The 57,671-nt window shown below is 61.3% G+C and carries 51 protein-coding genes, 7 tRNA genes and 1 other RNA gene (2 of these 59 running past the window's edge); 46 read left to right on the top strand and 13 right to left on the bottom strand.

Translation table 11 applies throughout. The features are described 5' to 3' along the window. A protein-coding gene (locus VGG22_04580) for an aldehyde dehydrogenase family protein (GenBank protein HEY1727633.1) crosses the window boundary here: on the bottom strand, window positions 1–767 show its 5' portion. The gene continues 100 nt to the left of window position 1, outside the view; 767 of the gene's 867 nt are visible here — the first part of the coding sequence; the start codon lies at window positions 765–767; the stop codon falls past the left edge of the window. Window positions 768–824: 57 nt separating this feature from the next. Here VGG22_04580 and VGG22_04575 point away from each other — a divergent pair, with 57 nt between their 5' ends. From VGG22_04575 to VGG22_04560, 4 genes are all read left to right on the top strand, one after another. Next, on the top strand, window positions 825–1,418 hold the full coding sequence (locus tag VGG22_04575) for a ferritin-like domain-containing protein (protein HEY1727632.1): 594 nt from the start codon (window positions 825–827) through the stop codon (window positions 1,416–1,418). A gap of 113 nt (window positions 1,419–1,531) precedes the next feature. Further along, window positions 1,532–4,684, top strand: a complete 3,153-nt coding sequence (locus tag VGG22_04570; protein ID HEY1727631.1) for a diguanylate cyclase — start codon at window positions 1,532–1,534, stop codon at window positions 4,682–4,684. Window positions 4,685–4,742: 58 nt separating this feature from the next. Then, complete coding sequence (locus VGG22_04565; GenBank protein ID HEY1727630.1) at window positions 4,743–5,972, top strand: NADP-dependent isocitrate dehydrogenase; 1,230 nt, start codon at window positions 4,743–4,745, stop codon at window positions 5,970–5,972. A gap of 28 nt (window positions 5,973–6,000) precedes the next feature. Next, window positions 6,001–6,285, top strand: a complete 285-nt coding sequence (locus VGG22_04560) for a hypothetical protein (protein HEY1727629.1) — start codon at window positions 6,001–6,003, stop codon at window positions 6,283–6,285. On the opposite strand, the gene VGG22_04555 is transcribed toward VGG22_04560, so the two are convergent. The 7 genes from VGG22_04555 to VGG22_04525 form a co-directional block, all read right to left on the bottom strand. Further along, window positions 6,282–7,175: a cobalamin-binding protein gene (locus tag VGG22_04555; GenBank protein ID HEY1727628.1), complete on the bottom strand. Its 894-nt coding sequence runs from the start codon at window positions 7,173–7,175 to the stop codon at window positions 6,282–6,284. The two genes, VGG22_04560 and VGG22_04555, sit on opposite strands and share 4 nt — an antisense overlap. Window positions 7,176–7,181: 6 nt before the next feature. After that, window positions 7,182–8,459 carry an SUMF1/EgtB/PvdO family nonheme iron enzyme gene (locus VGG22_04550; GenBank protein ID HEY1727627.1) on the bottom strand — a complete coding sequence of 426 codons (1,278 nt, stop codon included), beginning with the start codon at window positions 8,457–8,459 and terminating at the stop codon, window positions 7,182–7,184. Between the two features lie 9 nt (window positions 8,460–8,468). Beyond that, entirely contained in the window at window positions 8,469–10,160 is a 1,692-nt protein-coding gene (locus VGG22_04545) for an EAL domain-containing protein (protein HEY1727626.1), read from the bottom strand. A gap of 142 nt (window positions 10,161–10,302) precedes the next feature. Then, window positions 10,303–11,748, bottom strand: coding sequence for an aldehyde dehydrogenase family protein (locus VGG22_04540; protein HEY1727625.1), 1,446 nt, complete (start codon window positions 11,746–11,748; stop codon window positions 10,303–10,305). Window position 11,749: 1 nt separating this feature from the next. Further along, window positions 11,750–12,658 (bottom strand): deoxyribose-phosphate aldolase, encoded by a 909-nt coding sequence (deoC, locus tag VGG22_04535; GenBank protein HEY1727624.1) that lies wholly within the window; start codon window positions 12,656–12,658, stop codon window positions 11,750–11,752. A gap of 14 nt (window positions 12,659–12,672) precedes the next feature. Further along, window positions 12,673–13,788 (bottom strand): 4-hydroxyphenylpyruvate dioxygenase, encoded by a 1,116-nt coding sequence (gene hppD / locus VGG22_04530; GenBank protein ID HEY1727623.1) that lies wholly within the window; start codon window positions 13,786–13,788, stop codon window positions 12,673–12,675. Window positions 13,789–13,857: 69 nt separating this feature from the next. After that, window positions 13,858–15,834, bottom strand: coding sequence for a M3 family metallopeptidase (locus VGG22_04525; protein ID HEY1727622.1), 1,977 nt, complete (start codon window positions 15,832–15,834; stop codon window positions 13,858–13,860). A 123-nt stretch (window positions 15,835–15,957) separates the two neighbouring features. On the opposite strand from VGG22_04525, the gene ffs reads away from it, so the two are divergent. The 8 genes from ffs (at window position 15,958) to VGG22_04485 (ending at window position 21,860) form a co-directional block, all read left to right on the top strand. Next, an RNA gene (gene ffs / locus VGG22_04520) (signal recognition particle sRNA small type) lies at window positions 15,958–16,056 on the top strand. 79 nt (window positions 16,057–16,135) lie between these two features. Continuing rightward, a complete protein-coding gene (locus tag VGG22_04515; protein ID HEY1727621.1) occupies window positions 16,136–16,606 on the top strand; it encodes a DUF4446 family protein in 471 nt (156 codons plus the stop codon). Between the two features lie 11 nt (window positions 16,607–16,617). Then, complete coding sequence (locus VGG22_04510) at window positions 16,618–16,893, top strand: YggT family protein (GenBank protein ID HEY1727620.1); 276 nt, start codon at window positions 16,618–16,620, stop codon at window positions 16,891–16,893. After that, on the top strand, window positions 16,875–18,701 hold the full coding sequence (gene lepA / locus VGG22_04505; protein ID HEY1727619.1) for a translation elongation factor 4: 1,827 nt from the start codon (window positions 16,875–16,877) through the stop codon (window positions 18,699–18,701). Before VGG22_04510 ends, lepA begins: the two co-directional genes overlap by 19 nt. A 4-nt stretch (window positions 18,702–18,705) precedes the next feature. Continuing rightward, on the top strand, window positions 18,706–19,908 hold the full coding sequence (locus VGG22_04500) for an ATP-grasp domain-containing protein (GenBank protein HEY1727618.1): 1,203 nt from the start codon (window positions 18,706–18,708) through the stop codon (window positions 19,906–19,908). Then, on the top strand, window positions 19,905–20,768 hold the full coding sequence (locus VGG22_04495) for a hypothetical protein (GenBank protein HEY1727617.1): 864 nt from the start codon (window positions 19,905–19,907) through the stop codon (window positions 20,766–20,768). The genes VGG22_04500 and VGG22_04495 overlap by 4 nt, the downstream gene beginning before the upstream one ends. Before the next feature lie 68 nt (window positions 20,769–20,836). Next, window positions 20,837–21,538 carry a winged helix-turn-helix domain-containing protein gene (locus VGG22_04490; protein ID HEY1727616.1) on the top strand — a complete coding sequence of 234 codons (702 nt, stop codon included), beginning with the start codon at window positions 20,837–20,839 and terminating at the stop codon, window positions 21,536–21,538. 1 nt (window position 21,539) lies between these two features. Further along, window positions 21,540–21,860, top strand: a complete 321-nt coding sequence (locus tag VGG22_04485) for an NIPSNAP family protein (GenBank protein ID HEY1727615.1) — start codon at window positions 21,540–21,542, stop codon at window positions 21,858–21,860. Here VGG22_04485 and VGG22_04480 read toward each other — a convergent pair. Further along, a complete protein-coding gene (locus tag VGG22_04480; GenBank protein HEY1727614.1) occupies window positions 21,849–22,517 on the bottom strand; it encodes a DUF1345 domain-containing protein in 669 nt (222 codons plus the stop codon). The two genes, VGG22_04485 and VGG22_04480, sit on opposite strands and share 12 nt — an antisense overlap. Continuing rightward, window positions 22,514–23,752, bottom strand: coding sequence for an FAD-dependent monooxygenase (locus tag VGG22_04475; protein ID HEY1727613.1), 1,239 nt, complete (start codon window positions 23,750–23,752; stop codon window positions 22,514–22,516). The genes VGG22_04480 and VGG22_04475 overlap by 4 nt, the downstream gene beginning before the upstream one ends. A 55-nt stretch (window positions 23,753–23,807) precedes the next feature. On the opposite strand from VGG22_04475, the gene rdgB reads away from it, so the two are divergent. The 6 genes from rdgB to VGG22_04445 all read left to right on the top strand — a co-directional run bounded on the left by rdgB (window position 23,808) and on the right by VGG22_04445 (window position 26,968). After that, window positions 23,808–24,398, top strand: coding sequence for an RdgB/HAM1 family non-canonical purine NTP pyrophosphatase (rdgB, locus tag VGG22_04470; GenBank protein ID HEY1727612.1), 591 nt, complete (start codon window positions 23,808–23,810; stop codon window positions 24,396–24,398). Between the two features lie 536 nt (window positions 24,399–24,934). Further along, window positions 24,935–25,011 (top strand) — tRNA-Pro (locus VGG22_04465). A gap of 9 nt (window positions 25,012–25,020) precedes the next feature. Continuing rightward, window positions 25,021–25,096 (top strand) — tRNA-Arg (locus VGG22_04460). A 62-nt stretch (window positions 25,097–25,158) separates the two neighbouring features. Next, window positions 25,159–25,235, top strand: a tRNA-His gene (locus VGG22_04455). Window positions 25,236–25,316: 81 nt separating this feature from the next. Beyond that, window positions 25,317–26,297, top strand: a complete 981-nt coding sequence (locus VGG22_04450; protein ID HEY1727611.1) for a hypothetical protein — start codon at window positions 25,317–25,319, stop codon at window positions 26,295–26,297. A gap of 599 nt (window positions 26,298–26,896) precedes the next feature. Continuing rightward, window positions 26,897–26,968, top strand: a tRNA-Lys gene (locus VGG22_04445). A gap of 17 nt (window positions 26,969–26,985) precedes the next feature. Here VGG22_04445 and VGG22_04440 read toward each other — a convergent pair. Next, window positions 26,986–27,714 (bottom strand): alpha/beta hydrolase, encoded by a 729-nt coding sequence (locus VGG22_04440; GenBank protein HEY1727610.1) that lies wholly within the window; start codon window positions 27,712–27,714, stop codon window positions 26,986–26,988. Window positions 27,715–27,769: 55 nt separating this feature from the next. Here VGG22_04440 and VGG22_04435 point away from each other — a divergent pair. From VGG22_04435 to pdxH, 18 genes are all read left to right on the top strand, one after another. Beyond that, window positions 27,770–27,844: transfer RNA gene (locus VGG22_04435), tRNA-Lys, on the top strand. Between the two features lie 123 nt (window positions 27,845–27,967). Beyond that, window positions 27,968–28,049, top strand: a tRNA-Leu gene (locus tag VGG22_04430). Window positions 28,050–28,074: 25 nt separating this feature from the next. Next, a tRNA-Gly gene (locus tag VGG22_04425) sits at window positions 28,075–28,149 on the top strand. Window positions 28,150–28,195: 46 nt separating this feature from the next. Then, complete coding sequence (gene tig, locus VGG22_04420) at window positions 28,196–29,551, top strand: trigger factor (protein ID HEY1727609.1); 1,356 nt, start codon at window positions 28,196–28,198, stop codon at window positions 29,549–29,551. A 30-nt stretch (window positions 29,552–29,581) separates the two neighbouring features. Beyond that, window positions 29,582–30,205, top strand: coding sequence for an ATP-dependent Clp protease proteolytic subunit (locus VGG22_04415; GenBank protein ID HEY1727608.1), 624 nt, complete (start codon window positions 29,582–29,584; stop codon window positions 30,203–30,205). 7 nt (window positions 30,206–30,212) lie between these two features. Continuing rightward, window positions 30,213–31,475, top strand: coding sequence for an ATP-dependent Clp protease ATP-binding subunit ClpX (gene clpX / locus VGG22_04410; protein HEY1727607.1), 1,263 nt, complete (start codon window positions 30,213–30,215; stop codon window positions 31,473–31,475). After that, window positions 31,391–32,491, top strand: coding sequence for an adenosine deaminase (locus VGG22_04405; protein HEY1727606.1), 1,101 nt, complete (start codon window positions 31,391–31,393; stop codon window positions 32,489–32,491). The genes clpX and VGG22_04405 overlap by 85 nt, the downstream gene beginning before the upstream one ends. Before the next feature lie 2 nt (window positions 32,492–32,493). Beyond that, complete coding sequence (locus VGG22_04400; GenBank protein ID HEY1727605.1) at window positions 32,494–33,501, top strand: cysteine synthase A; 1,008 nt, start codon at window positions 32,494–32,496, stop codon at window positions 33,499–33,501. Between the two features lie 117 nt (window positions 33,502–33,618). After that, on the top strand, window positions 33,619–36,207 hold the full coding sequence (locus VGG22_04395; GenBank protein ID HEY1727604.1) for a valine--tRNA ligase: 2,589 nt from the start codon (window positions 33,619–33,621) through the stop codon (window positions 36,205–36,207). Continuing rightward, window positions 36,207–36,764: a bifunctional pyr operon transcriptional regulator/uracil phosphoribosyltransferase PyrR gene (gene pyrR / locus VGG22_04390; protein ID HEY1727603.1), complete on the top strand. Its 558-nt coding sequence runs from the start codon at window positions 36,207–36,209 to the stop codon at window positions 36,762–36,764. Before VGG22_04395 ends, pyrR begins: the two co-directional genes overlap by 1 nt. Then, window positions 36,754–37,680 (top strand): aspartate carbamoyltransferase catalytic subunit, encoded by a 927-nt coding sequence (locus VGG22_04385; protein ID HEY1727602.1) that lies wholly within the window; start codon window positions 36,754–36,756, stop codon window positions 37,678–37,680. The genes pyrR and VGG22_04385 overlap by 11 nt, the downstream gene beginning before the upstream one ends. Next, window positions 37,677–38,972, top strand: a complete 1,296-nt coding sequence (locus VGG22_04380) for a dihydroorotase (GenBank protein HEY1727601.1) — start codon at window positions 37,677–37,679, stop codon at window positions 38,970–38,972. Before VGG22_04385 ends, VGG22_04380 begins: the two co-directional genes overlap by 4 nt. Continuing rightward, entirely contained in the window at window positions 38,969–40,066 is a 1,098-nt protein-coding gene (gene carA, locus VGG22_04375) for a glutamine-hydrolyzing carbamoyl-phosphate synthase small subunit (protein HEY1727600.1), read from the top strand. The genes VGG22_04380 and carA overlap by 4 nt, the downstream gene beginning before the upstream one ends. Then, window positions 40,036–40,917 (top strand): hypothetical protein, encoded by an 882-nt coding sequence (locus VGG22_04370; protein HEY1727599.1) that lies wholly within the window; start codon window positions 40,036–40,038, stop codon window positions 40,915–40,917. Before carA ends, VGG22_04370 begins: the two co-directional genes overlap by 31 nt. Continuing rightward, entirely contained in the window at window positions 40,914–41,849 is a 936-nt protein-coding gene (locus tag VGG22_04365) for a MoxR family ATPase (protein HEY1727598.1), read from the top strand. The genes VGG22_04370 and VGG22_04365 overlap by 4 nt, the downstream gene beginning before the upstream one ends. After that, window positions 41,846–42,652, top strand: coding sequence for a DUF58 domain-containing protein (locus VGG22_04360; GenBank protein ID HEY1727597.1), 807 nt, complete (start codon window positions 41,846–41,848; stop codon window positions 42,650–42,652). The genes VGG22_04365 and VGG22_04360 overlap by 4 nt, the downstream gene beginning before the upstream one ends. After that, window positions 42,649–43,572, top strand: a complete 924-nt coding sequence (locus VGG22_04355) for a VWA domain-containing protein (protein HEY1727596.1) — start codon at window positions 42,649–42,651, stop codon at window positions 43,570–43,572. The genes VGG22_04360 and VGG22_04355 overlap by 4 nt, the downstream gene beginning before the upstream one ends. Continuing rightward, entirely contained in the window at window positions 43,569–44,144 is a 576-nt protein-coding gene (pdxH, locus tag VGG22_04350) for a pyridoxamine 5'-phosphate oxidase (GenBank protein HEY1727595.1), read from the top strand. The genes VGG22_04355 and pdxH overlap by 4 nt, the downstream gene beginning before the upstream one ends. Here the strand turns inward: pdxH and VGG22_04345 are convergent. Both VGG22_04345 and VGG22_04340 read right to left on the bottom strand, forming a co-directional pair. Beyond that, window positions 44,091–45,278, bottom strand: coding sequence for an MFS transporter (locus VGG22_04345; GenBank protein ID HEY1727594.1), 1,188 nt, complete (start codon window positions 45,276–45,278; stop codon window positions 44,091–44,093). The two genes, pdxH and VGG22_04345, sit on opposite strands and share 54 nt — an antisense overlap. Beyond that, a complete protein-coding gene (locus tag VGG22_04340; protein HEY1727593.1) occupies window positions 45,275–46,018 on the bottom strand; it encodes a nucleotidyltransferase family protein in 744 nt (247 codons plus the stop codon). Before VGG22_04340 ends, VGG22_04345 begins: the two co-directional genes overlap by 4 nt. A gap of 84 nt (window positions 46,019–46,102) precedes the next feature. Between VGG22_04340 and carB the strand changes: the two genes are divergently transcribed. The 10 genes in view from carB to queA are tightly spaced (each overlapping or abutting the next) and all read left to right on the top strand, a layout consistent with a single transcriptional unit that may run on beyond the window. Beyond that, complete coding sequence (gene carB / locus VGG22_04335; protein HEY1727592.1) at window positions 46,103–49,267, top strand: carbamoyl-phosphate synthase large subunit; 3,165 nt, start codon at window positions 46,103–46,105, stop codon at window positions 49,265–49,267. Beyond that, window positions 49,268–50,008, top strand: coding sequence for a hypothetical protein (locus VGG22_04330; GenBank protein ID HEY1727591.1), 741 nt, complete (start codon window positions 49,268–49,270; stop codon window positions 50,006–50,008). It abuts the gene before it with no gap. Next, a complete protein-coding gene (locus VGG22_04325) occupies window positions 50,005–51,393 on the top strand; it encodes a penicillin-binding transpeptidase domain-containing protein (GenBank protein HEY1727590.1) in 1,389 nt (462 codons plus the stop codon). Before VGG22_04330 ends, VGG22_04325 begins: the two co-directional genes overlap by 4 nt. Continuing rightward, window positions 51,393–53,477 carry a Stk1 family PASTA domain-containing Ser/Thr kinase gene (gene pknB / locus VGG22_04320; protein HEY1727589.1) on the top strand — a complete coding sequence of 695 codons (2,085 nt, stop codon included), beginning with the start codon at window positions 51,393–51,395 and terminating at the stop codon, window positions 53,475–53,477. The genes VGG22_04325 and pknB overlap by 1 nt, the downstream gene beginning before the upstream one ends. Beyond that, the gene (gene ruvC, locus VGG22_04315) at window positions 53,474–53,986 is read left to right on the top strand and encodes a crossover junction endodeoxyribonuclease RuvC (protein HEY1727588.1); all 513 of its coding nucleotides are present in this window, start codon (window positions 53,474–53,476) and stop codon (window positions 53,984–53,986) included. The genes pknB and ruvC overlap by 4 nt, the downstream gene beginning before the upstream one ends. After that, the gene (ruvA, locus tag VGG22_04310; protein HEY1727587.1) at window positions 53,986–54,624 is read left to right on the top strand and encodes a Holliday junction branch migration protein RuvA; all 639 of its coding nucleotides are present in this window, start codon (window positions 53,986–53,988) and stop codon (window positions 54,622–54,624) included. Before ruvC ends, ruvA begins: the two co-directional genes overlap by 1 nt. Then, window positions 54,621–55,694 (top strand): Holliday junction branch migration DNA helicase RuvB, encoded by a 1,074-nt coding sequence (gene ruvB, locus VGG22_04305; GenBank protein ID HEY1727586.1) that lies wholly within the window; start codon window positions 54,621–54,623, stop codon window positions 55,692–55,694. The genes ruvA and ruvB overlap by 4 nt, the downstream gene beginning before the upstream one ends. Continuing rightward, complete coding sequence (locus VGG22_04300; protein ID HEY1727585.1) at window positions 55,691–56,776, top strand: SpoIID/LytB domain-containing protein; 1,086 nt, start codon at window positions 55,691–55,693, stop codon at window positions 56,774–56,776. The genes ruvB and VGG22_04300 overlap by 4 nt, the downstream gene beginning before the upstream one ends. Next, complete coding sequence (locus VGG22_04295) at window positions 56,769–57,239, top strand: PilZ domain-containing protein (GenBank protein ID HEY1727584.1); 471 nt, start codon at window positions 56,769–56,771, stop codon at window positions 57,237–57,239. The genes VGG22_04300 and VGG22_04295 overlap by 8 nt, the downstream gene beginning before the upstream one ends. After that, window positions 57,236–57,671, top strand: partial view of a tRNA preQ1(34) S-adenosylmethionine ribosyltransferase-isomerase QueA gene (gene queA, locus VGG22_04290; protein ID HEY1727583.1) — the beginning only. The gene runs 632 nt beyond the window's last position; only the first 436 of its 1,068 coding nucleotides appear in the window; its start codon is at window positions 57,236–57,238; its stop codon lies off the right edge, out of view. The genes VGG22_04295 and queA overlap by 4 nt, the downstream gene beginning before the upstream one ends.

Raw genomic sequence — 57,671 nt, 5'->3', positions numbered from 1 at the left:
CTCTCGAGGTAGACACGCTTGAGATTCTCGGCTGACATGCGGGTGACGTCGGCGCTCATTTCCGCGTCGGCGCAATACACCGCGACCGCGTTGACGTCCATGTGGCGCGCAAGATGCGGAATCAGATCGGCACGTTTTCCGGTGAGGATATTGAGCGCTCCGGCGTGCATGTCGCTGGTCGCGACGCACTCCGCAAAAACAATCGCCGTGCGCGGATCGGTTTCGGATGCAATCGCAACGACGCTGTTGCCGCTGACGAGCGGAGGTATAACAGTGCTGACGAGGCCGAGTAAACTCGGACGATCGGGAGCAACGACGCCGACGATCCCCATCGGCTCGGGCGTGGAGAAATTGAAGTGTGGACCGGACACGGGATTGCGCGCAGAGAGAACGGCCGCGTATTTGTCGCACCAGCCCGCATACCACAAGACGCGGTCGATCGCGAAACCGACTTCGTTGCGCGCGTCTGCGCGACCCAGGCCCTCATCGGCCAAACGATCCGCGAGCTCGGCCCGCCGGCCTTCCATCATTTCCGTCAAGCGATAGAGGATCTGGCCGCGAAGCGCGGGCGTCGTCCCGTACCATGCTGCTTGTCCGCTGCGCGCAGCCACAATCGCGTCCCGAAGATCTTTGCGTGATGCGCGCGCAACGTTAGCGTCGCCGAATGCATCGCTGCGCCCGGATTCGCTGCGCGTGAACTGCCCGCCGACGTACAGCTTGTACATCTTGCGGACCGCTAAGCGATTATCGGCGTCCTTTTTCGCCATACGGCGACTTTTGCGCCGGCTTGCGTTGGCACCCGCTTTTGCGGGTAACACGGCCCTATGATGCTTAAGCGTTCATCTCATAAGAATGGTCATAAGAAAAGCCAGCCGTTCCTCTCCGACGTCAGGGAGTTGCGGCGCCGTGCGCAAGCGGCGATGGAGAAGGGTGCCGTCACGTCAAGCTACGGACTCGACCCAAGCGAGGCTGTCAAGGTCTTGCAAACCGCGCTTGCGACGGAGGTCGTCTGCGTCTTGCGCTACACCGCCAACGCCGCGGCCGCGATGGGCATCAACTCCTCAGAAGTCAAGGCAGAGTTCGAAGAGCACGCCAACGACGAGCTCGTGCATTTGCGAAAGATTGCGGAACGCATCAACGAGCTCGGCGGAACGCCTAACCTCAATCCTGAGGGTCTGTTGACCCGTTCGCACAGCCAATACAGTGACGGGCCGGAGCTGGTTGACATGATCAAGGAGAATTTGATCGCCGAACGGGTGGCTGTCGAGTCGTACACGGAGATGGTCCGTTTCTTCGGCGACAAGGACCCGACGACGCGCATCATGCTCGAGGCGATACTGGCTCAGGAAGAAGAACACGCAAGCGATATGCATGACCTTCTCGTGGCCCGTGAAGGGCGCCCGATGCTGCGGCGCTAGGGGTCGTCAGACACCTTCTCAGCTTCGAATATTAAGGTCGGGGTGAGATGGTGAGCACAGGCCAGCCTGGGATGGTAGGGAAGCGAGGCTGCCCCTAGAAGGACGCCGCCCTCATGCCCGATACCGCCGTTCGCTCCGGCGGTTTATTACGCGAGAGAATGATCATCCGGCGCACGGCCGAGATGCTCGTCTCCGCGTTGCCGCCGGACGTGCTCTTTTCGCGTGTTTGTGATCTACTCGCGTCGCAGTTTAGCGCGCACTTTGTTGCTATTGTCGCGAGCGAACGCAACAAGCTGCACGTGCGCTGGTCGTTTGTTGCGGGCGACGAAGATCCAAGTAAAGCCATCGAAGAGATCGACGTTGACGATCTCGATTCGCAGGCCGCGACGATCCGGTCGATTGCGGATGAACGCGTTGTCCTCTTCATTCCGCTGCGCTACGGACCCGACTGCTTCGGGTTCCTGACGCTGGCCGGCGGTGCGAAACGCTTTACGCCCGAGCACGTAACGCTGCTCGAGACCTGCGCGCGCTATATGGCGGTCGCGATCTACAACGTCACGCTTTCGCAAGAGAAAGAGCGGCTCGAAGCCCTTGCGACACGCGATGCCCTCACGGGCGCCTACAATCGTCGCGCGTTCGATGAACGATTGGTCGATGAATGGCGACGGGCGGTTCGTTCTCACGAGCCGCTTTCGCTTGTGATGGTCGATGTCGACTATTTCAAAGTTTACAACGACTCGTACGGGCACGTGGCGGGCGACCACTGCCTCCAACAGGTCGTACAGGCGCTGATAAGCTGCGTGTCGCGCAGCGGTGACATGGTGGCGCGCTACGGTGGTGAGGAGTTCGTCGCACTGCTTCCCAACACGCCCGAGCAGGGCGGGATCGAAGTCGCCGAGCGGATGTGTAAGAAGGTCGAAGAGCTGCGAATCGTACATCGCGGTTCCGAGCTGGATCACGTCAGCATCAGCGCCGGCGTCGCGACGCTGTTCGCGAACACTGACGACATTCCACAAACGCTGGTCACGACGTCTGACGCCGCTCTCTATCGAGCCAAGGAGAACGGACGCAATCGCGCCGCGTCGAGCACATACATCGGAGAGACGCGCCCCGCACGTCGACGCTTTGAAGGCCGCAGCAACTTGCCGGGACAGCCGACGTCCTTCGTCGGACGCGAAGGCGAGCTCGCGATGATTTCGCGTGCGCTTCCGACGTCGGGAGTCATCTCGATTCTCGGTCCCGGAGGCGTCGGGAAGACACGGCTCGCGATCGCGGCTGCTCAGGCAGCATTACCCACGTTCCCGGGTGGCGCGTGGTTGATCGAAGCCGGCGCGGAGAACAACGGCGACCGTTTGCCCGCAATAGTTGCGCATGCGATGGGGCTTCCCGGTGCGGATCCGCTCGAGGAGTTACTCGCCTCGCTCACGGCATCGCCGGCGCTCATTATTCTCGATTCCTGCGAGCATCTGCTGGGCGCGGCCAAGTCGCTCGTCGCCAATGTGACGCGCCGCTGTCATGATGCGCGTATCGTTACGACCTCGCGTCAACCACTCGAGATCTCGGGTGAAGTCGGCATTCGGCTCGAACCGTTCCCGCTCGCCGACGCCGCGAAGCTTTTCATAGCTCGAGCGCGCGATGTGCGTCCGCAATTCGCACCAGGTCCAGAAGAAGACGCAATTGTTCGCGAGGTCGTTGGGCGCGTGGATTGTCTGCCGCTGGGCATCGAGCTCGCGGCGATGCGCCTGCGTAACATGAGCCTGCACCAGCTCGCGGAGCACGGCTCGCCGCTTGCGCAGCCGACCGATCTGCACGATAGAATCGCGTGGAGCTTCGACATGCTGAGCGAGCCGGAGCGCCGCTTCCTCGCGCGTCTCTCGATTCTTCGCGGCCCCTTTGATGAGGAAGCTGCTCGCGCGATTGCCGGCGGCGAGGCTTTCGATGGCCCAACGAGCTTCGAGATTCTCACTCAGCTGGTTGAGAAATCGCTGGTACAAGTCGACCTCGAGAGCGGACGATACCGGTTGCTCGCGACCATCGCCGACTATGTCAGCGTCCGGCTGGCGGAATTCGATGAGCCAACTGCGCTGCGCGCGGCGGCGACGCGGCACTATGCCGGCGTCGTCAGTGCCTTGCGTAGCGAGCTGCAAGCCGGCGCGTCGCCGGAGATATTCAACCGCTATGCCGCGGTCTGCGAGAACGTTGACGCCATCCTTGAGGGCGCGCTCAACGGTGAAGACGTCGAGAGTGGCGCCGCGCTCGCGGCCGGCATGGCGCTCTTCTGGATCGAGGCTGGACGCAACAGTACGGCCTCGCGCTTTTTGGATTTGGCGATCAGCCAAGGCGACCGGCTCTCGCGACGGCGTTTACTCGACGTCCTCGAAGCCGCGATCGAAATTCAGGCTGCGGGATCCGATGCCGAGCGGCTCGAGCATCTCGCCGAGCGCTTCCGCGCCGAAACTGGAACGAGCAATGACGGTGCGGAGACCGCGCGCGTCATGCTCGCGCTTGCACTTGCGCGTCAGGCCCGAGCGCGTTTCGACGAAGCTGGGTCGCTCTATCACCACGCAAGCAACGCCTTCCGGATCGCGGGCGAAGCGCGTTCGCTCTCACGTGCGCTCCTCGGCTGGTCGGGAATCGTTGCGGAGCAAGACAGCGATGTCTCGCGTGCGATCGCGCTCCTGACTGAAGCGCTCGATGCATCCCGCGCGAGTGGTTCGGCCTCAATCATGCTCGAGGTTGTTAGCGAGCTCGTCGAGGTCAATCTCCAGCGCAACGACGAGACCCATGCGATCGAAGTCGTTCACGACACTGCCGCACAGTGCCACGAGTTCAACGACGACGCATCCATTGCGTTCACGACGTTGCTGCTTGCACGCATCGAGCTTCGCTCGGATTCGATCGTCGGACGGATGCACGCGCGCGATGCACTCGAGGCCCTGCGCGAGTTCGCGCACCCGGGTCGCCTCGCTGCTTGCTTCGAGCTCTTCGTCCGCATGGCGGTCGACGCTCAGCAGGACGAGACCGCGGCGCGACTCTTGGCGTTCGCACAAAGTCTGCGGCGCACGCACGGCATTGCCGGGAGTCTACGTGAGCGCCGCGAGATTGCACGCCTCTCAGAAATTCTCGAACGGCGCATGGACCGCACGGCGCGTGAGCGAGCCTCGCGTGAGGGTCGTGCGATGGCGCTCGAAGGCGCCGCGCATCGCGCGCTTACGGAAGGCAAGAACGCCTCCGCGGAGAGCACCGAAGCACTGATCCTCGCCTAGGGAGAGTCAACCTCGGGGCGAAGAGGCGCGAGTTCGCTTATCGGAGGTTACTTTTCGCGTGGCAAAGATCAAGGTCAAAACTACTCTCGTCGAGCTCGACGGGGACGAGATGACGCGCATCATCTGGGAGATGATCCGCGAGCGCTTGATCAAGCCGTATCTCGACGTCAACCTCGAGTACTACGACCTCGGGGTCGAGTACCGCGATAAGACCGACGACAAGGTCACGCTCGATGCGGCGCGCGCCATAAAGAAGTACGGTGTCGGCGTAAAATGCGCGACGATCACCCCCGACGAGGCACGCGTCAAGGAATTCGGCCTCAAACAAATGTGGCGTTCACCGAACGGAACGATCCGTAACGAACTCGGCGGCACGATCTTCCGCGAGCCGATCATTTGCCGCAACATTCCGAAGCTCGTCCCGAACTGGACGGAGCCGATCATCATCGGCCGTCACGGCTACGGCGATCAGTACCGTGCGACGGAGATGTTGATCCCGGGTGCCGGAAAATTGACGATGCGCTTCGAGCCGAAAGACGGCAGTCAAACAATCGAACGCGAAGTGTTTGTTTTCAACGAACCCGGCGTCGCGCTCTCGATGTACAACCTGGATGAGTCGATTCGCGGATTTGCACGCGCCTGTCTCAACTACGGCTTAGCCCGCAAATATCCGGTCTATCTCTCCACCAAGAATACGATTCTCAAAACGTATGACGGCCGCTTCAAAAATCTCTTCGAAGAGATTTTCAACACCGAATTCAAAGGCAAGTTCGACGCCGCGGGTCTGACGTACGAGCACCGGCTCATTGATGACATGGTCGCCTCGGTGTTGAAGTGGCACGGCAAGATTGTCTGGGCATGCAAGAACTACGACGGCGACGTGCAGTCCGATACGGTCGCGCAAGGTTACGGTTCGCTCGGGCTGATGACTTCGGTTCTGATGACGCCCGACGGCAAAACCGTTGAGGCCGAGGCCGCGCACGGCACGGTCACGCGGCATTATCGCTTACATCAAGCGGGCAAGGAAACGTCGACCAATCCCATCGCGTCGATCTATGCCTGGACGCAAGGCTTGACGTACCGCGGCAAGATGGACGAGACGCCCGACGTGATCCGATTTGCCGAGACTCTCGAACGTGTGTGCGTCGACTTGGTTGAGACCGGAAAGATGACCAAGGACCTCGCGATTCTCATTGGTCCGGACCAGCCTTTCCTCAATACGCAGCAGTTTCTTAACGAAATTGACACGGAATTACAGCGGAGGATGGCGCTCGTTGGGTCCGCTTGAGCCCGAACTGTGGTAAAATGTCTGCCTGATGGCTACTCGCCGGGGCCCTGAACTGCAGGGCGTGTACCGAGACGAAGTCGAGCGCGTCATTCATGAGGACGCGTTCGAATGCGCGTTTCGCGCCGGGATGTATAAATTCGGCCGCCTATCGAACCGCCGGATCCTCGAGTTGCTGCATGTCACGGCCCGGAGCGCCGAGATCGAGCTCGATGCCGACGATACCGACCTCCTCGACCGCTGGTTCCGAGCTTACTCGGCGTATTTTCACGAACTGAAGAGCCGTCAGCATCTGACACTTCGCCGCGCCGGCTAAACGCGCGCGAGCGCGTCGCCGTGCAGCGCGCGCGCTAATATCTCCGCACTTTCGACGAGACGTGGTCCGGGGCGACTGACGTACGCATTCCCGTCGACTGCGAAGACGCGTCTTTCGCGAACGGCGCGCAATGCACGCCACGCGGGATACACGTCGAGCTCACGGATCGCATCTCTCGCGGCCGGAAGATCGTAACCGCACGGCGCGACGAAGACAACGTCCGGGTCGGTTTCCGCAATCGCGTCCCACTCGAGCTTTTGCGAGTTGCCTCCCGCATTTGCCAGTACGGGTTTTCCGCCCGCAAGCTCGATGATGTCGGGAATCCAATGTCCGGCATTCATCGGCGGATCGGGCCACTCCAGCAGCAACGTGCGCGGATGGTACAGCACGCTCGTCGTCGTGCGCAGCGCTGCGACGCGCGATCGTAAATTCGCAAGCACTGCGGGCGCACGTTCCGCGACGCCACAGATGTCTGCGACCGTCTCGATCGTTCCGAAGACATCTTCGAGACTCGCGGGCTCGAGAGAGATCACGCGCGGATCGCTGCGCAAGCGTTTTGCAGCGCCCGCCACGATGTCATATGAGACGGCGCAAACCGCGCACAACTCTTGCGTGATGATCAAGTCGGGCTCGAGCCGTTCGAGCAGCTCGCTGTCGAGCGCGTACAGACTCGAGCCTGCATGAACGTTGGCGCGCACGTGCCGATCGATTGAGCCCGAACGCCCAGGGCCCGTCTGGAGTGATTCGGGCAGCGTCGTTCGCGTCAGCTTCGGCTTTGCGAGCGCCTCCGGTGGGAAATCGCACTCGTGCGTTACGCCGACGACCTGTTCGCCGAGACCCAGGCCGAAGCAGATCTCCGTCGCGCTCGGGAGCAGGCTAACGATGCGCACGGAGTGCTAGTCGTTTACCGTCCGGAATTTTGCGTACAGATACGGATAATCGCCGTAGTACCAATTCCGGAAGCTGCGGCGAATGTGTGCGATCGTCGTCACCGGCGAAGCGCCCTTGACGACGTAGTGTTTGCCGTCGAAGAAGTCGGCCGAGTACTGCGGGTAGGACGGGTGCGGCTCGAAGCCTTCAAACGGCGTGAACGGCGTCGAGGTGTGTTCCCACCCATTGCCGATCAACTCGGCGACACCGAACGCGCTCGTCCCCGCGGGATATGAACCAGCCGGCGCGACGTCCCAACTTTGAAAATCGAAATTGCCGTGCGCGCGCGTCGGAGCTGCCTCGCCCCACGGATACGATTGCTCCTCGGCCTGTGGCGTTCCGAAAGCAGCGCGATGAAATTCCGGCTCGCTCATGACACGGCGGCCTGCCCAGGACGCGTATTGGCGAGCCTGTTCGCTGCTCACCCAGACCGGCGCCGCCTCGAGCATCGGTAGAACGGCCCACGCGGTGAGAAGTTTGAAGCCGCCGCCGGCCTCGACCCAGAACGAGGGCACCGGCCCACCATCCCGCACGAACGCCATCCACCCACGATTCGTAACGGGATAGACGTCGCACTCAAACCGAGGTACCTCGACACGATGTTCTTCGAACTCGTTGTCCCACCCGAATGCGACCTCACTCCGCCGGGCGCCAAGCGTCGCAACGCCGGCTGGGATTTCAACACGGCGCGCAGGAGGATGCTCGGCGTCACGCGGTTGCGCATAATTGTCGGGACGGACCTTATCCTCGAGCGGCATGCGATGCAAGATGTATGAAAACGTTTCGTGATGCATCGGCTCGTGTTCGAGAATCGTCCACACCGTATGTGCGCGTTCCTTGCGCAGATCGCCCTTGACGTCCATCGGTTCGTTGCACAGGATATCTTCGACGGCAGCATCGCACTTCGCGCCGAACTCCCACACCTGCACACGCGACGGCCAGGCTGCGCGCGATGCTGCTGCAGCGGCCGCGGCGTCGCTCGGATCGATTCCGCGCTCGAACAGTGTTTGCAGTGCAAGATCGATCGGCGGCCGTCCGAACGTCTCGTAGGCGAGTTTATTGAACGAAAACCCCGGCAGATGCCCTTCGTAAAAGAGGGGCGGGTGACGCAACGGGATGGGACGTGATAGATACGCGTGCGGCTGGACTCGATCGAACAGGTAACGCGACCATAAGCGGTTGCGGCGGTACCAGTCGATAAATCCGCCCTGATCGAGGCGCGGCTGCGCAAGCGTCGTAGTCACGATGGCTGCTTACCCGTTTTTCGCGGGGACCACTTGGGTTTCTGCGAGTGCTGCAACAATGAACGGCTCGATCTCTTCTGGAGGGACTGGTCGGGAGTAGTAGTAACCCTGGACCCGGTCGCACGAGTTTCGACCGAGAAAATCCAGCTGATCCTTGGTCTCCGTCCCCTCGGCGCAGACGTCGAGATTGAGGTTGTGCGCCATTGCAATGACGGTCTTGACGAGCGTTGCATCGTCATTTTTCGTAATGACGTCAGCCACGAACGACTTGTCGATCTTGAGCGTGTCGATCGGAAAGCGCTTGAGATATCCGAGCGATGAATAGCCCGTACCGAAATCATCGACGGAGAAGCGGATCCCGACGTCGCGTAGCCGCTTCATGATCTCGGTCGAACGTTCGGCGTCGCCCATCGCTACGGATTCCGTGATTTCGAATTCAAGCGTCTCCGGATCCAGGCGGGTCGCGTCCAGCACGGTCTTTGCGCGTTTGAGCAAGTCCGTCTCGTGGAACTGGCGCGCGGAAAGGTTGACGGATATGCGCAGTTTCGGAAGGCCACGCGCCTGCCACGCGACCACTTGCCGGCACGCCGTTTCCATCACGAGCTCGCCGATTAAGACGATGACCGAGCTGGACTCTGCATTCGGAATGAAGAGGTCGGGACGAATCAAGCCGAGCTTGGGATGACGCCAGCGGACCAGCGCTTCGAGGCCAAAGAGACGGCCGGTGGCAAGCTCGTACTGCGGCTGGTAGTAGACAAGGAACTCGCCGCGCGAAAGCGCCTTACGCAAGGCTTTCTCTTGCTGCAGGCGCGTCGTCATCGCCGCATTGAGAACCGGCGTGTAAAACTGAACGAAGTTGCGGCCTTTTTCTTTGGCGCGATACATCGCGACGTCGGCGTGCTTGAGCAACGTCTCGCCGTCGCCGCCGTCATCGGGATAGATCGAGACGCCGAGACTTGCCGTAGCATACTGCTCGTAGCCGCCGATGATGATCGGCGTGTCGATCGCGGTGCGAATCGACTCGGTGAAGACCTCCATGTTGGCCAGCTCGCGTTCGTCCGTCAGCACAATTGCGAATTCGTCACCGCCCATGCGCGCGACGGTCCCTCGAGCACCGACGCGCAGTCGAAGGCGTTCTCCGACGACCGAGAGCACGGCGTCCCCACGCATGTGCCCGAAGGTATCGTTGATTTCTTTGAAGTCGTCGAGATCGAGAAAGATGACCGCCAGCTTTCGACTGTTACCGCTGGTGGCGATCTGCGCGACGGCCTCGGCCAAGCGCTCGACGTACTGAACGCGATTCGGCAATCCCGTGAGCGTGTCGAAGTAGGCAAGGCGATGCAGCCGCTCGTGGGCGCGCCGCCGGTCGATCGTGTTTCCGACAAGGGCGCTGATCAACTGCGCAAGATCCCGGTCCGTCTCACTAAAGCCCGGCTTGCGTGCCGCTTTCGAAACGAAGTTAAGGGTTCCAACGACGCTGCCGCGCACGTTGATCGGCGCGCCGATGTAAGACCGGTACTGAGTTTTCTCGCCGTCTTCGCTGAGGTAGTCGAGACCACGAAGATCGTCGAGTGCGAGCGCGCCGTCACTCGCGAGCGCGAGACGGCACAAGCGTTCCGAGATCGCATCGTCCGACGTTGCGCGGTCGAGCTCGAACACCGCGCCGGCATCGCATCCGAGCAAACGGCAACCCAGCGTCACCGTGTGCGCGATGTGCTCGTCGGCAGACTCGGTCGTAACCGCCGCCGCTAGAAGAAGCTCACGAATGCGTAATGTATCGGACGCGACAAAATTCGCTCGAGCTTTCGTAGCCGAGCGTTTCTTGACGACACGACGTTTCTTGCTAGCGATGGCTCAAGTATTCGCGTAGGCCGAGCCAGCCACCCTCGCGACCAAAGCCGGATTCGCGGTATCCACCGAACGGTGAACTCGGATCGAATTGGTTAAACGTGTTGCACCACACTACGCCTGCGCGCAAGCGCTGCGCGACGTACATGTTCTTCGATCCCTTGTCAGTCCAAACGCCGGCCGAAAGCCCGTACGGGGTGTTGTTCGCTTTTTCAATTGCCTCGTCGGCGGTGCGGAATGTCAGCACGGAAAGTACAGGCCCGAAAATCTCTTCACGCGCGATGCGAAAACTCGGCGCCACGCCGGTGAAGAAGCTGGGCGCGAACCAAAACCCTCGCTCCGGCAACGCACACGGAGCTTGCACGAGCTCACCACCTTCGTCGACGCCGCTCTGCACCAGCTCACGAATCTTTTCGAGCTGCGCCCGCGAATTGATCGCACCGATATCGGTGTTCTTGTCGAGCGGATCCCCGAGTCGCAAAGTCGCGATGCGCCTTCGCAAGCGGCGCGTGATCTCGTCGTGAACGTTCTCCTGAACCAGCAACCGCGACCCCGCGCAGCAAACATGTCCCTGATTGAAGTAAATTCCCGCAACGATCCCCTCGACGGCCTGGTCGAGCGACGCATCGGCAAACACGATCTGCGCGGCCTTACCACCCAATTCCAGCGTCAGCCGCTTCTTCGAGCCCGCCGCCGCGCGCCGAATCTGCCGTCCGACTTCGGTCGAGCCTGTGAACGCAAGCTTATCGACGTCGCTCGCGACCAAGGCGGCGCCGGTCGCGCCGTCGCCGGTCACGATATTGACCACACCGGGCGGAAGGTCGGCTTCGATGCAAATATCTGCGAGAAGAAGAGCGGTGAGCGGCGTCGTCTCCGCGGGTTTCAGCACGATCGTATTCCCACACGCGAGGGCCGGAGCAATTTTCCACGCGGCCATGAGCAGCGGGAAATTCCACGGCACTATTGCGCCGACGACACCTAGGGCTTCGGCGTTCGGCGAACCCGGCAGCGCGTAGCGAAGCTTGTCGGCCCAACCGGCGTGATAGAAGAAGTGCGAGGCGGCCTGCGGGATGTCGAAATCGCGTGATTCTTTGATCGGTTTCCCGCCGTCGATCGTCTCGAGGACTGCCAGCTCGCGTGACCGTTCGGTTATCGCCCGCGCGATCCGGTATAAATATTTGGCTCGTTCTTTCGCGGGGAGTTTGCGCCAGTATTTTTCGTAGCCTCGGCGCGCGGCCGCGACGGCTTCCGCGATGTCTTCGGGAGAACCGTAGGCGATCTCAGCCAGTTTCTCTTCGGTTGACGGACTGATGCTGTCGAAATACTTGCCGTCGGCCGGCTTACGCCATTCGCCGCCGATAAAGTGTTCGTAACGCCGGCGCAGCTTGACGGGGGCCGTCGATTCGGGTGCGGGAGCGTACTCGAAATTAATCGTCGCCACTTCAGTCTCGCGTGTAGTAGTCGATGCCAGCGTAGTGACCTGTGAGCTCTTTCTCGCGTTGCATCAACAGGTCGTCGAGCAAGGCAGACGCTCCGATGCGGAACAGATCGGGCGAAAGCCAGCGGTCGTCGAGCGTCTCTTTGAGCAACACGAAATAGGCGAGCGCTGATTTTGAGGTTCGAATTCCTCCGGCCACCTTCAAACCCCGCAGCTCGCCGGTTCGGCTCTCGAAGTCGCGTAACGCTTCGGCCATGCACAGCGCGACAGGCAACGTCGCCGAGGTGCCGATCTTGCCGGTCGAGGTCTTGATGAAATCGGCCCCGGCGCTAAGTGCCAGATCACTGGCGCGCCGAATCGCGTCGTACGAGCCGAGCTCGCCGGTTTCGAGAATCGCTTTAAGGTGCACGGGTCGTGCGGCGGCAGCGCAAACGCGCTTGACCTCGACGATCTCGTCAAACACGCGACGCTCGTCCCCGGACAGAAACGCGCCGCGATCGATCACCATGTCGATTTCATCGGCGCCCGAGTCGATGGCGGCTTGCGTGTCCTCGAGCTTGACGTCCAGCGACGAAAGGCCGCTCGGAAATGCAGTGGCGACCGATGCGATCTTGACGCTGGTTCCGGCAAGGACGGATTTCGCGGTCGCTACCAAATTCGGATACACGCATACGGCCGCGACGCTGCGGACGCCGGGTGCCGGCGAGAGCGCCTTGGCGCACATCGAGCGTACGCGACCCGGCGAGTCACGGCCCTCGAGCGTTGTAAGATCCATGCACGCGATCGCGAGCTCGATACCGGCCTGCTTTGTCGCAGCCTTGATCGAACGCTTTGCAAACTGCGCGGCACGCGATTCGAGCATGACGGCGTCAATACTCGGACTCTCGGACGGGAGCACTGAGACGGTCAGCATCGCTGACGCCCTTGTTAGAGGGTCCCGCGCCGCTCCTGCTCGCGTTCGATCGCTACGAAGAGCGCTTTGAAGTTCCCCTTCCCAAATGAGAGACTTCCCTTGCGCTGGATGATTTCGAAAAATAGCGTTGGCCGGGTCTCGACCGGCTTGGTAAATATCTGGAGCATGTAGCCAACGTCGTCGCGGTCGACCAGGATGTTCAGCTCGCGAAGCACCGAGGTCGCTTCCTGGATGTGACCGACACGCGCCTCGAGCTCATCATAGTATGTGCTCGGCGTATCGAGCAGCTCGACGCCGTTTGCGCGTAAGGCCCGCACCGTACGAACGATGTCGTCGGTCGCAATTGCGATATGCTGCACGCCCGGGCCGTCGTAATATTCGAGGAACTCCTCGATCTGCGATTTCTTACGGCCTTCGGCCGGCTCGTTGATCGGAAATTTCACGATCCGGCGCTCGTCGGTCATCACTTTGGAACGCAGCGCCGTAAACTCAGTCGAAATATCTTGTTCGTCGAATCCGATCAGCTGCGAGAATCCGAAGACGCGCTCGTAATACTGCACCCACGTTTCCATCTCACCCCAGCCGACGTTGCCGACGCAGTGATCGATGTGCGAGAACCCGACTTCCGCGGATGGACGGACCGCGAGCGAGTGCCCGACATAGCCCGGCAAGAACGCGCCCTGGTACTCGCGCCGCTCGACGAACGTATGAATGACGTCGCCGTACGTGGCGATCGACGCGAGGACGGCGGTGCCGCTCGCGTCTTTGACTTCCTTGGGCTCGCGAATCACTTTGGCACCCCCTGCGACGGCCGTCGAAAACGCGGCACGCGCATCCGAAACGGTCAACGCAACATCGCGAATGCCGTCACCGTGCCGCGCGACGTGCGCCGCGACATCACCGTCGTTACGCAGCGATGACGTCACGACAAAGCATAAGTCGCGTTGCCGCAGCACGTACGATGAGCGGTCCGCAAGTCCGGTTTCCGGGCCTGCGTACGCCACGACCTCGAAGCCGAACGCCGCACAATAATAGTAGGCCGCCTGCAACGCGTTGCCGACGTAGTGCTCAACGTGATCGAACGCCATCTCGCGCAAGGCGCGCGACGCCGGCGCAGCTGCCGTGCTCATGAAGCCCTCTTTCCCCAATGCCTACAACGCACCGCTCGCGGCGCAGGTTGTATGCAGCTTGGGCCCGGGCTAGTGCTGTGTGGCTGCCGGTTTGAGACCGAGAGAGGCGTAAAAAGCATCCGGACTCATTGGGCGGCCGAGGAATTTTGTTACCTCTTGGTCCGGTTCGTAGGTTTGCGCGGGCGCCAAGATGTCGGCACGATACGCCGCGCCGGCAATCGGGCTCTCGAGTCCTTGACGCTGGAAGCGCGTGAACATATCCTGCGCGTACACCTTCGACCAGAGATACCCGTAGTATCCGGCGTCGTAGCCGCCCATGAGGTGACCGAAGCCGGCTTCCGGATACGTTCCGGGGACAAACGCGGAGGGCGTCGTCTTTGGAAGCAAGTCCGCCCAAACTTTCGTCGTGTCAACGTGCTCGCCGAGCGTGTGGTACTTCATGTCGACGAGAGCGTAAAACGCTTGCCGCGTGTAGGCATAATTTTGATCGACGTAGCGTGATGCAATCAGCTTCTTGATCAAGGCATCCGGCATCGGTGCGCCGGTGTCGTAGCGGCTCGAAAGCTGCTTGAGGATCGAGGGCTGCCAGACCCAATTTTCGAGCATTTGGGAGGGTGCCTCGACGAAGTCTTGGCGGAATCCGCCGGAGAGCGTTTCGTAGGGCGCCGTCGCGAGCATTGCGGCCATGTTGTGGCCGAACTCGTGGAAGAACGTCTCAACGTCGTCGTGCGAAAGGAGCGCGGGCTTTCCGGGAGCCGCGACGGGCCAGTTCCCGACGATCACCGAGAGCGGCGCCTGCGTCCGTCCATCCGGCAGCACGCGGTTCGGGAGCAGTGGAAAATTCGCGAAGTGATCGTATTTGCCGGGCCGGGGATAGAGATCGAAATACGAGTCACCGATGAATCGCCCGGTCTTCGTATCGCTTACGCGATAATGCAAGACTGAGGGCGTGCGGAGCCACGCATCGTCGGCGCCTTTCGTGTACGTGACGCCGAGCAGCTTCGAATAGATTGCAAGAACGGTATCAATCGTGTGCTGGACCGGGAAGTACGCTTTGATCTCGTCGGCATCGACGGAATATTTCGTTTTTCGCAGTTGGGAGTCGTAGAACGTGAAATCCCAGGGGTCGATCGAGGCGTTCGCAGCGCCCGTGTCCTTGGACTTCAGCTTGGCAAGCGTTGCGAGCTCGGCATTGGCGCCCGCGAGCAAACGCTTGTCGAGGTCCGTCAGAAAATGGATGACGCGCTCTGGGCTCTGGGCCATTTTGTTCGAGAGCTGGTACGTCGCCCAATCTTTGTAGCCGAGCAGATGCGCCAGCTGATAGCGAATTGCGATCGCCTGCTGGAGAAGCTCAACGTTGGCTTTGCCGCCGCGCTGCTCGTATGCGATATAGAACATCTTGCGCGCGGCCGGATCGGTCGCGGTGCGCAAGAACGGCGTCACGGTCGACTCGTTGACCGGAACCGAATACGTACCGTCGGCGTTCTTCGTAAACTGCGCCATGAAGTCGGTATCGAGGCCTGCGGCTTGATCTTGCGTGATCGTTACTGTCGTCTTGTCGTTGGCCAGATTCGCAGCGAACTTATTCTGGAGTTTTCCAAGCTGTTGCGATAGCGCGACGAACTTCTGCCGTGCGGCTGGTCCAAGCCCGGCGCCCGAACGGCGGAATGTGACGAGATAGTATTCGAGAAGCTTCGTCTGATACGGGCTCGTCGCCGTGTGACCGGCGTTGATCGCGGCAAGGGCACGATAGACTTCAGGACGCGAGTTGAATTCCGTAATCCACGCATTGATCGAGTCCGAGCAGGCTTGCGAGGCGTCCCGGACGGCGGAATCCGGCGAGACGCTGAAAAGGAAGGTCTCCGCAACCGTGCGATCGCCCAGGTCTGCCGTGATGTTCTCGAGCGGAACCAAAATGTTGTCCGCGGTCGGTTTAACGTGCGACGCCATCAATTTGTTGACGCGCTTGTTCGCGGCGTCGATTTGACGCAGACAGTTCCCTTTGACTTCGTCCGCGCTTAGATTCCACTTCACGTGCAGTCGCACGTTGTCCGCAGGCGCCGCGGAAGCAACAGCACCGATGGCAATGGCGAGTAGTAATGATGCTACTGAACGAGCTAGCAAGCGGACCTCCCTGGGCTATGATAGGATGTTCGGAGCCTCGACGAGGGTCGGGCTTCGCGCAACGGAAACCTGTGAACCCCGCCAGGGCCGGAAGGCAGCAACGGTAAGCGGGACAAGTCGTGTGCCGCGGATTACCTGGCCCTCGTCCTGGCAACGAAGGAATTAGGAGCTCGGTTCTACGCAACCTTTATACGTTGGCGCGTGGAGCGCATTCGCGGGTGCGCTGGTCGCGATTGCCGTCTATCATTTTGCCGTCGTAGGCCGCGGCATGCGTGCATTGCGCCATGTCGTCGACGCCCATGACGAGCTCATCGGCGGCGGCGCGAGCCGTGCGACCGACCGTATTTCCCGCTTGGAGAAGGCCGTCGAAGACGTCACCGCGGCCGAACGCCGCGGTGAAGAGCGTCTGACGGAGCTGGAACGAATCGCGCGCAGCGAGGTCGCACGCGTTGGATTCGTCCGCTACAATGCGTTCGACGACGTCGGTTCCGATTTGTCGTTTGCGCTTGCGCTGCTCAACGGCGAAGGCGATGGCGTCGTTCTGACGAGTATTTATTCGCGCGAAGAGACGCGCACGTATGGCAAGGCCGTGAAGGGGTACGCTTCGGTCGTGGACGCCTCCCGTGAAGAACGGGCCGCTATCGATGCGGCGCGTGCCGCGACAAACGACACTTTTGGAAGACGAACGGTGTAACGAGAGACGATATGTGTGAAGTTTGGAGAATCGTCAGCGACATACTCCAGGTATACTCGCTGATCCTGATCGCCTATGCTGTGGTCTCCTGGATTCCGTCGATCCGCGGGCGCTGGTCCGATTATCTGGCCATGCTCGTGGAACCGGTGCTGGTTCCCGTGCGGCGTTTGATTCCTCCGGCGGGCGGCTTCGATCTCGCGTTCCTTATCGTGCTGCTCGTCATTCAGGTCGTCAACGGGACGATCGTCCGTCAAAACTTGTTTAGCGCGTGCATGTTCGGCGGCTAAATAGCGGGCCTGTTGCGGAGCGGGTCCGCAACTTTTGCATCATCGCGCATATCGACCACGGGAAGACGACCCTTTCGGATCGTCTTCTCGAATTCACGCACGCCGTCGAGAAACGCGACATGTCCGAGCAGCTGCTCGATGCGATGGATCTTGAGCGTGAACGCGGGATCACGATCAAGGCGCACCCGGTCACCCTCAATTACGATGCCTCCGACGGGAATGCGTACGCACTAAACTTCATCGACACGCCGGGCCATGTCGATTTCTCATCCGAAGTTTCGCGCTCGCTCGGCGCCTGCGAAGGCGCGCTGCTCGTCATCGATGCGGCCCAGGGGATCGAGGCACAAACGCTCGCCAACTATCACTTGGCGCTCGAGCAGAACCTCACGATCATCCCGGTAATCAACAAGATCGACTTGCCCTCCGCCGATCCGGACCGCATCATGGGCGAGATCGAGGATTTGCTCGTGATCGATCGCTCCGATGCAATTCTGTGCAGCGCCAAAGAAGGCATCGGCATCTCAGAGATATTGGAAGCGATCGTAAAGCGCATTCCGCCGCCCACCGGTACCAGCGACTATCTGCGCGCGCTCGTGTTCGATGCGCGCTTCGATTCGTACCGCGGGGTAGTCGCGTACGGACGCGTCTTCGACGGCTCGTTGCGCGCGGGCACCCGCTTCATGTCGATGGCGCATAAATACGTCTTCGAATGCGTTGAGGTCGGCGTGTTCGCACCCGAGATGCGCAAGATCGACGAGCTCGGGATCGGCAGCGTCGGCTACGTGATCGCCAACATCAAGACGCTCGGTGACATCGACGTCGGCGACACGATCACCGAGGCCGACAACCCGGCTCCGGAACCTGTGCGGGCGTACAAGCCGGCGGTTCCGATGGTGTACTGCGGGCTCTATCCAAATGAAGGCGTCGAGGTCTCCGATCTGCGTGACGCGCTCGAAAAGCTGAAGCTCAACGACGCCGCGCTCGTTTTCGAGCCGGAAAGCTCCGTTGCGCTCGGCTTCGGCTTCCGTTGTGGCTTTCTCGGACTCTTGCACATGGAGATCGTGCAAGAGCGGCTCGAACGCAACTACAATCTCGACCTAATCGCGACGTCACCATCGGTTGTGTATCGTGTGACGCTGACGGACGGCAATGTCGAGATCATCGATAATCCGTCGCGCTTGCCGGCTCCGAACTTCATTGATAAAGTCGAGGAGCCGTACGTCAAAGCCACCATCATCACGCCTCCCGAGTATGTGGGCACGATTATGGAGCTCTCGCAAAATCGCCGCGGTGCGATGGGCAACATGGAGTATCTGCATGACGGACGCGTGATCATCACCTACGAGATGCCGCTCTCCGAAGTGATCGTCGATTATTTCGATCAGCTCAAGAGCCGCTCGAAGGGATATGCGTCACTCGATTATGAGGTGACCGGCTACAAGGAAGGCGAGCTCGTCAAGCTCGAGATCTTGCTCAACGCCGAACCTGTCGACGCGCTTTCAATGATCGTGGCGCGCGAAAAAGCCGCCGCGCGCGGCCGGGCGCTTACCGAGCGTCTCAAGGAGCTCATCCCCCGTCAAATGTTCGACGTTCCGATTCAGGCCGCGATCGGCGGAAAGATCGTCGCCCGCGAGACGGTCAGTGCCATGCGCAAGAACGTCCTCGCGAAGTGCTATGGGGGCGACATAACTCGCAAGCGCAAGCTCCTAGAAAAGCAAAAAGCTGGTAAGGAACGGATGAAACGCATCGGCCGGGTCGATTTACCGCAAGAAGCATTCATGGCGGTACTGCGTCTGGACGAAACCTAGGGTTATGGCCAGACTCCTCGAGCACGACGCCCTGCGCATACTTTCCGAACACGGCGTGACGGTCCCAGACTTCGCCGTGGTCCTCAGTCCGGAAGAGGCGGCTGCGGCCACGACCCGTTTCGGGGGAACGGCCGTCATCAAAGCGCTGATCCCAACCGGCGGCCGCGGCCGGGCCGGCGCGGTCCGCGTTGCCCGCTCGGTAAGCGAGGCGCAGACGATCGCAGCGGACCTTCTGGGCAAAGACGTCCTGCGGTTCCGCGTGGACCGCTTGATGGTCGTGCGCTTGATCGAAGCCGAGTGGGAAGTTTTCGTTGCATTTGAAGCCGACGAGTCCGACGGGATGCCGTCGCTGGTCGCATCGCCGCTGGGCGGAATCGATTTGTCCGAAGTGCGCGAACGCGATCCCGGCGCGCTCATTCGGCGCAAGCTCGAACGCGCAGTCGGGATGCCCGAATACCTAGCGCGTGAGATTGCCGAAGATCTTGGATTCGGCGCGACGGAATCGAACGCGTTCGTCCCCGTCCTGCGCGCGATGTACGACGTCTTTGTCAGCTACGACGCGACGCTGCTCGAGATCAATCCCTTGATGGTCACGGCGGAGCGCTCGATCATCGTGCCGACTGCGGTGCTGGTCGTCGATGAGGTCGCGCTCAACCGCCATCCGAAGCTTCACGATTTGATCGACCCCGAAGCCACGAACGCCGGACGCGTACGCACCCCGCTCGAGCGTGAGATGATTGCGATCGACCGCCGGCACGGTGGGCCGCCGCTTTGGTTCGTCGAACACGATGGTGACGTCGCCCTCATCGTGAGCGGCGCCGGTGCCCGTAACTATGCGCTCGACGTGCTGCACCGAAAGAACAAGAGGCCGGCCGCGGTTCTGGACGTTGGCCGCGATCAATTGTTGAACAAAGTGCGCGAGGCTACGGCTGCGGTCGCTGCGCGTCCCGGTCTGCGCGGGATCGCGGCGTGCGGTGAGATCGACGACTTCGCGCCCGTTGACGTTCAGGTCGGCGCGTTTCTCCAGGGGCTCGTCGACGCCGGAATCGATCCGCGCAGAACACCCGTGATGCTGCGCTTCGACGGCGCACGGATTGCAGAAGCGCGGGCGATTGCGGGTAGCTTACCCGAGATCGAATTCTACGACGCGCAAACGCCGTTTGAGGTCGCTATCGAGCGACTCGTCGCGCGTTCGGAGGCAGCATGAGCATCATTCTCGACGCGCAAACGCGTGTACTGGTACAGGGTGCGACGTCGCGCGAAGCGCGAACCTACGTCGCCTATATGCGCGCTTACGGCGCTAACGTCGTCGCCGCTGTCGCAAGCGGGCACGGCGGAGAGCAGTTCGACGGCATCAATGTCTACGAAAGCGTGCGCGGAGCTCTTCGCGAGCAGCCCGCGACGTTCGGAGTGATCTTTTCACCCGGAAACCTCGCGCGCGATGCCGCCCTTGAAGCCATCGGCCATGACATCCGCCAGATCGCAATTCTCGCGTCGGACATGCCGTATCACGATACAGCTTTTGTGCTCGAACGCGCGCGCGCACGCGGAATTCGCGTCTTCGGACCGGGAACGTCCGGAATTATCTCGCCCGGCAAAGCCAAGATCGGTCCGATCGGCGGACAACAGCCCGAGCTGATTTTCCGCGCGGGACCGGTTGGTATCGTTTCACGCAGTGGCGGAATCGCGTGCGAGATCGCGCGGACGCTCACGATGTGCGAGATCGGTCAAAGCACTGTGATCGCGCTCAGCGACGAAGCGCCCATTGGGACAATGTTCGTCCCGATGCTTGAAGCCTTTGAGATCGATCCGGATACGCAAGCGATCGTAATATTCGGACAGGGCGGAACCGGAGATGAAGAAGAGATCGCGCGCCGCGCCGGAACGGGATTGCTGCGCAAGCCGGTCGTCGCGCTCATTTGCGGAGACGCGACCGCACCGGTCTCAGCTTCCAAGAAGCGTAGGATGCTTCGCGACGCCGGGGTAACGGTCGTTGACGCCATCGGAGAGATCGCAGGCGCGATCGAGCCGGTCTTGGCGGAAGACCGCATAGCAGCGCGCACCTAGGGCCGTGACCGTTCGACCGGGATCGAAGCGTCCCGGGAAGTGATGGTGGTCTTGCGAAGCCGTCGGATGTGGAAAACATACCGCGGTTGGACGAGATCGGACGCTTGGTCGGCGATCCGTCACGCGCCACTTTGCTCGAGGCCTTAATGGACGGCCGCGCTTGGACGGGACGCGAGCTCGCGTATTTCGCGCACGTCAGCGCCTCAACGGCGAGTTCACATTTGCAGAGACTCGTGAGCGGGCATCTCCTCACCGTGCTTGCGCAAGGGCGCAGCCGCTATTATCGCATCGCGTCGCCATACATCGCGAACGCGCTCGAGTCATTGATGGCACTTGCGCCCGCGCGCGCGCCGCGCCATCCATCGGAGCGCCGTGTAGCGCGCGACTTGGCCGCAGCGCGCTTTTGCTACGATCATCTCGCGGGCCGCCTCGGCGTTCAACTGACGGACGTGCTTGTGGCACGCGGTGCGATTGTGTTCTCTGACGCTGCGGGCACGTTGACGGACGACGGTGCGACATTGTTCCGCCGGCTGGAAATCAAGCTGGCCGAAGGGCGTGGGCGGCGCGTTGTCTGCCGTCCTTGCTTGGATTGGAGCGAGCGGCGCCCGCACGTAGCGGGCTTAGCCGGTTCTGCACTTGGTGACGCAGCGCTCGAGCGAGGATGGGTCGAGCGCAAGCGCAACAGCCGTGCGCTGACCGTGACGCCTCGCGGCGCGAGCGCGCTCAAAGAGCTGTTCGATATCGATCTTTCTCCCAGCTCGGAGGACTAGCGTGGCAATCACGGTTTTCATTCGGTATCAAGTCGACCCGTTCAAGCGCGACAAATTCGAAGAGTACGCGCGCAACTGGTTGACGATCATCCCAAAATGCGGCGGTCGTGTTGACGGTTACTGGATGCCGCACGAAGGCACCAACAATATCGCGTTCGGTTTGATCTCGTTCGACAACTTAGCGGATTATGAAGCGTATCGTGCGCGCTTACGCGGTGACGATGAAGGCATGAAGAATTTCCGCTTTGCCGAGAGCGAACAGCTTATTTTGGCCGAGGAACGAACGTTCTTGCGACGCGTGGAGAAAGACTTAGTGCAGTAGGTTTGAGATCAGGTTGATCCCGAGCGCCAAAATCGCCGTATTGTAGGCGAATGAAACGATGCCGTGCGCGAGGACCATCCGGCGAATTCCTGGATCGTTGACTTGAACGTCCGAGACCTGGAACGTCATCCCAATGACGAACGAAAAGTAGAGGAAGTCATAGTCGTCGGGTTCCGGCGTTTCCGGAAAGGTGAGTCCGTCGCACGGCGTCCCGTCGTCGCGATAAAACAGATGCGCGTAGCGTAGCGCGTACGTCGCGTGCGTCAGGCTCCACCCGATAACAGCACCGCCGATCGCGACGCCGATTGCGAATCCGAGTTCAGCCGCCGTCCGAACGCTAGGTCCCTTACCGAGGATCGAGATCGCGCCGGCAAGACCGGCCGCGGCGCTTAGGACGGTAATGGATAAGACGATGTTGCGCCCCGGATCGTTCTGCGCAGCGCGAAGTCGAGTGCGGTTCTGATCGTCGCGAAAGGCAAAGATGAAATAGCCGATCAGGATCGCAAGCGCAGCAATGTCGTACGTGAGGACCGCGCGCACGGCTCCATGAATCCAGCCAGGCGCAAAAGTGCTCGTGCAGACGCCGGCGATGAGCGCCATCGCAAGAACGACGCCGCGAGCGTGCCAGGGCGTCCAAATGCGGATGGTCTCGTTCATAGAAACTTGGTTGGGACGGGTGTCGTCATCCAAGGACCATGATTGGCGCGAACCGGAGGATCTCCCAGCATGAAGCGTTCGACCATGGCTCGGATCGGCGCGGGGATCGTTCTGTTCTTCGAAATCCGCTGCGCGTATGGCGCGAGGATCCCGAGACTGCGTTCGGCCCCGAACAAACGCAGGAGCTGCGGGAGCAGATTTTGTTGCCGTGCGACGCGCTCGACGGCCGGCATCCGCTCGCGCTCGACACTACGCAGCGCGTCGTCGAGACGCTTGTCGCCATCGCCTTCACGAACGATGGTTGCAATCGTGCGCGCCGCGACGACCGCATCGGCAATCGCGATGTTGATGCCCTGACCGCCAACCGGCGACATCGGATGAGCGGCGTCTCCGATCAGAAGCAGACCCGGCACGGTCCAGCGCCGCGCGATTTGCGAGACGATCGGCAACAGAGCGAGATCGTTGAAGCCCTCGATCTTCGGCTCTATTTGTTGTGGGGCTAGGGCAAGGGCGCGCGTGAAACGCTCGCGCAGCCTGTCGATTCCACGGGCACGCATCTCCGCATAGGATCCCTTCGGTATGAGCCACCCGATTTGCGCGCCGTGCGCGGTCGTAGGAAAAGCGACGAAGACTTCGCCACCTTCGACGACGACTTGTACGCGACGGCCTTCGCCGCGCCCCGAGGCCCAGAGCAAATCAAATGGGACGCTTGTACTGCGCAGCGCGATACCCGCATCTTTTCGTGCGATCGAGAACCGGCCGTCGGCCGCGATGACGATCCGCGCACCAATTTGTTCTTCGCGCCCTTCGTGGAGGATCGTGATGCCCGCAACGCGGTTCCTGTCCATGACGACGCCGCGCACGCGCGAGCTGAGCTCGACGAGCGCACCGGCGTTGCGCGCTTCCTCGGCGAGAAGACCGAGAAGTGCGGCTTGCGGAACTTGCCGTATGCGTTTACCGCCTTCACCGATGAGATCGATGTCGTACACGCGTCCGCGCAGGATGAGCGAAATGCCGGCCGGATCGCCGCCACCGAGATCCCAAACGCGCTCGCGCAGCCCGATATCTTCGAAAATCTGTTGCGTGCCCGGCGTGAGCGTTTCGCCGCGATAGGCGCGTTCAAACGACGGACCGGATTCGAAGATCGCGACGTGCGCGCGGCTGCGCGTCAGAAGAAGACCGGCAAGGAGTCCCGCCGGGCCAGCACCGACGACGACGACGTCGAAGAAGCGCACGCGCGCATCTTCTCCGCGGGAGCGGCGAACCTGTGCGCACAACGCTTGCGTCGCGATGCGACTTTTCGCGGCGACAAAAAATTCAGGCAAACTAACGGAGCTGAGGGAGCTTTTTTCCGCGCACGGTGTCGACATCTTGACGTTTTCTGAATATGCGGAGCCCGAAGAGACGGCTGATACGTACGCCGGCAACGCTGCGATCAAGGCGCGCGCGTTGCACGACCAGCTTGCTGCGACCGGCGTCCGCGGTGACGTGATCGCCGATGATTCTGGACTCGAGATCGCTGCGCTTGGTGACCGGCCAGGCGTGTATTCCGCGCGCTATGGCGGACCCAACGCAACATGGGCGCAGCGGCGCGCGTCGATCTTACGCGAAGTTGCGGAAAGCGGCTCCGGCGATCGCCGCGCACGGTTTGTGTGCGCTCTGTGCTTCATCGATGCGGAAGGACGCGAATCGATTGCGGAAGGCGTGACGGACGGTGAGCTCTCACACGATGAGCGGGGCCAACTTGGTTTCGGTTACGATCCGATCTTCTACGATCCATCAGAACACGCAACGTACGGCGAGATCTCTGATGCGGAGAAGAACAAGATCAGTCACCGTGCAAAAGCCGTAGAGCGATTGATGGAAATGCTTCGAAAATAATTTGGCAACAATATTCTAATCTATGCGGTGTCAGACTGATGGCACTTTCGCGCGTTAGTATCGACGTAAGGTGCAACGATGTTCAAATTGCAAAGACTTTAAGCCACTACAGGAGTTTGCTTGGAAGAACAAGTCGCGCGGAATACTAGCGCGATGTTGCCGAGCGTGTCAACGTGAATATTGTAAAAGAGCGGAATCGGGATTACATCGTCGCCTATCTCTTGACGCATCCGTACGTCGATTGCGGAGAGTCGGATCCGGTAGTTCTCGATTTTCGATCACGTTCGCGGCTCGAAATACTGTGCGGTTAGCCGGCTAATTTCCGCAGGTTTCCCGATATCGCGCCTTCAGGCGGAGATGGACAAGTGCGTCGTCCGTTGCTCGAATTGTCATCGCAGGAAGACATCGCGTGAATTGGCGTGGTTTAAGAACCGGAGAGCGCTTCGGGTAGAGGCCAGTTGCGCGGACGCGCAAAAAACCGGACCTTCCATTGACGTGAAGTAGAAACAAGGATACAAAAGAAACTGCGGAGGCATCGGGACGTAGCTCAGCTTGATAGAGCGCTCGGTTTGGGTCCGAGAGGTCGCAGGTTTAATTCCTGTCGTCCCGACCATTTATCCGTGCGCCCGTGGTCTAACGGATAAGGCATCAGCCTTCTAAGCTGAGAGATGGGGGTTCGATTCCCTCCGGGCGCGCCAATCTCTCAAGGGTCATATTCGCGCAACTCGAAAAAGGGCCGTCCGGGTCGCGCACACTTGTGGTGGTTGTAGCTCAGCTGGTTAGAGCGCCTGACTGTGACTTAGGAGGCCGCCGGTTCAAATCCGGTCAGCCACCCCAATTTCTTCCGATGCTGTGCGCCCGGTCGCCAGGAAGGCGGCGAGCGCGGCCGTAAGGGCCGCGCCTCGTAAGGAGAGGCGTATGCGTCGTTCAGTTGCTCTTGTCGCGTTGTTCGCACTTTGTTTCGGATTCACGGTAACAACCGAACCGAGCGCCGCCGCAAGCGGTCTTGCGTGGGATCAAGTCACGAAGTTTTCGATGGACGGAACCGTGCCGGAGCCGAGTTTTGCGCAAGACTGGCAAACTGCATCGCAACCTGCACCGCAGCAGCAGCACGGCGGAATGTTCGGTGGGATGTCGGCACAGATCAATTCCGCGATGACGATGGCGCAGTCGATGAAAACCGGCATGGCGGAACGACACTTTGTCGCCGGCAATCTCTCGCGTACCGACAATCTCGCGGCACAAACTGCAACGATCGTCGACTGTAGCGCGCGGACGATCATGTATCTGGATCTCGCGAAGAAGACGTATCGCGTCGTCTCGATGGACCAGCCGCAGACGGCGACGCATTCAGGCGGCAGACCGGAAGGCTCCGGTTCACCCATGCAAGACGACGGAACGCGCTTTAAGATCGCGTACACGTCGCAAGCGCTCGGACAGAAACCGATCGACGGCGTCAACACCGACGGCTACAAAGCCGCAATGACGATCACAATAACGAAATCAGACGGCTCGTCGCAAACGATGCAGACGAACCTCACTCAGTACGTCTCGTCTTACGGACAACCGTCGCAGTCGTGTCCGGCCGGCCGGATGGCGATGTCGGGAATGCCCGGGATGGGCGGACCGATGGCCGCAATGGCATCGAACGCCAACATGACGCACATGATCAACGAAGCGATGCGTACGCCCAGCGGTGATCAGCGGTTCACAATGACGTCGAGCGGCCCACCATTGCCGAGCGGTCGGCTCGATATGTTCTCCGTCTACCAATTCCAAGGCCGGAACAGCCAAGGTCGCGCCTTCGCAACGATCATCGAGCGCGGCAACGTTCATCCGGTGAGCGACACGGATAAATCGATCTTCGGAGTTCCACCCGACTTTACGAAAGAGTCATAGTCTCGACAACTTCGTCAACTATGCAGAGATTGCAAACATGATGCCATGCTGTTGGCACCGTGTTTGTTTATGCTTCACACATGAAGCAATGCGGAAAGTGCCACGTGTTAAAGCCTTTTGACCAATTCTATCGCAATCGCGCAAAATCGATAGGGTATGGATCTTATTGCAAACCTTGTCAGCACGCGCACTATAAGAAGCGATATCATTTTAGAACGAAAGTCCTAGGGCAAAAATGGCAACCTTTCAAGACGGAATATCAAGACCGCAATAGGATGCTAATTGTAGATTATCTATTAGAACACCCGTGCGTCGACTGCAAGGAGGACGACATCCTCGTCTTAGAATTCGATCATGTGCGGGGCGACAAACGTGCGGCGGTTGGAGTCATGGCGAATGCCGGAGCCTCCGTTGAGACTCTCATGGCCGAGATTGCAAAGTGCGAGGTTCGCTGCGCGAATTGTCACCGGAGGAGGACAGCAAAGCAGCTAAATTGGCTTAGTAAGCAGCGAAGAGCCGTCCGCGTGGCTAAGACGGGAAGGCGAGGGCCGAATGCCGTTGCACTCGACCTCGGGCCCGAGTATAGTTGCTTGGTGCTCGCGCCCTTAGCTCAGTGGTAGAGCAGTTGGCTTTTAACCAATTGGCCGCAAGTTCGAATCTTGCAGGGCGCATAAAAGTCCGCGGCGTCTTAACCAGACGCCGCGTTCGCTTTTTCCGTCTCTCCGATCCAATTGCAGATTGCTTTTACAATCGCCGGGATCGGAACGACGTGAAACGGATGACATTGCCCGTGGAAGACGACCGGTTTTGCGTTCGGCATCAGCTTGGCAAGCGCGACTGTTTCCTCGAGCGGGACAATCTGATCTTGATTTGAGGAGAAGATCAACGCCGGCATGGTGATAGCGCGCAGGTCATCGTCGCCGAGCGGCGCGTTGCCGGCCAAGTCAACGAAGAACCGCCGGTTCAAGAGCGTCACCTTTTTCCAATCCTGCGGCCGATGATCGCTCTCCAATTCCTCGGCGCGCGTGTTTCCGGGACGCGCGAGCCGCTCCGGGTCGCACAAATATGTCCAATGCTCGATCGTACGCGCGTCAAATAGATATTTCGCCGCGAGCGTCGCGACACCGATGAAACGCTCGGGGTAGTGCCGCGTGAGATAGAGCGCGGTGGTTCCGCCCGAGCTGAAGCCAAAGATGTACGCACGCTCCACGCCCCGCGCATCCATTTGCGCGATCACGTCGGCAGCGAACGAAGCGAAGCTCACACTCTCGGGAACCTCGCGCCCGCCGTGGCCGAGCATGTTCAACGAAATCGGATCGGCACACGTGCGTAGCTCGTTCGCGAGTGGGCGCATGATCGTCGCGGTGCCGTTGGCGCCGTGTAAAATGACGATCGACGGTTTGGCAACCATGTGCATTCGCGCGCGGTTCGACGCGGGGAGTGCAGTTCCGCGCGGTGAAAGTGGCGAGCGCGCACCGCTAGCTCAATGGTAGAGCAGTTGACTCTTAATCAATTGGTTGGGGGTTCGAGTCCCTCGCGGTGCACCAAGTCCGGGATGGCCGCTTTCCGCAGGAGAGCGGCCGCTCTCTTTGCCGGGCCTTTGGCGCCTCGGCCTTGACGCTCGCCGGATAGGTTCCGTATACTCGCGAACGTCCGTCGCGGGTCCGTGCGGGCACGTGGCGGAATTGGCAGACGCGCTGGATTTAGGATCCAGTGGGGAGACCCATCAGAGTTCGAGTCTCTGCGTGCCCAGTTTCGAACCGATAACCAGTTCATTGCGGAAGTAGCTCAGTGGTAGAGCATCGCCTTGCCAAGGCGAGGGTCGCGAGTTCAAGTCTCGTCTTCCGCTCCATCCACTTTTGTTCCGATCCGCTCCGGAGGTCGCCCCAAAGCCAGCCGTGACTGCCACGCTCAAACAGCTCGACCCAACCCGAGTCGAGCTCGAGATTCCGATCTCGACCGAAGACCTGGAAGCTGCTCGTGACGAGGCTTACCGGCATCTCGTCAAGCGCGCCAAAGTCCCAGGCTTCCGGCCTGGCAAAGTCCCGCGCGGCATCTTCGAGCAGCACTACGGCCGTGGCGTCATCGAGGAACACGCGCTCGACGAATTGGTCCCGCGCGCCTACTCAAAGGCAATTGAAGAGCTCGACCTCTACCCGGTCGCCAATCCGGACCTCGAGTTGCTCCCGCCCGAAGCTGAAGGCGGCAACGTCCGCGTCAAAGCGACCGTGACGGTTCGCCCCGAGATAACGCTGGGCGATTACAAGGGCGTTGAAGTCACGCAAGAGTCCGAAACGGCGAGCGATGAGGAAGTTGACGCCAGCCTCGAGACGCTGCGACGCGACGCTGCGATTCTTGTCCCGGTCGATCGGGGCATTCAGATCGGCGACGTCGCGACGCTCGATTATGAAGGAAAGATCAAAGGCGAGCCGTTCGAGGGCGGTAAGGCCGAGCAATCGCCGACCGAAATCGAAAATGACCGCTTCATTCCCGGCTTCGTCGAGTCCATCGTTGGCATGAAGGCCGGCGAGACCAAAACCTTTGACGTGAAGTTCCCGGATGATTTCCCCAAAGCCGAGCTTGCCGGCGCGGACGCGCAGTTCACGGTGACCGTGCACGAAGTCAAAGAGCGCGAACTTCCGCCGCTCGCTGACGCATTCGCGGAACGCGTTGCGGGCCGGCCGATGACGCTGCTCGAGCTGAAGGTCGACATCCGCCGCCGCCTTGACGCAATGGCAGCCGGTCGGGCGCGCCGGACGATGTCCGCGAAGGTCGTAGAGAAGCTCCTCGAGTCGCACGATTTCCCGCTGCCGGAGGTTCTCGTCGAGCGCGAGATCGACGCGCTTCTCGAAGACACGCGCAGCTGGGCTGCACGAACGTACGGCGGTGAGCCGATCGAAGGCGAGGACGCGCAGGCCGAGATCGAGCGGCGTTGGACTTCGTACTTGAAAGACATTGGTAAAACGGACGCCGAGCTGCGCCAAGGCTTCCGAGCCGAAGGCGAGCGACGCGTAAAGACGTCGCTGCTCCTCGCGGCCGTCGCGCGCGCCGAGGGCGTTGAAGCGACGCGCGAGGATATCGAGCACGAACTCGAAGCGCTCGGTGCGCAATATCATCAGCCCAAGGAGCGGATGCTCGAGCTGCTTCGCCCCAATCTTCCATCGCTTGCCGCTGGTATCGTGCGAACAAAGACGATCGATCTGCTTCTTGACGCAGCAAAGGTCGTACCGGCAACCCCAGATGCGCCGGCGTAGTCTCTAGGGACGTCCGGAACAGGAGATTCGATGGGTCACTTAGTCCCAATGGTGGTCGAACAGACTGCGCGCGGTGAGCGTGCGTTCGACATTTATTCGCGGCTACTCAAGGAGCGGATCGTTTTCGTCGGCGGTGCGATCGATGACGGCCTCGCGAGCCTCGTGATCGCGCAGCTGCTCTTCCTTGAAAAGGAAGACCCCGATAAAGACATCGACATGTACATCAACTCGCCGGGCGGCAGCGTCACGGCCGGATTGGCGATCTATGACACGATGCAGGTAATTCGTCCGGACGTCGCCACGATCTGCCAAGGGATGGCCGCGTCGATGGCGTCGATTCTCCTGGCCGGCGGCGCGCCCGGTAAGCGCATTGCCCTGCAATACGCGAAGATCCTGATCCACCAGCCCTGGGTCTCGCAAGTGGGTGGCCAGGCTACGGACATAGAAATCCACGCACGGGACCTCATCGCGACTCGTCGTACGCTTGCGAGCATCTACGAGAAGCACACGAAGAAACCAATCGACGACATTCTGCGCGACATCGAACGCGATTACTACATGACGGCGCAGGAAGCGGTCGATTATGGTCTCGTCGATAGCATCCTCAGTAAGGAAACGCGTTCAGTAACTCCGAGCAGCACACCGCTCCAATAGGAAGTCCATGTTCCGTTTCGGCGACGAAAAAGGTCAATTGAAGTGCAGCTTCTGCGGCAAATCGCAGGAGCAAGTTCGGAAATTGATCGCGGGGCCGGGCGTTTACATTTGCGACGAGTGTATCGAGCTCTGCAACGAGATCATCGAGGAAGAGCTCTACAAGAACGTCGATGAGAACCTGCGGCTTCGTAATATCCCGAAACCGAAAGAGATCAATCACATCCTCAACCAGTACGTGATTGGTCAAGAGCGGGCGAAGAAGTCGCTGGCGGTCGCGGTTTACAATCACTACAAGCGCGTCAACGCCGGTGGCTCGAGCGACGACGTCGAGCTGCAGAAGTCGAACATTCTCCTGGTCGGACCGACCGGGTCGGGCAAGACCTACCTCGCGCAGACGCTTGCAAAAATTCTCGACGTGCCGCTGGCAATGGCCGACGCGACGTCATTGACCGAGGCCGGCTACGTCGGCGAAGACGTCGAGAACATTCTGCTCAAGCTCATTCAGGCCGCAGACTATGACGTCAAGCGCGCCGAGAAGGGCATCGTCTACATCGATGAGATCGACAAGATCGCCCGCAAGAGCGAGAACCCGTCGATTACACGCGACGTCTCCGGCGAAGGCGTGCAGCAAGCTCTGCTCAAGATTTTAGAAGGTACGACGGCCAACGTTCCACCCCAGGGCGGGCGTAAGCATCCGCATCAAGAGTTCATCCAAATCGATACGACCAACGTGTTGTTCATCTGCGGCGGCGCGTTCGACGGTCTCGAAAAGATCATCGAGTCGCGCGTTGCGAGCAACGCCCTAGGCTTCCGTTCCAACCCGGAGTCGAAACGGAGCGACTCACGCACCGGTCGTCTCTTGCAGCAGCTGATGCCCGAAGATCTGCTCAAGTTCGGGCTGATTCCGGAATTCATCGGACGCTTGCCGATCGTCGTGACGCTCGATGCGCTCGATGAGCTCGCGCTGCGCCGCATCCTGGTCGAGCCGCGCAATGCCCTCGTGCGTCAATTCCAAAAGATCCTGAGCATGGACGGGGTCGAGCTGACGTTCACGAAAGATGCGCTCGTTGCAATCGCCATCAGAGCGCAAGGCCGGAAGACCGGCGCGCGTGGTCTGCGTTCGATCCTCGAAGAAGTCATGTTGGACGTGATGTACGACTTGCCGTCACTTCAGAACGTCAAGAAGTGCGTGATCACGAAAGACACGATCGAAAAGCACGAGCAGCCGACGCTCGTATACGCGGAACGCCCCAAAGACCAAACCGCGTAGCACTGGCCGACTTTTTCGCTCGGCTGCCGAAAGCCGAGTTGCATCTGCACATCGAAGGGACGCTCGAACCGGAGCAGATGTTTTTCTTTGCCGAGCGCAACGGCCTCGAGCCACCGTACTCGACGGTTGAAGCGGCGCGCGCCGCCTATCGGTTCAGCGATCTCCAGTCGTTTCTGGATCTCTACTACCGCGGTACGAACGTGTTGCGCACGGAGGCTGACTTCGCGGACCTCGCCGACGCCTATTTCAAGAAGGCAAGAGCGCAGGGCGTCGTACACGCCGAGATCTTTTTCGATCCGCAGGCCCACATGTCGCGAGGCCTGACCTTTGAGACGTTCTTCGATGGACTGTGGTCGGTTGTGTCTCACAGCCAAGAACGCTACGGGATTACAAGCGGTTTGATCATGTGTTTCCTGCGCGATCTCGGCGCGCAGTCGGCACAACACACGCTTACCGCAGCATTGCCGCACGCGGAAAAGATCATCGGCGTTGGACTCGACTCCAGCGAAGCCGGAAATCCGCCGGCGATCTACGCCGATGTTTTTGAACGCGCGCGCATCGCGGGTTGGCGTTGCGTTGCGCACGCCGGCGAGGAAGGACCGCCGGAATACATTAGTCAGGCGCTCGACCAATTGCAGGTCGAGCGGATCGATCACGGCGTGCGCTGCATGGAGGATCCCGCACTCGTGGCGCGATTGCGCGGCGACCGCATTCCACTCACCGTTTGTCCGTTCTCGAACGTCAAGCTGCGCGTCGTCGACGACTTACGCGCGCATCCGCTCGGCGCGATGCTGGCCGAGGACCTGGTCGTCACCTGCAATTCGGACGACCCGGCATACTTTGGCGGGTATGTTGCCGACAATCTGCGCGATGTCTGCAGCGCGCTCGCCCTGCCGCCCCAAGCGGCCGCGACGCTCGCACGCAACAGCTTCGAGGCAGCATTTCTTTCGCCGCAGCAAAAGGCCGCGTACTTGGCTCTGCTCGAAGCCTCGCTGACCGCCGTGGAGCAACACTAGACATGCATGCAGATCTCGATGCCCGTCGTGGTTTTTCGGGAACGATCGGCAATACGCCGCACATCGTCCTCGAGAAGCTCTCCGCGCGCATCGGCCGCACAATCATAGGAAAAGCCGAGTTTCTCAATCCCGGCGGCTCGGTCAAGGACCGCGCCGCGCTGGGCATCATTGACGACGCCGAGCGTTCCGGGCGTCTTGCGCCGGGCGGTACAATCGTCGAAGGAACGGCGGGCAACACCGGGATCGCCATCGCACTGCTTGCGGCTTCGCGCGGATATCGCGCAATCATCGCAATCCCCGACGATCAATCGGCGGAGAAGATCGCGATGCTTCGTATTTTCGGCGCTGACGTTCGCGTCGTGAAGAGCGTGCCGTTCACGAACGACCAGAACTACTACCACGTTGCGCGCCGGATCGCGGAGCAGACACCGAACTCGATCTGGGCCGATCAGTTCAACAACACTGCGAATCGCAAGATTCACGAAGCGACGACCGGCGTTGAGATTTGGGACGCATTCGGAACCTCGTTGACGGCGTTCATAACCGCGAGCGGAACGGGCGGGACCCTCGGTGGCGTTTCTCGCGCGTTAAAGTCGCGCAATCCGAACGTGAAGACTGTAGCGGCTGACCCGATGGGCTCGGCGATCTATTCGTTCGTCAAAACCGGCGAGCTTGCGTCCGAAGGTGACTCGGAAGTCGAGGGCATCGGGATCAAACGCATCACCGACAATTTCAAAGACACGCCGCTCGACGATGCCGTGCGAGTCGAAGATCGCGCTTGGATCGCGATGTCGCAATGGATCCTGCACAACGAAGGTCTCTACGTCGGCGGGTCCGCCGCGCTCAACATCGTCGCCGCGGCGCGCTATGCAAAGACGCTGCCCAAAGACAGCCTCGTCTGCACGATTCTCTGCGACGGTGGGGAGCGTTATCGTTCCAAGCTCTACGACGGCGCGTGGCTCGCTCAACAAGGCTACATGCCGGAAATAGATGCGTTGGATCTGATCTAATGTCGTTGCGGGCCCCCACGGGGTATGTTGTCCTATTCGAAATGATGATGGGCCCGACGCTCGGGGGCCCCATGCGGAGCATGGGGGGCGCGGAGCCTGGGGCGGAGCGCCTTTAAAATGGAGCTCTCCAAGTCATACGATCCGGCGCAAGTCGAGCCGCGACTCTACGCCGAGTGGGATAAGAGCGGCGTCTTTCATGAAGATCCGGATCCTGCGCGGCCGCCGTTCATCATCTCCATGCCGCCGCCCAACGTCACCGGACGCGCGCATCTCGGGCATGCATCGACCTATACGCCGATGGACGTGCTGACGCGCTATCATCGCATGCTCGGCGAAAACGCGGACTGGATTCCCGGACAAGATCACGCGGCGATAGCTACCGAAGCCGTTCTGGTGCGTGAGCTCGCCAAAGAAGGCCTGACGCGCGATGGGCTCGGGCGCGAAAAGTATCTCGAGCGCGCCTGGCAATGGCGCGAGAAGTATGGCGGCGAGATTTACGATACGTTCCGGCGGCTGGGATTCGGTCCCGACTGGAGTCGCGACCGTTTCACGATGGATCCCGGTCTCTCGGCTGCGGTCAACCGCGTTTTCGTTCAGCTGTATCGCGAAGGGCTGATGTATCGCGGCGTGCGCCTCGTGAATTGGGACATCGGTTCGAAGTCGACGCTCTCCGACGCAGAAGTCGAGAACGAAGAACGTACCGGCAAGCTCTATCATCTGCGCTATCGCAGCGAGGACGGCTCCTTCGAAGTCGTCGTCGCGACCACGCGTCCCGAAACGATGCTCGGCGACACCGCCGTCGCCGTGCATCCCGATGATGAGCGCTACACCAAGCTCGTCGGGAAAACAGTCGTGCTCCCGATCCAAGGCCGCAAGATTCCGATCGTTGCAGATGCAGCGGTCGAGCGCGAGTTCGGTACCGGCGCCGTCAAGGTAACGCCCGCGCACGATCAGCTCGACAACGAGATCGGCGCGCGCCACAAGCTCGAGATGCCGATGGTGATCGGTTTCGATGGAACGATGACGGAAGAAGCCGGCCCCTTCAAAGGACTCGACCGCATCGCCGCGCGCGAAGCTGTCGTGAAGCGGCTCGAGCAAGACGGGGCGCTGGTGCGTGTCGAGGACTACGTGCACAAGGTGCCGATCAGCTCGCGCTCGGGCGAAGTCGTCGAGCCGCTGCTTTCATTACAGTGGTTCTGTAAGATGGAATCGCTGGCAAAGCCCGCGCTCGAAGCCTATCGCGACGGTCGAATTCGTTTTGTCCCGGAGCGGTTCGGACGCACGTACGAGCAGTGGCTGGAGAATATTCGGGACTGGAATGTCTCGCGCCAAATTTGGTGGGGACATCAACTCCCCGTTTGGTACACGCCTACGGATCACGTCGTCGTCGCGGAAAACGAAGAGGAAGCCAAACGAATCGCCCGTGAGACGTACGGCAGCGACGAGCTGCGGCGCGATCCCGACACGCTCGACACGTGGTTCTCGAGCGGATTGTGGCCCTTTTCCATCCTTGGTTGGCCGCAGGCGACACCCGAAATGAAGAACTGGTATCCCAATCAGGTGATGATCACGAGTCGCGAGATCATTTTCTTGTGGGTCGCGCGCATGGTGATGCTCGGAATACACTTTGCGGGCAACATTCCGTTCCACACGGTATTCGTAACGCCGCTCGTCTTCGACATTCATGGTCGCAAGATGAGCAAGAGCCTCGGAAACGTGATCGATCCGATCGATCTTATCGCCAATTACGGCGCCGACGGCACGCGCTTCGGGATTCTGCGCCAGATGCGGCTCGAGTCTCAAGAGCTTCGTCTGGACGAGCGCTATTGCGACGAAGCGCGGCGGTTCGCGAACAAGCTCTGGAACGCGCTCCGCTACATTCATTCGCTTCCGGAGGGGTTGCCGAAATCGGGGACGCTGCCGCCGGGGAGCGAACTCACGCTCGCGGACCGCTGGATCCTGACGCGCTTGCACCAAACGGTTGCCGGCGTGCAAGATGCGATCGATAGCTATCACTTCGGCGTCGCCGCCGATCGCATCATTCAATTCGGCTGGTACGAGTTCTGCGATTGGTATCTCGAATCGACCAAGCTCGGCGGTCCGACGCGTGCAAGCGTACTGTCGTTCACGCTCAACACGCTCGCTCGGATCATGCATCCGATCGCGCCGTTCGTGACCGAAGAGATTTGGCAATCGCTCCCACATGATGGTTACACGATCGTTACCGCGTCCTGGCCCGACCCCGCGGAGATTCTCTCCGACCCGGACGCCGCGACTCGATACGAAACGCTACGCACGACTGTCGACCGCTTGCGCAACGCGCGTCATGATTTCGGTCTCGCCGACCGCCAGAAGCTCAGCATCTTCGTCCCCGCGCCGCTAAGCCGGCAGCCGGACGTGCTGGATCTGCTCGCACTTCATGCCGGAGCCGAAATTCTTGCCGACGGGGCTGCGGAAGGGCAGAGCTTCGATGACATGATGAGCGCGATTCGCGTGAAAGCGCCGAGCGCGCAGCTGCGCGAGCGCTACACGAAAGATATCACGCGTCTGCGCGCCGAGGTCGAGCGCGGCGAGAAGAAGCTTGCATCGGAAAGTTTTGTAGCGCGCGCACCCGCGGACGTCGTCGCCAAGGAGCGTGAGAAGCTCGAGGGCTACCGGCGTGACCTTGAGCGGACCGAGCGGCTCTTGGTCGAAGTGAGCCAGTAATGTCGGTACGGGCCCCCGCGACCCGGCGCAGGACGCTGATGAACGCGGAAGAGATCGAGCGCGCGATCGCACGCATGGCCCATCAAATGGTCGAACCCGAGGAAGCGCAGGGCGGCCTCATCCTGATCGGGATCCGGCGTGGCGGCGAAAGCTTGGCGCGACGTCTAGCGGCCAAGATTGGGGAGATCTCCGGGACCGACCCCGGCCTGGGCTTTCTCAACATCAATTTGTATCGCGACGACGACGTCACGCACGAGCTTCCTGAATCAGACATCCGGCAGGACGTGCGCGGCCGTACCGTCATCATCGTCGATGACGTCCTATACACGGGACGGACCGTACGTTCGGCCCTGGATGCGGTCACGGACTTGGGCCGACCAAAGGCCATTCGCCTCGCCGTCCTGGTCGACCGCGGTCAGCGCGAGCTCCCGATTCAGCCCGATTATTCCGGGCGTGTCATCCCCACCAGCCGCCGTGAACGAATCGACGTTCGTCTCGCCGCGCAACCTACACCGAGCGATGATGTGTCAGTCGCCGACTGGGAGCATGCAAACTAGGTCAGCACCGCGCAGCCTACTCGACATCGACGACCTTTCGCGTGATGAAATCGCGTTGGTCATCCGCCGTTCCGGAGAGTTTCGAACCCAGCTACCCGACCGCTCGCTGCTCGCCGGCGTTCCGATTCTCAATCTGTTCTTCGAGGCCAGCACGCGAACCGCGACCTCGTTCACGCTTGCCGAGCAACGTGTCGGCGCCGACGTTATCACGTTTGCTCCGGGAACCTCGAGTCTCGGCAAGGGTGAAACGATCGCAGACACCGCGATCACGCTACGGGCCATCGGCGTGCGCGTCATCGTCGTGCGCCATCATGAATCCGGATTTCCGCGGCGGCTGGCCGAAGCGTTCGACGGCCACGTCGTCAACGCAGGCGATGGGACGCGCGCGCATCCGACGCAGGCTCTGCTCGATCTCGCCACGCTGCACGCCGAGTTCGGACGCTTCGAAGGGTTGCGCGTCGCGATCGTCGGCGACATCCTGCACTCGCGCGTCGCACGTTCAAATATCGTCGGCATGAAGATGCTCGGGATCGACATTACGCTCGTCGGGCCGCCGACGCTCTTGCCCGACGCCTTCGCGCAAGAGGGCGTGCGAATCGAGCGCGATTTCGACGCCGTCTTGCCGCACGTCGACGCCGTCATGATGCTGCGGATTCAGCGCGAGCGCATCGCAGCCTCGCTTCTCCCTGCCCTTGCGGATTATACGATCGGCTACCAGCTCGGCACCCAACGGCTGCGCGTGCTGCCTAAGGGAGCCATCATCTTGCACCCGGGCCCGTATAACCGGGGTGTCGAGCTCACCGATGAAGCGCTGGCCGATCCGCGCTCGCGCTATGAGACGCAAGTGACGAATGGCGTATTCGTCCGCATGGCGGCGCTCGATATGCTCGTCAACGGATCTGCGGTGCGCGCATGAGAGTCCTGATTCGCGGCGGCCGCGTCATCGATCCGTCGCGCGGCCTCGACGCCGTACGTGACGTTGCGATCGACGGCGGCATCATCCGTGCCATCTCGGAGCAAATCGAAGAACGTGGCCACGAAATCATCGACGCAACGAACTGCGTGGTCGCGCCCGGCTTCATCGACATGCACGTGCACCTGCGCGAGCCGGGGCAAACGCACAAAGAGACGATCGCGACCGGGACCGCGGCTGCCGTCGCCGGCGGCTTTACCGCCGTCGCCTGCATGCCCAACACGACGCCCGCGATCGACACGCCGGCGGTCATCGCCGAGATCGCACAACGGGTCGCGCAAGCCGGGTTGGCACGCGTCTATCCGATCGGCGCTATCACGCAAGGACGCAAAGGCGAACAACTCGCGCCATATCATGAACTTGCGATGGCCGGCGCCGTCGCCTTCAGCGACGACGGTTCGACCGTGGAGAACGTGCGCGTCCTTCGCAACGCTGCGCTTTACGCGCGTGACGTGAAAGGTCCGTTCATCTCGCATTGCATCGATGACGAGCTGCACGGCGATGCGGTGATGAACGAGGGAAAGCACTCAGCCATGCTGGGGCTGCCCGCGAGCCCCCGTCTGGCGGAAGACGTCATCGTCGCGCGCGACATTCTCGTCGCAGCCGATACGCACAAGCCCTGGCACATCGCGCACATCTCGACTGCGACGTCGCTCGACATCATTCGCTGGGCGCGCTCGCGTTCGACGGCGATAACGTGCGAGGTCACGCCGCACCATCTCTTGCTGCACGACGATCTGTTTGTCGATTACCACGCCCGAGCCAAGGTCGCGCCGCCGCTGCGCGGTGCGGATGATTCGGCTGCTCTTCGGGCTGCCGTCCGTGACGGAACGATCGACGTTTTCGCGACCGATCACGCGCCACATACGATGGAAGAGAAGGCGCAATTGCTCTCTATCGCGCCGGTCGGATTCTCCGGCCTCGAGGTCGCGGTTGGAGCATACGCGCACGCGATCCCGGATCTACCGCTCGATCGCTTCATCACGCTGCTCTCTACGCGGCCTGCGCAAATTCTCGGCGTCGAAGGCGGAACGCTCGCCGTCGGCGCGCGCGCGGACGTGACGATCTTCGGAGAACGTCCGTGGACGGTCGATGCGCGCACATTCTATTCCAAAGGTAAGAATACGCCGTTCGACGGGTTTACGTTCGAGCGCCGCATCGTTGCGACGGTCGTCGGCGGCCGCCTCGCATATCATGCGGAGCGCGGCATCATCGAGCCCTTGGCGTACGCGTGAAGGCTTCATTACTGCTCGCCGACGGCTCCCGCTACGACGGCGAAGGCTTGTCGGTCGAAGGCATCGCCCTCGGCGAGGCGGTGTTCTACACCGGAATGACGGGTTACGAAGAAGCCCTAACGGATCCGTCGTACGCCGGCCAAATCCTCACGTTCACCTACCCGATGATCGGAAACTACGGCGTGTGCGGCGAGTCGATGCAGCACAACCGGGTGTGCGTCGCCGGCGCAGTCATCAAGCGGCTTTCGCGTAAGCCGTCGCATTACACGAGCCGAATCGACTTGGGCTCGTGGCTCGATCAACAGCGCATTCCGACGCTGCTCGATATCGACACACGTTCGCTCGTAATCGCACTTCGCGAACACGGGACCATTGCAGCAGCGCTCGCGGTCGGCGAGACGGCCCTCTCGCATGCCGAGAAGCTCTTGACCGAATACGCGCGCCGTCATTCGACGGTTGGGCTCGTTGCGTCCGTCGCCGCCGAAGACGACTACGCTCCGCAAAACGGCAACGGTCCACGCATCATCGTCCTTGATTGCGGCGTCAAGCGTGCGATATTACAACAGCTCGCAGCTCTCGGAGCACGCGTTGAAGTGCTGCCGTACTCGGCGTCACTTGCCGAGATCGAAGAACGTAGGCCTGAAGCGATTGTAATTTCTCCCGGGCCGGGAGATCCGACCGATTTGAACGCAACGATCGATACGCTTCGCGCACTGATCGGAAAGATTCCGATGCTCGGTGTGTGCCTCGGTCATCAGCTGTTGGCGCTGGCGTGCGGTGCAACGACCTTCAAGTTGCCGTATGGACACCGCGGCGGCAATCAGCCGGTTAAGGATCTCCAAAACGGCGGCGTGTTGATCACCGCACACAATCACGGTTATGCCGTTGACGGCGGCACACTGCCCGGCGAGCTCGAAGCTACGATGGTCAATCTCAATGACGGCACCAACGAAGGCTTTCGTCACCGCCATCTACCGGTCGTCGGAGTACAATTCCATCCGGAAGCCGCTCCGGGTCCGCTCGACGCGCGGCATCTGTTCTCCGATTGGTTTGGCTCGCTGGCGTGTTCCGAATCGCGCTCTTCGCGGGCGTAATCGTTCTCGCGGTCGCGCCCGCGAGCGCGCAGACGCTGCCTGACCTAACGATTACAGCGCTTTCCGTTCGAAGTGATCGAACTTCGGCGCAAGAAGGTCAAGCATTTCATTTGCTCATTCACGTTCATACGAAGCAAAAAGGTGCGGAGCTTGCATCGCTCGTCTTGCCGGACGTCGTGAATCTCACGATCCTGGGCGACGAAAAGCGTACGACTCCGGCAAGCGGCGGAACGGATTACGTCGAGACGTTGACGGTTGCAGGTGTCAGTCCGGGCGAGGCCAGCGTTTCACCCGCGTACATCGACGCGCGTGATCCGTCGCGGGGCGACAAACCGTTCCGGTTCTCATCAAACAGGCTGCGCCTGCGTATCATCGCGGCCCGCACGACCGATTTGCACCCGTTTGTAAACACCATGCTCCGCGCCGGTCGTATCGCGCTGGGCGCCATCATCGGGCTCATCGCACTAGCTCTGCTCGCGTTCATGGTCGTTCGTGTTCGCGCGCTAGCCACCAAGCGCAAAGCGTATGTCACGTTGCCGCGTGCACGGCCCGTCACTGAACCCACTTCGCCGCCAGTCGATCGCATGGCGGCGGTGCGCAGCGCAACGCTTGCGCTGGCGAGCGCGCGTGCACGCAGCGACGCAGCCGGTCTGCGTACTGCTCTCTTCGCGCTCGCGGGCGCGCGACGCGACGAAACGCTTTCCGCGCTGCTCGCCCGAATAGCCGGCGACAGACGCGCGCTGGGCGCAGCACTTCGGGCCGCGGAGCGGGCGACGTTCGTCGACGAGTCGCATTTGCAGGGGGCCATCGACGAGTTGTTGGATGCGGTTCGCGCAGTGATTTCCGAATGAGCGCGCGCCCAGGCGCCCTTCGCGCCGCCGTCGAGCAAACGATCGTCGGGCAACACGTCGTCGTCGATGGCATGCTCGTCGCGCTGATCGCCAACGGTCACGTTCTCCTCGAAGGGCCGCCCGGCGTTGCGAAAACCCTGGCTGCGCGCAGTTTGGCTCAAGCCATCGGCGGAACGTTCCGGCGGATTCAATTCACGCCGGATCTGTTGCCGAGCGATATCGTCGGTACGCGCGTGTTCGATCAGCGCACGGGAAACTTCGCGACGGTCCCCGGACCGATCTTCGCGAACATCGTTCTCGCGGACGAGATCAATCGTTCGCCCGCGAAAGTTCAATCCGCGTTACTCGAAGGGATGCAAGAACGGCAAGCCACTATCGGCCCCGAGACGCTGCCGTTCCCGGAACCCTTCGTCGTGCTCGCCACGATGAATCCGCTCGACGACGACGGCACCTATGCGCTTCCCTTAGCCCAACGCGACCGCTTCGCCCTCAATCTCTACGTCGACTATCCGTCGCGCGAAGAAGAGGTTGCGATTCTCGAACGCTTCGGCGGAAGCGAAGTCCACCCGGTTCGCGACGCGGTGACGCTTGATGACATTCGCGAATGGAAGCGCGAAGCCGAACGAGTCCACTTGGAACCGCGTCTGCGTTCCTACATCGTCGACATGATTCGCGCGACGCGCGACCCGGACGGCACGCGCGGCCGCTACGTCGAGCGCGGTGCGAGTCCGCGGGCGGCTCTCATTCTGGCCCAGCTCGCAAAAGCGCGCGCCGTGTTCGAGGGTCGCACCTACGTCGTGCCGGACGACATTCGTTCGCTGGCCGTACCCACGCTGCGGCACCGCGTCGGATTTACGTATCGCGTCGCGAGCGAGAAGATCGACATCGTCGAATTGCTCGAGTCGTTCATCACTCAAGTACCGACGCCGTGAATTCCGCGATCCGCAACGCCCTGCTCGCCGGACGCCGGCGTCCGGTCGTGCGCGGAGGTACGCGTCCATATCCACGACGCGGCGACGGGTTCGAGATTGCCGAGCTGCGCGGTTATGTCGACGGCGACGATCCGCGCCGCATCGACTGGGCTGCAACGGCCCGCGCAGGCGGCCTCCAAGTCCGCGTCCTGCTTGAAGAGCATGCGCTGTGCTTCGCGGCAATCGTTGATGATTCGGCTTCGCTCGACGTCGGCCGCACGCGCACGCTCCGGACCGCAGCTTACGAAGCTCTCGATGCTTGGGCAGATGCGCTCGCGCGTGAGGATCGCGGCGCGCGTATTCTGTCCGACGCCGTCGACGCACCGCGCCTACTGGGAGCGCGCGCAGCGAGCCGGTTGCGTGAACGGCGCGAGATCGCGGCATTCGATCTGGATTCGGCATTACGACTTGCACGAGCTGCTTTGCCGCGCGATTCGGCCTTACTCGTCGTCAGCGACTTCTACGCACGTCTCGACGTCGAATTGCTCCGCGAGATCGGAGCGTTCGTCGATTCGACCGCACTCATCGCACACGATCCGTGGGCCGATGGGATGCCGCTACACGGTTTCGTCAATCTACGCGACGCCGAGAGCGGCGCAACGCGGTCGATCTTTCTGGGCGGCAAATCTCGCCGCAGGTTCCGCGATGCCGTCGCTCGCCGCGAGCGCGAGCTCGCAGAACAGTTTGCGTCCTGCGGTTGGCGCGCCGGGTTACTGAATGCAGACGACGGCGCAGCGTCCCTGGACGCCGCGTTCGGAATATGAGCGTTCAGCGCCCACTGGCACTCGTCCTCAGCATTCTCGTCGCTTTCGCGATTGCGTGGCTGATCGCCGCGCTCGGACGGCGCCGGCGGCGCGAAGCATTCACGTATTCGAATCTTCCATTCTTGCTGGATGCCGCGCAGATCTCGGCATGGCCGATGCGCGTGCTCGCCGGCGTGATCGCGCTCGGCGTTTTGCTCGGCGGCGTAGCCTTTGCCGGCGTCGGTCTTGTCTTACCGGTTCCGGCCAAAGACAGCAGCATAGTCTTATGTTTGGACACCTCCGGCTCGATGCGCGCAACGGACGTCGAACCGTCGCGTGAAGCCGCCGTACGCGCGGCGGCCCGCGCGTTCGTACAAGATACGCCGGGCGGAACACGAATCGGAATCGTCTCGTTCGCAACGTATGCGCAGCGCGTCGCGGATTTGAACGACGACAAAACAAGCGTGCTGTCTGCGCTCGATAATGTCCCCCCCGCGAACGGTGCGACCGCAATCGGTGATGCGTTGGCGCTTGCCGGGCAAATGTTACCAGTTCAAGGACACCGCGCGATCGTGCTCGTGACCGATGGAGTCAACAACAACGGCGTGGATCCGCTCTCGACGGCGCAACAGCTGGGCGCTCGCGGTATTTCGATCTACACGGTCGGCATCGGTACCAACGGGAGTGGTCTTGCAATCCCAGGGACTACGGAAGAAGCGTCGATCGATGAAGATGCGCTGCGTGAGATTGCAACGGCCGGCAAAGGCACCTACACGCGTACCGTCGATGCCGCAGCGATTGCCGCGACGTTCCGGGATCTTGCGCGCACGACCATTTGGGAGCGTCGACGCATCGACGTTTCGTTTGGACTCGCGATTGCCGGAGCCGGCGCGCTCGTCCTCGGTTTCGTCGGCGCACTCGCGGCAGGACGTTTCCCGTGAACACCGATCCCTTTGTGGAATTCGGCACCTGGTTCGAGCACGCCCAAAACGCAGGCTTCGACGAACCGAACGCGATGTCGCTTGCAACCGCGGATGCGAACGGCCGTCCTTCGGTACGCACGGTTCTCTTACGCGGCTGGGATCGGCTAGGCTTCACATTCTACACGAACTACGAGAGTCGCAAAGGCGACGACGTCGCGGCGAACCCCCAAGTCGCTTTACTATTTTTCTGGGGCAAGCTTTCGCGACAAATCCGCATCGAGGGTATGATCGAGAAACTGACGTCTGAAGAATCGGACGCCTACTATCAGAGCCGGCCACGGGGTCATCGCCTCGGTGCGTGGGCGTCGGCGCAAAGCCGCCCCGTCGGCAGCCGCGATGAGCTCGAAGCAAAGATGGCCGAGATCGAAGCGCGTTTCCCGGGCGACGTTCCCCGTCCGCCGTACTGGGGCGGATATCGCGTGCGCCCGGAACGATTCGAGTTTTGGGAAGGGCGCCCGAATCGCTTACACGAGCGCTTAGTGTATCGTCGTGACGGCGAGCTCTGGAAGATCGAGCGTCTCGCCCCGTAGCGGTGGGAGCCGCCAAAGCCAGAGCGTTCCCAGGACGAATTCGATCACGATCGCGAGATGCACGGCGCGAGGCCCGACTGATGCGACGATTGCCGCGCCGATCACCGGAGCTGCGATTTGCGGAAGCGCGGCCGCAAGATTCCATACACCCATCGCCGATGCCATCATCTGATTCGGAAGCACGACGAACGCGATCGCCCAATCGGCGGTAAAGAAGGCGCCCCATGCAATCCCGGCCAGCGTTCCGCAGATCAGCACCATGACGAGCGAGTGTGAGAGTGCCAAGAAGATCAAGGCCACGGCGATCGCAACTCCGGCGGCGCTGACGACGACGCGTTTGTCGGTCTGATCGGATGCCCGGCCGGCCAGCGCTGCACCCAGGACGCCCGCGAGAGTAAAGGACAGGAACAGCATGCCTGTGGTTTGGCGTGCGCTCGCATCACCGAAGACATCCCGTACGAAGAAGAACATGAAACCGACGAACGTGTAAAACCCCAGATTGATCAGCGCGCGCGACGCCAACAGCGTACGGAAATTACGATCGACGTGGAGGCGGGTGCGCGCCGTCTGCACCGGATGCAAGCCACGCAGATGGACGAACGTCACCGCGAACGTGAGCCCGAGAATGCTTGCGATCGCAAGGGCCGCGAAAAGATCGCCCGCAAACGTGGCGACGACCAGGCCGATGCACTGCCCGACAAACTGATAGCCACTCATCCACGCGGATGCCAAACCGCTGCGCGAGCGTGGAACGTGATCCGGGACCGCGGCTTGATACGGGCCGCCGAAAACGTTCATGCCGATTTGCAACGCTACGAACGCCACGATGAATCCGGCATACGCCGGGACCAAATAGAAGGCGATCAACGCGGGCAGTGCGATCGCAATGCCGGCGAGGTAAAATTCACGGCGGTGGCCCACGTCGGAACGCCGGCGATCCGCAAGAAACCCGATGACGACCTGCGTGATCGCCGCGAGCGTCGCGCCGCATGCGGCGACGATCGCATATGCGGTTACCGGATTCGGTAATCCCAACTCGGTCGTGCGTGCCTGCAACGAGATCCCCAAGATCGCGCCCCACACGACTTGAATACCGAGCCACAACGCACCGATTGCTGCGGGCTTGCCGTTCACGCCGGCGTCCTTTCTAGCTGGTCGCGCGCGTAGAGATACTCTTCGAGCGTGTCGACGTCGTAACAGATTTCAGGATCGCTATCGCGGATGGCCGCGACCGGAAAGCCGAGGGTTCGCTGTGCCTTGGCTTCGATCGCACCGATCGTGAGTTTCCCGAGGACGAATCGCAAGAGGAGTGCGGGCCCTAAGAGCCGCGCCATCCCGAGTTTGCTCTTCCGCGCGCCGAAAAAACGCGTCGCCCAGGAACGCACGGGAGCGATTGCGTCGGCAGCGATGAAGAAGACGTTGCCGTTTGCGACGCGTTCGCCACCAAGCTCGACGACGTGTTCGGGCGCATCCGGAAAACGACGGACGTACGCGTCGTGCTCTGCCAGCGGCATCGTGATCGAGTAACTCGCGCTACGCTGTGCGAAACGCTGAACGGCTGCGGCGGTGACGAAGGGAATGTCACTGGTCAGGTACAGGAGCGGCGCGCCCTCCCACGCAGCGAGTGCTCGCAAGACGTTTTCGCCGCCGTCCGTTGCAGCATCGATCACCGCCTCGACGCGGTTGCGGCAACGCACGCGAACCTCATCGCCACCGATCACGGCGAGTTTTGCAACGCCGGCACCGCGCGCTGCGTCGATCGCACGATCGAGCATCGTTGTCCCGCCCAGCCGGGCCAGCGCTTTCACGTCGGTTCCAAGCGTGCGAGCAAAGTCGCCTTCGACCAGACCGCCGGCAGTGATCACGGCATTCACGAGCGTCCTTTCGCCGCGACGCTTGGTTCCTCCAACAGGGACCCCTTCGAGGAAGCGTGGGCCTTGCGCGAAACCTCCCAGCGAATGCCCCGGCGGAACGTCCTCGTAATCGGCTCCGGTCCAATTATCATCGGTCAGGCAGCTGAATTCGACTACGCCGGTGTCCAAGCGTGCCGAGCGTTGCACGAGGAAGGCCATCGGGTCGTCCTCGTCAACTCGAATCCGGCGACGATCATGACCGATCCGGAAATCGCGGACGCGGTTTATCTCGAGCCCCTCAGCGTCGCGTCGATTGCGGCCATCATCGAGCGGGAAAAGCCGGATGCGCTTCTGCCGACGCTCGGTGGACAGACCGGACTCAACCTCGCCGTCGAGCTCAGCGAAGCCGGAGTCCTCGAGCAAAATAACGTCGAAGTGCTCGGAACTCCGATCGAGACGATTCGCCTAGCCGAAGACCGTCAGCGGTTCAAGAGCACGATGCTTTCAATCGGTGAGCCGGTTCCCTCGAGCGTCATCGTCACCGATGTCGAGACTGGAATCGCATTTGCCGCCGAGTACGGCTACCCACTCGTCGTGCGCCCTGCGTACACGCTGGGCGGAACCGGCGGTGGTCTGGTTCGCGATGAGGCCGAGCTGCGAGCCACGCTCGAATCCGGTCTCGCGGCGAGTTTGATTCATCAGGCACTGGTCGAGACATCGTTGCTCGGATGGAAAGAGATCGAATACGAGATCCTGCGCGATAAGGCCGACAATTGCATCGTCGTGTGCAACATGGAAAACATCGATCCGGTCGGTGTTCATACCGGCGATTCGATAGTTGTCGCGCCTTCGCAGACGCTTTCCGATCATGAATACCAGATGCTGCGCTCGGCGAGCATCAACGTCATTCGCGCGCTACGCGTTCAAGGCGGCTGCAATATACAATTTGCCTTGCATCCGCTGCGCTCCGAGTACCAGATCATCGAGGTAAACCCGCGTGTCTCGCGCTCGTCGGCGCTGGCGTCAAAAGCCACGGGCTATCCGATTGCGAAAATCTCGACGCGCATTGCGCTCGGCCAAACGCTCGACGAGATCCCGAATCCCGTAACGGGTCTGACGAAAGCCGCGTACGAGCCGACCCTCGATTACTGCGTCGTGAAGATTCCGCGTTGGCCCTTCGATAAGTTTCCGCTAGCAGACACGCGGCTCGGGACCCAGATGAAATCAACCGGCGAGGCGATGGGAATCGGACGCACCTTCGCAGCGGCATTGCTCAAAGCATTACGTGGACTCGACCTCAAGGTCGAGACCCTGACCGGCGCGCACTTCGCGGATTGGACGCAAGACGAACTGGAAGAAGTCCTGGTCCAGCCGACACACGAGCGCCTCGGGGCAATCTCAGAGCTGATGCGCCGCGACGTCGCGGTCGAACACATCGCCAAGATTTCGACCGTCGATCCGTTCTGGCTCTGGGAGATGCGCGAGCTCGTCTCGCTGGAAGAAGAGCTGCGCCGCACGCCCAGCGACGACGCAATCGAACGTGCCCGCGTCGCGGGTTATTCGACACTCGGCATCACGCAGCTCGTCGGTAACGACGCTCACGCGAAGCGTGACGGACGCGCGTTTCGTATGGTCGACACCGCAGCTGCCGAGTTTCCCGCAAAGTCGCCGTATTACTATCTTTCAATCGGCGAGCGCGACGAGATGCGTAAACCGCCGAAAGAAGCCGTCGTCGTCGTCGGGAGCGGTCCGATTCGGATCGGCCAGGGAATCGAGTTTGACTATTCGTCCGTTCACGCAGCCTGGGCGCTGCGCGATGCCGGCTGCTCGCCGGTCGTGGTCAACAACAACCCGGAAACAGTTTCGACGGACTTCGATATCTCGGACGTGCTCGTCTTCGAGCCGCCGGGCGCCGACGAAGTCGAGGCCGCGTGTAAAGCCAGCGGCGCGCGCGGCGTCATGCTCGCCTTCGGCGGGCAAACTGCGATCAATCTTGCGCAAGAGTTGCATGCACGCGGTGTCCCGATCGTCGGAAGCGACCGGCGTTCGCTCGACATGGCCGAAGATCGCGAGAAATTCGATCAAGCGCTGACGCGCCTTGGGGTCGCGCGCCCCAAAGGCCGTGCGGCGAAAACGTTCCGTGAAGCACGCGTCATCGCACGCGAGCTGGGATTCCCCGTCCTGGTTCGTCCGTCATATGTACTCGGGGGTCGCGGCATGGAGATCGTCTACAACGAAGGCCAGCTGGCATCGTACGTCGAGAGCGCCCAACCGCCGACGCCCGACTCACCATTGCTGGTCGACAAATATTTGCCCGGTCTCGAGCTCGAAGTCGATGCTGCATTCGACGGCGATAACATTTTGATTCCCGGGATCTTCGAGCACATCGAGCGCGCCGGGATTCACTCCGGCGACTCGATCAGCGTCTATCCGCCGCAGACGATCGACTCGAAGATCGAGCAGCAGATTGCGGACGTGACGTTCTCGATCGCAAAAGAGCTTGGGATCCGCGGCTTGCTTAACATCCAGTTTGTGTATCACGAAAACGAGCTGCTGATTCTCGAAGCGAATCCGCGCGCGAGCCGCACGGTACCGGTAATCTCGAAAGCGACCGGCATCAATCTCGTTGCGGCGGCAACGAGAATCGCGCTGGGCGAGAGCCTTACCAAAATGCCCTACGGTCTCGGCTTGCGGCCGCACGTACCGTTTGTCGTCGTCAAAGTTCCGGTATTTTCGTTCGCGAAGATGCGCGGGGTCGAAACGATCCTCGGACCGGAAATGAAATCAACCGGCGAAGTCCTCGGCATCGATGAAACGTTTCCGGGCGCACTTCGCAAAGCGTTCGAAGGCGCTGGGATCCGGATGCCGCGCAAAGGTGGCCGTGTACTCGTTGCGCTGGCGGAACACTCGAACGATCCGCGCGAAGCGCAAGCGCTGCGCAGGTACGTCGATCTCGGCTACACTCTAATTGCACCGCCGACGACGGCCGAACGCCTCGCAGCAGAAGGCATCATCACCGAACGCGCGGATGACGTCCTCGACCTGGTTGGGCGGCGCGGTGTCGATCTCGTCATCAACACGGTCACTGGGACGCGAGAGGCGACCGAAGGCTATCGCTTACGACGTATCGCGGCGGAAACGAACATCGCTTGTCTCACCAGCATCGATACCGCGGCTGCGCTCGCGCACGCGCTCGAACACCCCGCCGGTCCCCCACGTTCACTACAAGAGTATCACGAGCTCGTCGCAGGATCGCAGAAGGCATCATAGATGCAGCCCGCAAGCACGCAGGCGCCACGCGCATTCGTGCTCGGCGGTAACGCGAGCACGCTGGCGTTCACGTCGAGCTTTGTCCCCGAAAAACACCAGCTGACGATTTGGCTCGTTCCGCTTGCGTGGACGCCGATCGGTGTCGTCCAAGGTGAAGCATGGCAGAAAGTTGGGATCGCCTCGGATAATATCGGCGGCTGGACGGACGAGACGTTTGCGCCGGATGATGAACATGCATTCGTGACCTCGCTTCGCGACGTCGAGCTGCTGACGCGAATCGGCTGGTCGGCCGAAGCTCCGGAGAAACTCGATGAAACGTTGCTCCTCAACCCGGAAGAGATGCCCGAGGATGTCTTGGATGCGCTGACCGTCCCGGCGGAGATTCTCGTGAGCTGCCAGGTCTGCCGCCGCACGTGCGTTCGCGATCATTTCGCGTGGAACGAACGGCAACTGTGTGCGTGGGACTATCACGCGCTCGTTTTCGGGCGGCGTGGGCCGTGGCGCGAAGAGCCCTATGAAGAACGCTTGTGGGAGACGATTCCAAATCCGCGATACGTCGTTCCTCATCTGCTCGACGACCAGAACGTCGATCTCGTTCTCTCGCTTGCGGGAGTCGACGAATCGGTTGGACGCCGCGTCATCGACGAGCTCATGCGCGCGGAAGGCGGCCGGCCATATATCGCTGCACGCGTCGAAGCCGGATTGATGCTGCTGCGGGAACGGCCACCGAGCCCAGCATGAGCTCGCGCGCGATCGCTCGGCTCGGAGCCCTGTTCGTCCTGTTGTTTCTCGTCCTGACAGCTGCGCAAATCTACGTACAGGTGATCGACGGGCCGCAACTTTGGGCGAATCGGTTCAATCCGCTGCGTTCGAATCCGGCCGAGCACCGCGGAACGATCGTTGCGAGCGACGGATCGGTGCTCGCGAAATCGGTCGCCGGCAAGCGGATGTACCCGGAAGGACCGCTCTTGGCGCAAGCGGTCGGGTACGCTTCGCAACGCTACGGTGAATCCGGACTCGAAGCATCGTTCGATTCGTTCTTGGCGGCGCCGGCACCCCAGAGCAATCCGCTCATTCAGTTGCGCAATATCTTTGATCCCCACTCCGAAGTGCAAGGTGCGCGCGTCGTCACGACGATCGACCTTCCGACCCAGCGTGTTCTGTACGCCGATCTTTCGCGCTATCCGCGCGCCGCAGGAATCGTGCTGGATCCGGTGACCGGCGACGTCCTCGCGCTCGCGAGCGTGCCAAGCTTCGACCCGAACCGCGTCGACTCGGAGTTCGCGCATCTTTCGAGCGATCCCGAGAGCGCGTTGCTTGACCGCTCGACGTCCGGGCTGTATCCGCCCGGCTCGACGTTCAAGATTTTTACCGCCGCGACGGCACTTGCACTCGGCGTAGTGACGCCGCAAAGCCGGTTTCACGATAGCGGGTATTACCCTATCGGCAACTACACCGTGCACGACAACGAAGGCGAGGCGACGGGCAATCAAGATTTGGGCGGCGCATTTGCGCTCTCGTCGAACGTCGACTTTGCACAGATCGCACTCAAAATCGGCGTCGATCGCTGGTACGACGCCGTTGCGCAATGGAAGATCGGCTCACCGATTCCGTTTGACGTGCCCTCGGAGAGCGCACACCTGCCCTCGCGCGACGAAATGACGCCGGGCGTTCTTGCGCAGCTCGGTTTCGGGCAGGCCAATCTGCTCGTCACGCCGCTGCAAATGGCGCTGATCGGTGCCACGATTGCCGGCGGCGGGGCGATGCCTCGTCCGATTTTGGTGCGGGAAATCGATACGAGCGAGCACCGGGTAGTTACGCCGCAAGAACATCTCGACGAGCCGATCTCCGCAGACGTCGCAGCCGAGGTGCGCGATCTCATGCTGGGAGTCGTCACGCACGGGACGGGAACCGCCGCGGCGCTGCCGGGGATCGCGGTCGCCGGAAAGACCGGGACTGCGACGAATCCTGCCGGTAGAGCGCATGCGTGGTTCGTTGCTTTCGCTCCCGCGCGAGCGCCACGCGTCGCGGTTGCGATCGTGGTGGAAAACGCGGGCTACGGCGGAGACATTTCCGCACCGATCGCACGTGACGTCATGCGCGTGGCTCTAGCTCGCGGACATTGATGCAAGAGAAGATCTTTAACGGCAGATATCGGCTCGACCGGCGCCTTGGTGACGGTGGTATGGCCGTTGTCTACGCTGGGACCGATGTGCTCTTGCGGCGTCACGTCGGAATCAAAGTCTTGCGCGAACAGTACGCAGCAGATGAAGACTTCGTGCGCCGCTTTTACAACGAGGCGCAATCCGCTGCGCGGCTCTCGCACCCTAACATCGTGAACACCTATGACGTGGGGCGCGAGGACAACACCTACTACATTGTGATGGAGCTCGTCGACGGCACCACGCTCGCCGAGATGATCCGCAGCGACGGCCGAATTCCCGAGCCTGTCGCGATCGACTACGCCGCGCAGATGTCGAACGGTCTCGCGTACGCGCACCGGCAAGGCTTGCTCCACCGTGACATCAAGCCCGCAAACATCTTGATTACCCACGATGACGTCGTCAAGCTTTCGGATTTCGGCATCGCACGCGCGCTCACGCAACAAACGCTGGCCGTAACGCAACCCGGCATGGTGATGGGGAGCGTTTATTATATTTCGCCGGAGCAAGCACAGGGGCACGACCTTCGCGAGACTTCGGATCTGTACAGCGTCGGCGTCGTGCTCTACCAAATGCTTACCGGAAAGCTTCCGTACACCGGCGAGTCGCCGGTCGCAGTCGCGCTCAAGCACGTGAGCGAAGCGCCGCCGCGCATTGTATCCGCGGGCGTTGAGGTGAGTCCGGCGATCGCTTCGATCGTCGACCGCTTGCTGCAAAAGAATCCGGCCGATCGTTTTCAGTCCGCAAGCGAGGTCGCGACGGCGCTGCGCGAAGCGCGTGAACGGCCCATGGTTGCGGCGGCAGCACCGGCATCAACTACCCCCTCGACACCTTCGGACCCGGATCAACCCGTTCCGATGCGGCCACCGCCGCGACGTTCGCAAGCGACGCCGCGTCGTGGGTCTGAAAACGGTGATGGCGCGGAAGTTTCCTACGATACGGCACCCCAGCGATCGAATCTTGGCAGAAATATCGCGCTCGCCGTCGCACTCATCTTGGCGATTGCCGGCGGCTACGCGATCTTCGGCGGTGGAATTCCGATGCTCTCGGGGATCAGTCTCGCCGATGAAATCGGTCACAACGCAATCGATGCGCAACGTGACTTGGAAAGTCACGGCTTGCGCGTCAAGTTGGAAGGCGTGCCGAGCGACACGGTTCCGCAGGATCAAATCGTTCGCGAAGATCCATCACCCGGGACGCGCTTGCAGAACGGCAGCGATGTCACCCTATACGTTTCGACGGGCGTCGCCCCGAAAGCGCTGGTGAGCGTCAACGACTTCACGCTCGCCGACGCCCAAAAAACACTTGACCGCGAAGGCTTCAAATCGAAAATCGTCGAGTCATATTCCGCCGACAAACCGAAGGGTACCGTCTTCCGAACGACGCCGAAAGCCGGCGATATGGTCAAACCGGGCAGCACGGTCGTGCTCAACGTTTCCAAAGGCCCGGCGCCGATAACGTTGCCGAGCTTTGTCGGACGCTCGCTCAACGACGCCCAAACTTTTATCTCGCGGCAGAAGTTGGCCGCGAACGTTCAGCGCGTCGCGCTCGACGGCGTTCCGACCGATCAAGTTGCCTCGCAGGATCCCGCAGCCGGCTCCGAAGTGAACGCAGGTTCAACCGTGACCCTCACGGTCAGCACGGGACCGTCACTCATAAATGTTCCGAATGTCGGCGGACAAACGATCTCCGATGCAACTTCGGCGCTGAGCTCCGCCGGTTTCACCGCGAAAATTACGTATAGCATCCAGGCCGGTGGCGACGGAACCGTACAACAGCAAGATCCCGCACCGAGTCAAACAGCGCCAAAAGGCTCGCCCGTCAACATCATGGTTGCCGTGCCCGGAACCGTGCCGAACGTCAGCGGCATGACGCTCGACGCTGCGCAAGCCGCCTTGTCGCGCTTTGGTTACAAACCGGGCAACATCAGTTACGTTCAAGAAGGTCCACCGGGTACGGTCGCACGCTCCGAACCACCGGCAAACACGCAACTCGACGTCGGTGAGAGCGTGAGCCTGTACGTGAACGGCGCGGCCCCCCCACGGTGACCGTAAGCAGAAACGGTAGCGAGCATCGCGTTCTCGGCGTCGATCCCGGCTTGCGGACGACGGGCTACGGAATCATCGACGTCACCTCAGGGCGCGCGAAGCTCATCGAAGCCGGCGTCATCTCCCCGAATCCGCGCGCAACGCTCGAAGAACGGCTCACGGAGCTCCACGCGGCGATGGTCGAGATCGTCCGGACGCTGCGTCCGGATTGCATGATCGTCGAAGAGCTGTGGACCGCGTACAAGAATCCGTCGACGGCCGTCTTGATGGGACACGCGCGCGGCGTGCTATGTCTGGCCGGCGGCGAAAATGGGGTCGCAGTTCATACGCTCGCGCACGCGCTCGTAAAACGGGCACTGGTCGGAAACGGCAGCGCTCGCAAAGAACAAGTGAAGAAGATGGTCGTTCAGCTGCTCGGTTTGCAGCGGTCCCCGCAACCCGATGACGTTTCCGATGCGCTTGCGCTTGCCATCGCCTACGCGTTGCGTAACGGGGCGCGCGTTCGCTGATGTTCTCGAAGATTACCGGAACGGTCGTCGAGCGGCAAGGAGATCGCGTCGTCCTCGAAACCGGCGGACTCGGCTACGACATCGTTTTGCCACCGTGCGTCTCGAACAAGGTACCGTCTTCGAGCGGAGTTCCCGTGACGCTCGAAGTCTACTCGCACTTGCAGATGGACGGCAATGCCGGCCGTTTTACATACTTCGGGTTTACGAACGCCATCGAACGAGAGTTCTTCGAGGCATTACTTTCCGTCGCGAGCATCGGACCGAAATCTGCGGCGCGCGCCTTTGCGCTTCCAATGGCACGCATCGCGCGAGCGATCGACGAGGGCGATCATGCGCTCTTGCGTACGTTACCGGGAATCGGCCAGCAGAAGGCGCGTGACATCGTAGCGAAATTGCAAGGCAAGGTCGCGCGATTCTTGCTGATTCGACCTGCAGACGAAGCGGCTGCGCCGCCTCCGAAAGCCGCGATGCCGGAGTTTGCAGAAGAAGCATTGGCCGTGCTCTTACAGCTCGAGTACAAGCGGAACGACGCCGAAGCCCTTATACGCGAATCGATGCAACGCCAACCGGATATTGGCGATGCCGAACGCTTGCTCGGGGAAATCTATCGGACGCACGCGAACGATGAAAAGCGGTGAGCGAAGCTCGAAAGCGCCTGCTGGGACCGGACGACGCCGCAGAAATACCTGACGACGAGCGGCGAGCCGTCGACCCGAAAGCCGCGCTCGAAGACGAAGTTTACGGCGCGTCGCTGCGGCCGCGCTCGTTCGATGAATACATCGGACAATCGACGGTCGTCGAAAACCTCAAGATTGCGATCGACGCCGCGAACAAGCGGGGTGAAGTCCTCGATCACGTCTTGCTCTACGGACCGCCCGGGCTGGGAAAGACGACGCTCGCAGCGCTCATCGCACATGATTTGCACCGCTCGTTGCGCCCCACGTCCGGACCGACGCTCGAGAAACCAAAGGACCTCGTCGGCATCCTTACGTCGCTCGAGGAAGGCGACGTACTGTTCATCGACGAGATTCATCGCCTTGGATCGGTCGTCGAAGAGTTTCTTTATCCGGCAATGGAGGAATTCCAGATCGACTTCGTCGTCGATCGCGGTGCGTACGCGAAGACGCTTCGGCTTCCGCTCAAGCGTTTCACCTTAATCGGCGCGACGACGCGCCAGGGTGCGCTCTCGGCGCCGTTGCGCGAGCGTTTCGGAATCGTCCATCATCTCGATTTTTACGAACAAGGTGAGCTCGAGCGGATCGTCACGCAAAGTGCTGAGCGTCTGGGCGTGCCGATGGACGAAGCCGGCGCCACGATGATCTCCACGCGCAGCCGGGGAACCCCGCGCATCGCCAATCGGTTGCTGCGCCGGGTTCGCGATTTCGCCGAAGTACGCGCCGAGGGCCGCATCACCGCCGTGGTTGCGGACGAAGCTTTGACGCGCGAAGGCGTCGACCACCTGGGACTCGACAAGCTCGATCGTGCGTTCTTGCGGACGATCGCGGAGCATTACGGTGGTGGCCCGGTCGGCATCAACGCAATCGCTGCCACGTTGACGGAAGACGTCGAAACGCTTGAAGACGTCGTCGAGCCGTATCTGCTGAAGATCGGCTTCGTACAGCGCACCGCAAACGGCCGGCGTCTGACGCCCGCGGCGTTCGCGCACCTTCGTATAGCTCCACAATCCGCGCAGCCTCGGCTTTTGTGACCCGGCGCACGTTCATACGCCGAACCTTTGCGGGTCTGTCGGCTGCATTCGCGTTCGCAATCGGATCGCGTCGCTCGGCGCTTGCAACAGGTGGACTCGATCCCGATTTGGGCACACCACCGCCGGCGCCGAATATGCCGGCGACACTCAATCCATCGGTCCGCATTCTGCTCGCCGCCAACGCCGATCCGGCGCGCGTGATCGCCGATCCATCGGCCGCAACATTTTCTTACGCCGGAAAAGCGTATCGTGGCGGACCGAGCGTCATTCTAGGTTTGGATCACCGGCCCGCGTTGATTGCAACGTTGCCGATCGACGCTTATTTGTACGGTGTCGTACCGCTCGAGATCGGACGTGGGTGGCCCGATGCAGCGCTTGCGGCGCAGGCGATCGTGGCGCGAACCTACGCGCTCTCGCATCGCGTAACCGGTCGCAGCTACGACCTCGTAGCGAGCACATCGGATCAAGTTTGGGGTGGCCTCGACGCCGAGTCGCCGCAAACGAACGCTGCCGTCGATGCAACCGAAGGCCAGTTGGTGACATACGCGGGCGGCCTCGCGACGGTGTTCTACTCCGCGTCTTGCGGTGGACACACTGCGGATGCTTCCGCGCTCTGGGGCGGCGCCGATCTCCCCTACCTGCGCGGAGTCGCCGATCCATATTGTGTGGGATCCTCGCCGTATAACAATTGGACCGCGACAACGACGGTAGGAGCGCTGCTCGGGGCGCTGGGTTCGAAGGCCGCCACCCTCGGCGCGATCCAGTCGATTGCACTCGAGCCACCGCCTTTGGACCTCCGGCCGGGGATCCGCATCACCGGGTCACTTGGGACCGTCGTCCTCAGCAGCGCCGAAGCGCGCAGGGTCTTGGGTCCGTCCCTCGTCCGGAGCAGTCTTTGGCATATCCTTACCGTTCTAGGCGATCCGACGCAGGCCGCGACGAGTCTCAGAATCGAAGGTAGTGGATCGGGTCACGGCGTGGGGTTATGTCAATGGGGCGCTCGGGTGATGGCGCAGCAAGGCCGCACTCCTAAAGAGATCGTGAATTTCTATTTCCCCGGGACCCTCGTAACCAATGAGTGAGACGCCAACCGGAACAACGCTGAGTGAAGCCGACCGCAAAGCCGTGCGCTTGCGGCGCTATATCGATTTGATCGTCGAGGACAAGCTTTCGTTCACGTTGCTAAAAGCGGTTGCGGCGGATGTCTCGTCGACGGGCATGCGAATTCTCTGCGATCAGTACTTGCCGCCCAAAACGAAATACCTATTTACGATGAAGCAAGAGCCCAATGTCGCGACCAAGGGCGAAGTGCGTTGGGTTCGGCCTTCGGCCCCGAACATGCATCAATGCGGTGTGCTCTTTATCGATCTGACAGAAGAAGATCGTCAGAAGCTCGAACGTTTCCTCATGATGGAACGCGAACGCGCCGTTATCGCCTCATCGCCGGCCGCCGCAACCGGACAGCTCTCGGTTCCGCCGCCGGGCAGCCGGCGTTCCGAGGGAGACTCAAACGAAGCCGGAACGTCGCGGGCGGCTAATCTATAGATTTTGACCTCGGCGGCAGTGCGGCCTATGAGTACGACGTACCGCCGGAACTGATTGCGCGCGCGCCGGCAAACCGCCGAGACGCTGCGCGTTTGCTCGCGCTATGTGCGGACGGCAAGATTGAGCATCGGACGTTTAGCGAGCTTCCGATGCTCCTGCGTCCCGGCGATCTGCTGGTGCTGAATGAAACCGCCGTGATTCGCGCGCGCTTGCGCGGACGCCGCGTACCGGGTGGCGGGAACGCGGAGCTGTTTCTGCTGCATCCGGCGGACGACTTGCGCTTCGACCGCAATGCGACGCGCTGGCTCGCGCTCGTGCGTCCCGGGCAAAAACTCCATCCCGGCCGGCAGATTGCAATCGGTGAGGACGCGACAGCGACGATCGAATCGCACTCCGGCGGCGGCGCTCGAATCGTACGTTTCGACTCACCCG

This window comes from Candidatus Baltobacteraceae bacterium (assembly GCA_036489885.1).
GTDB lineage: Bacteria > Vulcanimicrobiota > Vulcanimicrobiia > Vulcanimicrobiales > Vulcanimicrobiaceae > JAFAMS01.
This window is presented reverse-complemented; position numbering and strand designations above follow the sequence as displayed.

What these genes read in the sequence shown, in the direction of transcription:
- VGG22_04575 (HEY1727632.1), top strand. Translation starts at nt 825, where the DNA reads ATGATGCTTAAGCGTTCATCTCATAAGAATGGTCATAAGAAAAGCCAG.
- VGG22_04570 (HEY1727631.1), top strand. Translation starts at nt 1,532, where the DNA reads ATGCCCGATACCGCCGTTCGCTCCGGCGGTTTATTACGCGAGAGAATG.
- VGG22_04560 (HEY1727629.1), top strand. Translation starts at nt 6,001, where the DNA reads ATGGCTACTCGCCGGGGCCCTGAACTGCAGGGCGTGTACCGAGACGAA.
- deoC (HEY1727624.1), bottom strand. Translation starts at nt 12,658, where the DNA reads ATGCTGACCGTCTCAGTGCTCCCGTCCGAGAGTCCGAGTATTGACGCC.
- hppD (HEY1727623.1), bottom strand. Translation starts at nt 13,788, where the DNA reads ATGAGCACGGCAGCTGCGCCGGCGTCGCGCGCCTTGCGCGAGATGGCG.
- VGG22_04510 (HEY1727620.1), top strand. Translation starts at nt 16,618, where the DNA reads ATGTGTGAAGTTTGGAGAATCGTCAGCGACATACTCCAGGTATACTCG.
- VGG22_04500 (HEY1727618.1), top strand. Translation starts at nt 18,706, where the DNA reads ATGGCCAGACTCCTCGAGCACGACGCCCTGCGCATACTTTCCGAACAC.
- VGG22_04495 (HEY1727617.1), top strand. Translation starts at nt 19,905, where the DNA reads ATGAGCATCATTCTCGACGCGCAAACGCGTGTACTGGTACAGGGTGCG.
- VGG22_04480 (HEY1727614.1), bottom strand. Translation starts at nt 22,517, where the DNA reads ATGAACGAGACCATCCGCATTTGGACGCCCTGGCACGCTCGCGGCGTC.
- rdgB (HEY1727612.1), top strand. Translation starts at nt 23,808, where the DNA reads ATGCGACTTTTCGCGGCGACAAAAAATTCAGGCAAACTAACGGAGCTG.
- VGG22_04450 (HEY1727611.1), top strand. Translation starts at nt 25,317, where the DNA reads ATGCGTCGTTCAGTTGCTCTTGTCGCGTTGTTCGCACTTTGTTTCGGA.
- VGG22_04440 (HEY1727610.1), bottom strand. Translation starts at nt 27,714, where the DNA reads ATGCACATGGTTGCCAAACCGTCGATCGTCATTTTACACGGCGCCAAC.
- VGG22_04415 (HEY1727608.1), top strand. Translation starts at nt 29,582, where the DNA reads ATGGGTCACTTAGTCCCAATGGTGGTCGAACAGACTGCGCGCGGTGAG.
- clpX (HEY1727607.1), top strand. Translation starts at nt 30,213, where the DNA reads ATGTTCCGTTTCGGCGACGAAAAAGGTCAATTGAAGTGCAGCTTCTGC.
- VGG22_04400 (HEY1727605.1), top strand. Translation starts at nt 32,494, where the DNA reads ATGCATGCAGATCTCGATGCCCGTCGTGGTTTTTCGGGAACGATCGGC.
- VGG22_04395 (HEY1727604.1), top strand. Translation starts at nt 33,619, where the DNA reads ATGGAGCTCTCCAAGTCATACGATCCGGCGCAAGTCGAGCCGCGACTC.
- pyrR (HEY1727603.1), top strand. Translation starts at nt 36,207, where the DNA reads ATGTCGGTACGGGCCCCCGCGACCCGGCGCAGGACGCTGATGAACGCG.
- VGG22_04385 (HEY1727602.1), top strand. Translation starts at nt 36,754, where the DNA reads ATGCAAACTAGGTCAGCACCGCGCAGCCTACTCGACATCGACGACCTT.
- VGG22_04380 (HEY1727601.1), top strand. Translation starts at nt 37,677, where the DNA reads ATGAGAGTCCTGATTCGCGGCGGCCGCGTCATCGATCCGTCGCGCGGC.
- VGG22_04365 (HEY1727598.1), top strand. Translation starts at nt 40,914, where the DNA reads ATGAGCGCGCGCCCAGGCGCCCTTCGCGCCGCCGTCGAGCAAACGATC.
- VGG22_04355 (HEY1727596.1), top strand. Translation starts at nt 42,649, where the DNA reads ATGAGCGTTCAGCGCCCACTGGCACTCGTCCTCAGCATTCTCGTCGCT.
- carB (HEY1727592.1), top strand. Translation starts at nt 46,103, where the DNA reads ATGCCCCGGCGGAACGTCCTCGTAATCGGCTCCGGTCCAATTATCATC.
- VGG22_04330 (HEY1727591.1), top strand. Translation starts at nt 49,268, where the DNA reads ATGCAGCCCGCAAGCACGCAGGCGCCACGCGCATTCGTGCTCGGCGGT.
- VGG22_04325 (HEY1727590.1), top strand. Translation starts at nt 50,005, where the DNA reads ATGAGCTCGCGCGCGATCGCTCGGCTCGGAGCCCTGTTCGTCCTGTTG.
- pknB (HEY1727589.1), top strand. Translation starts at nt 51,393, where the DNA reads ATGCAAGAGAAGATCTTTAACGGCAGATATCGGCTCGACCGGCGCCTT.
- ruvA (HEY1727587.1), top strand. Translation starts at nt 53,986, where the DNA reads ATGTTCTCGAAGATTACCGGAACGGTCGTCGAGCGGCAAGGAGATCGC.
- VGG22_04295 (HEY1727584.1), top strand. Translation starts at nt 56,769, where the DNA reads ATGAGTGAGACGCCAACCGGAACAACGCTGAGTGAAGCCGACCGCAAA.